General features: G+C 72.1%; 47 protein-coding genes, 2 pseudogenes and 1 riboswitch (1 of these 50 running past the window's edge). Of the genes and pseudogenes, 38 read left to right on the forward strand and 11 right to left on the reverse strand.

The features are described from left to right. Positions 1-144: 144 nt before the first annotated feature. Complete coding sequence (bldD, locus tag AB0F13_RS21340) at positions 145-645, reverse strand: transcriptional regulator BldD (protein WP_004948690.1); 501 nt, start codon at positions 643-645, stop codon at positions 145-147. Between the two features lie 197 nt (positions 646-842). Between bldD and pyrR the strand changes: the two genes are divergently transcribed. The 14 genes from pyrR to AB0F13_RS21410 all read left to right on the forward strand — a co-directional run bounded on the left by pyrR (position 843) and on the right by AB0F13_RS21410 (position 17,608). Continuing rightward, entirely contained in the window at positions 843-1,412 is a 570-nt protein-coding gene (gene pyrR, locus AB0F13_RS21345) for a bifunctional pyr operon transcriptional regulator/uracil phosphoribosyltransferase PyrR (protein ID WP_362084457.1), read from the forward strand. A 100-nt stretch (positions 1,413-1,512) separates the two neighbouring features. Next, positions 1,513-2,493, forward strand: a complete 981-nt coding sequence (locus AB0F13_RS21350) for an aspartate carbamoyltransferase catalytic subunit (protein ID WP_362084460.1) — start codon at positions 1,513-1,515, stop codon at positions 2,491-2,493. A 2-nt stretch (positions 2,494-2,495) separates the two neighbouring features. After that, a complete protein-coding gene (locus AB0F13_RS21355) occupies positions 2,496-3,782 on the forward strand; it encodes a dihydroorotase (RefSeq protein ID WP_362084463.1) in 1,287 nt (428 codons plus the stop codon). Then, on the forward strand, positions 3,779-4,363 hold the full coding sequence (locus tag AB0F13_RS21360; RefSeq protein ID WP_362084466.1) for a hypothetical protein: 585 nt from the start codon (positions 3,779-3,781) through the stop codon (positions 4,361-4,363). The genes AB0F13_RS21355 and AB0F13_RS21360 overlap by 4 nt, the downstream gene beginning before the upstream one ends. After that, positions 4,360-5,502 carry a glutamine-hydrolyzing carbamoyl-phosphate synthase small subunit gene (gene carA / locus AB0F13_RS21365; RefSeq protein ID WP_362084469.1) on the forward strand — a complete coding sequence of 381 codons (1,143 nt, stop codon included), beginning with the start codon at positions 4,360-4,362 and terminating at the stop codon, positions 5,500-5,502. The genes AB0F13_RS21360 and carA overlap by 4 nt, the downstream gene beginning before the upstream one ends. Further along, the gene (gene carB, locus AB0F13_RS21370; RefSeq protein WP_362084472.1) at positions 5,495-8,806 is read left to right on the forward strand and encodes a carbamoyl-phosphate synthase large subunit; all 3,312 of its coding nucleotides are present in this window, start codon (positions 5,495-5,497) and stop codon (positions 8,804-8,806) included. The genes carA and carB overlap by 8 nt, the downstream gene beginning before the upstream one ends. Before the next feature lie 78 nt (positions 8,807-8,884). After that, positions 8,885-10,012 (forward strand): quinone-dependent dihydroorotate dehydrogenase, encoded by a 1,128-nt coding sequence (locus tag AB0F13_RS21375; protein WP_362084475.1) that lies wholly within the window; start codon positions 8,885-8,887, stop codon positions 10,010-10,012. Beyond that, the gene (pyrF, locus tag AB0F13_RS21380) at positions 10,009-10,863 is read left to right on the forward strand and encodes an orotidine-5'-phosphate decarboxylase (protein ID WP_362084478.1); all 855 of its coding nucleotides are present in this window, start codon (positions 10,009-10,011) and stop codon (positions 10,861-10,863) included. The genes AB0F13_RS21375 and pyrF overlap by 4 nt, the downstream gene beginning before the upstream one ends. A 264-nt stretch (positions 10,864-11,127) precedes the next feature. Next, on the forward strand, positions 11,128-11,451 hold the full coding sequence (locus AB0F13_RS21385) for an integration host factor (RefSeq protein ID WP_362084480.1): 324 nt from the start codon (positions 11,128-11,130) through the stop codon (positions 11,449-11,451). 60 nt (positions 11,452-11,511) lie between these two features. Next, a complete protein-coding gene (gene gmk, locus AB0F13_RS21390; RefSeq protein ID WP_362084483.1) occupies positions 11,512-12,102 on the forward strand; it encodes a guanylate kinase in 591 nt (196 codons plus the stop codon). A gap of 33 nt (positions 12,103-12,135) precedes the next feature. Further along, entirely contained in the window at positions 12,136-12,408 is a 273-nt protein-coding gene (gene rpoZ / locus AB0F13_RS21395; RefSeq protein WP_030360466.1) for a DNA-directed RNA polymerase subunit omega, read from the forward strand. Positions 12,409-12,517: 109 nt separating this feature from the next. Beyond that, positions 12,518-13,723 (forward strand): bifunctional phosphopantothenoylcysteine decarboxylase/phosphopantothenate--cysteine ligase CoaBC, encoded by a 1,206-nt coding sequence (gene coaBC / locus AB0F13_RS21400; protein WP_362084486.1) that lies wholly within the window; start codon positions 12,518-12,520, stop codon positions 13,721-13,723. Positions 13,724-13,911: 188 nt separating this feature from the next. Further along, positions 13,912-15,120, forward strand: a complete 1,209-nt coding sequence (metK, locus tag AB0F13_RS21405; RefSeq protein WP_362084489.1) for a methionine adenosyltransferase — start codon at positions 13,912-13,914, stop codon at positions 15,118-15,120. Between the two features lie 337 nt (positions 15,121-15,457). Continuing rightward, the gene (locus tag AB0F13_RS21410; protein ID WP_362084491.1) at positions 15,458-17,608 is read left to right on the forward strand and encodes a primosomal protein N'; all 2,151 of its coding nucleotides are present in this window, start codon (positions 15,458-15,460) and stop codon (positions 17,606-17,608) included. Positions 17,609-18,378: 770 nt separating this feature from the next. Here the strand turns inward: AB0F13_RS21410 and AB0F13_RS21415 are convergent. Further along, positions 18,379-18,882, reverse strand: coding sequence for a hypothetical protein (locus tag AB0F13_RS21415; protein WP_362084494.1), 504 nt, complete (start codon positions 18,880-18,882; stop codon positions 18,379-18,381). Between the two features lie 294 nt (positions 18,883-19,176). Between AB0F13_RS21415 and fmt the strand changes: the two genes are divergently transcribed. The 10 genes and pseudogenes from fmt to AB0F13_RS21465 all read left to right on the forward strand — a co-directional run bounded on the left by fmt (position 19,177) and on the right by AB0F13_RS21465 (position 31,624). After that, a complete protein-coding gene (fmt, locus tag AB0F13_RS21420) occupies positions 19,177-20,112 on the forward strand; it encodes a methionyl-tRNA formyltransferase (RefSeq protein ID WP_362084497.1) in 936 nt (311 codons plus the stop codon). 48 nt (positions 20,113-20,160) lie between these two features. Beyond that, positions 20,161-21,606 (forward strand): transcription antitermination factor NusB, encoded by a 1,446-nt coding sequence (locus AB0F13_RS21425; RefSeq protein WP_362084500.1) that lies wholly within the window; start codon positions 20,161-20,163, stop codon positions 21,604-21,606. 123 nt (positions 21,607-21,729) lie between these two features. After that, on the forward strand, positions 21,730-22,416 hold the full coding sequence (rpe, locus tag AB0F13_RS21430; protein ID WP_362084503.1) for a ribulose-phosphate 3-epimerase: 687 nt from the start codon (positions 21,730-21,732) through the stop codon (positions 22,414-22,416). A 168-nt stretch (positions 22,417-22,584) separates the two neighbouring features. After that, positions 22,585-23,574, forward strand: a complete 990-nt coding sequence (locus AB0F13_RS21435) for a sugar-binding domain-containing protein (protein ID WP_362084506.1) — start codon at positions 22,585-22,587, stop codon at positions 23,572-23,574. A 289-nt stretch (positions 23,575-23,863) separates the two neighbouring features. After that, complete coding sequence (locus AB0F13_RS21440; RefSeq protein WP_362084509.1) at positions 23,864-25,306, forward strand: GuaB1 family IMP dehydrogenase-related protein; 1,443 nt, start codon at positions 23,864-23,866, stop codon at positions 25,304-25,306. Positions 25,307-25,664: 358 nt separating this feature from the next. Next, a pseudogene (locus tag AB0F13_RS21445) lies at positions 25,665-27,146 on the forward strand (amino acid permease); the annotation flags it as partial. Between the two features lie 534 nt (positions 27,147-27,680). Next, positions 27,681-28,247 (forward strand): GNAT family protein, encoded by a 567-nt coding sequence (locus tag AB0F13_RS21450; protein WP_362084512.1) that lies wholly within the window; start codon positions 27,681-27,683, stop codon positions 28,245-28,247. Positions 28,248-28,344: 97 nt separating this feature from the next. Further along, positions 28,345-28,800, forward strand: a complete 456-nt coding sequence (locus AB0F13_RS21455) for an Lrp/AsnC family transcriptional regulator (RefSeq protein WP_362084515.1) — start codon at positions 28,345-28,347, stop codon at positions 28,798-28,800. 246 nt (positions 28,801-29,046) lie between these two features. Continuing rightward, positions 29,047-29,847 carry a carbon-nitrogen hydrolase family protein gene (locus AB0F13_RS21460; RefSeq protein WP_362084780.1) on the forward strand — a complete coding sequence of 267 codons (801 nt, stop codon included), beginning with the start codon at positions 29,047-29,049 and terminating at the stop codon, positions 29,845-29,847. Positions 29,848-29,902: 55 nt separating this feature from the next. Next, positions 29,903-31,624 (forward strand): NAD(P)/FAD-dependent oxidoreductase, encoded by a 1,722-nt coding sequence (locus AB0F13_RS21465; RefSeq protein ID WP_362084518.1) that lies wholly within the window; start codon positions 29,903-29,905, stop codon positions 31,622-31,624. Positions 31,625-31,657: 33 nt separating this feature from the next. Here AB0F13_RS21465 and AB0F13_RS21470 read toward each other — a convergent pair whose 3' ends face one another. Together AB0F13_RS21470 and AB0F13_RS21475 are read right to left on the reverse strand one after the other, a co-directional pair. Then, positions 31,658-32,350, reverse strand: coding sequence for a DUF5995 family protein (locus tag AB0F13_RS21470; RefSeq protein ID WP_362084521.1), 693 nt, complete (start codon positions 32,348-32,350; stop codon positions 31,658-31,660). 131 nt (positions 32,351-32,481) lie between these two features. After that, positions 32,482-33,888, reverse strand: coding sequence for a solute carrier family 23 protein (locus tag AB0F13_RS21475; protein ID WP_362084524.1), 1,407 nt, complete (start codon positions 33,886-33,888; stop codon positions 32,482-32,484). A 234-nt stretch (positions 33,889-34,122) separates the two neighbouring features. Here AB0F13_RS21475 and AB0F13_RS21480 point away from each other — a divergent pair, with 234 nt between their 5' ends. Further along, a complete protein-coding gene (locus AB0F13_RS21480) occupies positions 34,123-35,049 on the forward strand; it encodes a hypothetical protein (RefSeq protein WP_362084527.1) in 927 nt (308 codons plus the stop codon). Positions 35,050-35,153: 104 nt separating this feature from the next. On the opposite strand, the gene AB0F13_RS21485 is transcribed toward AB0F13_RS21480, so the two are convergent. Both AB0F13_RS21485 and AB0F13_RS21490 read right to left on the reverse strand, forming a co-directional pair. Then, positions 35,154-36,362, reverse strand: coding sequence for an MFS transporter (locus AB0F13_RS21485; protein WP_362084529.1), 1,209 nt, complete (start codon positions 36,360-36,362; stop codon positions 35,154-35,156). A gap of 45 nt (positions 36,363-36,407) precedes the next feature. Next, positions 36,408-38,798, reverse strand: a complete 2,391-nt coding sequence (locus AB0F13_RS21490) for a glycosyl hydrolase family 18 protein (protein ID WP_362084532.1) — start codon at positions 38,796-38,798, stop codon at positions 36,408-36,410. Between the two features lie 360 nt (positions 38,799-39,158). Then, positions 39,159-39,289: riboswitch (FMN riboswitch) on the forward strand. A gap of 187 nt (positions 39,290-39,476) precedes the next feature. On the opposite strand from AB0F13_RS21490, the gene ribD reads away from it, so the two are divergent. From ribD to AB0F13_RS21540, 10 genes are all read left to right on the forward strand, one after another. Continuing rightward, positions 39,477-40,604, forward strand: a complete 1,128-nt coding sequence (gene ribD / locus AB0F13_RS21495; protein WP_362084535.1) for a bifunctional diaminohydroxyphosphoribosylaminopyrimidine deaminase/5-amino-6-(5-phosphoribosylamino)uracil reductase RibD — start codon at positions 39,477-39,479, stop codon at positions 40,602-40,604. 1 nt (position 40,605) lies between these two features. Then, on the forward strand, positions 40,606-41,253 hold the full coding sequence (locus AB0F13_RS21500) for a riboflavin synthase (RefSeq protein WP_362084538.1): 648 nt from the start codon (positions 40,606-40,608) through the stop codon (positions 41,251-41,253). Next, complete coding sequence (locus AB0F13_RS21505) at positions 41,250-41,909, forward strand: nicotinamide mononucleotide transporter family protein (RefSeq protein WP_362084541.1); 660 nt, start codon at positions 41,250-41,252, stop codon at positions 41,907-41,909. The genes AB0F13_RS21500 and AB0F13_RS21505 overlap by 4 nt, the downstream gene beginning before the upstream one ends. Continuing rightward, complete coding sequence (locus tag AB0F13_RS21510) at positions 41,906-43,201, forward strand: bifunctional 3,4-dihydroxy-2-butanone-4-phosphate synthase/GTP cyclohydrolase II (protein ID WP_362084544.1); 1,296 nt, start codon at positions 41,906-41,908, stop codon at positions 43,199-43,201. Before AB0F13_RS21505 ends, AB0F13_RS21510 begins: the two co-directional genes overlap by 4 nt. 70 nt (positions 43,202-43,271) lie before the next feature. Then, complete coding sequence (gene ribH / locus AB0F13_RS21515) at positions 43,272-43,760, forward strand: 6,7-dimethyl-8-ribityllumazine synthase (protein ID WP_362084547.1); 489 nt, start codon at positions 43,272-43,274, stop codon at positions 43,758-43,760. Positions 43,761-43,790: 30 nt separating this feature from the next. Beyond that, the gene (locus AB0F13_RS21520) at positions 43,791-44,060 is read left to right on the forward strand and encodes a phosphoribosyl-ATP diphosphatase (protein WP_071963644.1); all 270 of its coding nucleotides are present in this window, start codon (positions 43,791-43,793) and stop codon (positions 44,058-44,060) included. A 57-nt stretch (positions 44,061-44,117) separates the two neighbouring features. After that, positions 44,118-44,966 carry an ATP phosphoribosyltransferase gene (gene hisG, locus AB0F13_RS21525; RefSeq protein ID WP_362084550.1) on the forward strand — a complete coding sequence of 283 codons (849 nt, stop codon included), beginning with the start codon at positions 44,118-44,120 and terminating at the stop codon, positions 44,964-44,966. Between the two features lie 35 nt (positions 44,967-45,001). Next, positions 45,002-45,445, forward strand: a complete 444-nt coding sequence (locus AB0F13_RS21530) for a PH domain-containing protein (protein ID WP_362084553.1) — start codon at positions 45,002-45,004, stop codon at positions 45,443-45,445. Between the two features lie 164 nt (positions 45,446-45,609). After that, positions 45,610-46,941 carry a hemolysin family protein gene (locus AB0F13_RS21535; RefSeq protein WP_362084783.1) on the forward strand — a complete coding sequence of 444 codons (1,332 nt, stop codon included), beginning with the start codon at positions 45,610-45,612 and terminating at the stop codon, positions 46,939-46,941. After that, positions 46,938-48,044 carry a hemolysin family protein gene (locus AB0F13_RS21540; RefSeq protein WP_362084556.1) on the forward strand — a complete coding sequence of 369 codons (1,107 nt, stop codon included), beginning with the start codon at positions 46,938-46,940 and terminating at the stop codon, positions 48,042-48,044. The genes AB0F13_RS21535 and AB0F13_RS21540 overlap by 4 nt, the downstream gene beginning before the upstream one ends. 82 nt (positions 48,045-48,126) lie before the next feature. Here AB0F13_RS21540 and AB0F13_RS21545 read toward each other — a convergent pair whose 3' ends face one another. Both AB0F13_RS21545 and AB0F13_RS21550 read right to left on the reverse strand, forming a co-directional pair. Then, positions 48,127-50,049 carry an AAA family ATPase gene (locus tag AB0F13_RS21545; RefSeq protein WP_362084559.1) on the reverse strand — a complete coding sequence of 641 codons (1,923 nt, stop codon included), beginning with the start codon at positions 50,047-50,049 and terminating at the stop codon, positions 48,127-48,129. Positions 50,050-50,582: 533 nt separating this feature from the next. Beyond that, a complete protein-coding gene (locus tag AB0F13_RS21550; protein ID WP_362084786.1) occupies positions 50,583-51,134 on the reverse strand; it encodes a hypothetical protein in 552 nt (183 codons plus the stop codon). 218 nt (positions 51,135-51,352) lie between these two features. Between AB0F13_RS21550 and AB0F13_RS21555 the strand changes: the two genes are divergently transcribed. Together AB0F13_RS21555 and AB0F13_RS21560 are read left to right on the forward strand one after the other, a co-directional pair. Continuing rightward, entirely contained in the window at positions 51,353-52,714 is a 1,362-nt protein-coding gene (locus tag AB0F13_RS21555) for a C39 family peptidase (protein WP_362084562.1), read from the forward strand. Between the two features lie 550 nt (positions 52,715-53,264). Beyond that, on the forward strand, positions 53,265-55,457 hold the full coding sequence (locus AB0F13_RS21560; RefSeq protein ID WP_362084789.1) for an EAL domain-containing protein: 2,193 nt from the start codon (positions 53,265-53,267) through the stop codon (positions 55,455-55,457). A gap of 140 nt (positions 55,458-55,597) precedes the next feature. Here the strand turns inward: AB0F13_RS21560 and AB0F13_RS21565 are convergent. Beyond that, a pseudogene (locus tag AB0F13_RS21565) lies at positions 55,598-55,954 on the reverse strand (DUF779 domain-containing protein); the annotation flags it as partial. 214 nt (positions 55,955-56,168) lie between these two features. On the opposite strand from AB0F13_RS21565, the gene AB0F13_RS21570 reads away from it, so the two are divergent. Then, on the forward strand, positions 56,169-56,897 hold the full coding sequence (locus tag AB0F13_RS21570; protein ID WP_362084565.1) for a nucleotidyltransferase domain-containing protein: 729 nt from the start codon (positions 56,169-56,171) through the stop codon (positions 56,895-56,897). Positions 56,898-56,904: 7 nt separating this feature from the next. Here the strand turns inward: AB0F13_RS21570 and AB0F13_RS21575 are convergent, their stop codons facing one another. Both AB0F13_RS21575 and AB0F13_RS21580 read right to left on the reverse strand, forming a co-directional pair. After that, entirely contained in the window at positions 56,905-57,567 is a 663-nt protein-coding gene (locus AB0F13_RS21575; protein WP_362084568.1) for a class F sortase, read from the reverse strand. Positions 57,568-57,652: 85 nt separating this feature from the next. Beyond that, a protein-coding gene (locus tag AB0F13_RS21580; protein WP_362084571.1) for a hypothetical protein crosses the window boundary here: on the reverse strand, positions 57,653-57,671 show its 3' end. It continues 728 nt past the right edge of the window; the window shows 19 of its 747 coding nt (coding positions 729-747); the start codon falls outside the window, past its right edge — the gene reads right to left on this strand; its stop codon occupies positions 57,653-57,655.

Genomic DNA, 57,671 nt, shown 5'->3' on the forward strand with positions numbered 1-57,671 from the left:
TACCCCCCCGCCCCCGTGGTCAGTAATCGGGCCCCCACCCCGCCGCGCGCCCTCCCTCCCAAAACACCACACCCCCCCGGGGGGGGGGGGGAACCCAATGGGTTCCCCCCGCCCCCGGCGGTTTGTATGTCTGCCGACCGACGGTCAGGCGTCCTCGTGCTGGACCGCGCGACGCGCGTCGGCGTCGAGCACCCCCCAGCTGATCAGCTGCTCGGTGAGGACCGAGGGCGACTGGTCATAAATCACGGCGAGGGTGCGCAGATCGTCCTGGCGGATCGACAGCACCTTGCCGTTGTAGTCGCCGCGCTGGCTCTGGATGGTCGCCGCATAACGCTGGAGCGGGCCCGCCTTCTCGGCCGGGACGTGGGCGAGGCGCTCCAGGTCCAGGACCAGCTTCGGCGGGGGCTCGGCGGCGCCGCCGGGCGTGGTGCCGGGCAGCAGTTCCTGCACGGGCACACCGTAGAAGTCGGCCAGCTCGGCCAGGCGCTGCACGGTCACGGCACGGTCGCCGCGCTCGTACGAACCCACTACGACGGCCTTCCAGCGGCCCTGGGACTTCTCCTCGACACCATGGAGGGAGAGGCCCTGCTGGGTGCGGATGGCGCGGAGCTTGGCCCCGAGCTGTTTGGCGTATTCGCTGGACATAAAGCTCCCCGGACGAAGACTGGTAACTCACTGTGAGGTTACGCAGCGTAATCTCGGTTCGTCAAGCCGAATGGTCCACGGCCTGGGCCGTCAGGGGTCGTGGCGAGAGTTCACCGCCGGTGCTGGTACGGTGAAACATGTAAATCCGACGTCCTTTAAAGTCCGTCCTGTGAGGCGGAGAAGGGGGTCCGTTTCGTATGGACGCAATTCCTACCGCGCGTCCCGTGCTCGAAGCACCGGACATCGCCCGGGTTCTGACCCGTATCGCGCATGAGATCGTCGAACGCGCCAAGGGCGCCGACGACGTCGTACTCCTCGGCATTCCGACGCGTGGCGTCTTCCTCGCCCGCCGGCTGGCCGACAGGCTCGAGGACATCACCGGTGGCAAGACACCGGTCGGCTCCCTCGACATCACCATGTACCGCGACGACCTCCGGCTGCGCCCGGCGCGTGCGCTCGCCCGCACTGAGATCCCCGGCGAGGGCATCGACGGCAGGCTCGTGGTCCTCGTCGACGACGTGCTCTTCTCCGGCCGCACCATCCGGGCCGCCCTGGACTCCCTGAACGACATCGGGCGCCCGCGCGCCGTCCAGCTCGCGGTCCTGGTCGACCGCGGTCACCGCGAGCTGCCGATCCGCGCCGACTACGTCGGCAAGAACCTCCCCACGTCGCTGCGGGAGACGGTCAAGGTCCAGCTCACCGAGGAGGACGGCCGCGACAGCGTGCTCCTCGGCGCGGGCGCGACCGCCCCGGCCGACGGCCACTAGCACCCGCCCGCGGACCGGTGTCCCGCACAAGGGGCCGTCCCCGCGCCGCCGCATGCCCGGCCACAGCCGCCGCATACCTCCTCAACCACGGAGCAACCGGATGAAGCGTCACCTCATCTCGGCCGCCGACCTCACGCGCGACGACGCCGTCCTGATCCTCGACACCGCCGAGGAGATGGCCCGGGTCGCGGACCGGCCGATCAAGAAGCTGCCCACTTTGCGCGGGCGTACCGTCGTCAACCTCTTCTTCGAGGACTCCACGCGGACGCGCATCTCCTTCGAGGCCGCCGCCAAGCGGCTCTCGGCCGACGTCATCAACTTCTCCGCCAAGGGCTCCTCGGTCTCCAAGGGCGAGTCGCTCAAGGACACCGCCCTGACCCTGGAGGCGATGGGCGCCGACGCCGTCGTCATCCGCCACCACGCCTCGGGCGCCCCCTACCGGCTGGCGAACTCCGGCTGGATCGACGGAGCCGTCGTGAACGCCGGCGACGGCACCCACGAGCACCCCACGCAGGCCCTGCTGGACGCCTTCACCATGCGCCGGCGCCTGGTCGGCCGGGACGCCGGGCTCGGCCGTGACCTGGCCGGCCGCCGGATCACGATCGTCGGCGACGTGCTGCACAGCCGCGTCGCCCGCTCCAACGTGCACCTGCTCCACACGCTCGGCGCCGAGGTCACCCTGGTCGCCCCGCCCACGCTGGTGCCCATCGGCGTCGAGAGCTGGCCCTGCGAGGTCTCCTACGACCTCGACAGTGTGCTGCCGAAGTCCGACGCCGTGATGATGCTGCGCGTGCAGCGCGAGCGCATGAACGCCGCCTTCTTCCCCACCGAGCGCGAGTACGCCCGCCGCTACGGGCTCGACGGCGAGCGCATGGCCCGGATGCCGGAAAGCGCCATCGTCATGCACCCCGGCCCCATGAACCGGGGCATGGAGATCACCGCCGAGGTCGCCGACTCCGACCGCTGTACCGCGGTCGAGCAGGTCGCCAACGGCGTCTCCATCCGCATGGCTGTTCTCTACCTGCTGCTCGGCGGCTCCGAGCCGGCCGTGTCCGCCCCCCGCACCGAGGAGAGCAAGTAACCATGACCAAGATCCTTATCCGTGGTGCGAAGGTCCTCGGCGGCGAGCCGCAGGACGTGCTGATCGACGGCGAGACCATCACCGCAGTGGGCACCGGCCTGAGCGCCGAGGGCGCCCAGGTGATCGAGGCCGGTGGCAAGATCCTGCTGCCGGGCCTCGTCGACCTCCACACCCACCTGCGCGAGCCCGGCCGCGAGGACTCCGAGACCGTCCTGACCGGCACCCGCGCCGCGGCCAGCGGCGGCTTCACGGCTGTCTTCGCCATGGCCAACACCTTCCCCGTCGCCGACACCGCGGGCGTGGTCGAGCAGGTGTGGCGGCTCGGCAAGGAGTCCGGCTACTGCGACGTACAGCCCATCGGCGCCGTCACCGTCGGCCTGGAGGGCAAGAAGCTCGCCGAGCTCGGCGCCATGCACGAGTCGGCCGCCGGGGTGCGGGTCTTCTCCGACGACGGCAAGTGCGTGGACGACGCCATGATCATGCGCCGGGCGCTGGAGTACGTGAAGGCCTTCGGCGGTGTCGTGGCCCAGCATGCCCAGGAGCCCCGGCTGACCGAGGGCGCCCAGATGAACGAGGGCATCGTCTCCGCCGAACTGGGCCTCGGCGGCTGGCCGGCCGTCGCCGAGGAGTCGGTCATCGCCCGCGATGTGCTGCTCGCCGAGCACGTCGGTTCCCGCGTGCACATCTGCCACCTCTCCACCGCCGGCTCGGTCGAGATCGTCCGCTGGGCCAAGTCCCGCGGCATCGACGTGACCGCCGAGGTCACCCCGCACCACCTGCTCCTCACCGACGAGCTGGTGCGCTCGTACAACCCGGTCTACAAGGTCAACCCGCCGCTGCGCACGGAAGCCGACGTCATGGCCCTGCGCGAGGCCCTCGCCGACGGCACCATCGACATCGTCGCCACCGACCACGCCCCGCACCCGCACGAGGACAAGGACTGCGAGTGGGGTGCGGCGGCCATGGGCATGGTGGGCCTGGAGACCGCCCTGTCCGTCGTCCAGCACACGATGGTCGACACCGGCCTGCTCGGCTGGGCGGACGTCGCCGACCGGATGTCCTTCCGGCCGGCCGCCATCGGCCGCCTCGCCGGCCACGGACGGCCCATCGCCGCCGGGGAGCCCGCCAACCTCACGCTCCTCGATTCCGCTTACCGTGGTGTCGTGGACCCCGCGGGCTTCGCCTCCCGCAGCCGCAACACCCCCTACGAGGGCCGTGAGCTGCCGGGACGCGTCACCCACACCTTCCTGCGGGGCCGGGCGACGGTCGTGGACGGGAAACTCGCGTGACACCTGCACTGATCAATCTGGCGGCCGAGCAGAAGTCTGCCGACGTCACCGACTGGGCCGCACGCATCGGCTGGGTCGTCGGGCTGCTGCTCTTCATCGCGCTGCTGTACTGGCTGATGCGCGAGGGCTGGAAGTGGCGCGGCACGCTCCAGGGCGACCTGCCCGGGCTGTCCGCCGCCCCGGCCGCCCCGGGCGAGCCCACCCTCACGATGAACGGCCGCTACCACGGCTCCACCACCGCGGGGCAGTGGCTCGACCGCATCGTCGCGCATGGCCTGGGCACCCGCAGCCGGGCCGAGCTCACCCTGACGGAGCAGGGCCTGGCCGTCGTACGGCCCGGCGCCCAGGACTTCTTCATCCCCGCCGCCGCCCTGCGCGGCGCCCGCCTCGACAAGGGCATCGCGGGCAAGGTCCTCGCCGAGGGCGGCCTGCTCGTGATCACCTGGCAGCACGGCGGGAAGCTGATCGACTCCGGCTTCCGCTCCGACCGGGCGGCCGAGCACTCCGCCTGGACCGAGGCACTCGAAGCCTTGACACCCCCGCACCACCAGCACAGCAACGACACGGAAGGCGCACGATGACGACCTCCACCAAGGGGACCGGCAAGGTCCCCGCCGTACTCGTCCTGGAGGACGGCCGTACGTTCCACGGCCGCGCCTACGGGGCCGTGGGGGCGACCTTCGGCGAGGCCGTCTTCTCCACCGGCATGACCGGCTACCAGGAGACGCTGACCGACCCCTCGTACCACCGCCAGGTCGTCGTCATGACGGCCCCGCACGTCGGCAACACCGGCGTCAACGACGAGGACCCCGAGTCCGGCCGCATCTGGGTCGCCGGCTACGTCGTGCGCGACCCCGCCCGCGTCCCCTCCAACTGGCGCTCCCGCCGCTCCCTGGACGAGGAGCTCGACCGCCAGGGCGTCGTCGGCATCAGCGGCATCGACACCCGGGCGCTCACCCGCCACCTGCGCGAGCGCGGCGCCATGCGCGTCGGCATCTTCTCCGGTGACGCGCTGGCCGACGAGGCCGCCATGCTCGCCGAGGTGCGCCGGGCACCGGAGATGAAGGGCGCCGACCTCGCCGCCGAGGTCGCCACCAAGGAGGCCTACGTCGTCCCCGCGGTCGGTGCGAAGAAGTTCACCGTCGCCGCGATCGACCTGGGCATCAAGGGCATGACCCCGCACCGGATGGCCGAGCGCGGCATCGAGGTGCACGTCCTGCCCGCCACCGCCACCGTCGAGGACGTCTACGCCGTCGCCCCCGACGGCGTGTTCTTCTCCAACGGCCCCGGCGACCCGGCCACCGCCGACCACCCCGTCTCCGTCATGCGCGGTGTCCTGGAGCGGAAGACCCCGCTGTTCGGCATCTGCTTCGGCAACCAGATCCTCGGCCGCGCCCTCGGCTTCGGCACCTACAAGCTGAAGTACGGCCACCGCGGCATCAACCAGCCCGTGCAGGACCGCACGACCGGCAAGGTCGAGGTCACCGCGCACAACCACGGCTTCGCCGTCGACGCCCCGCTCGACAAGGCGACCGACACCCCCTACGGCCGGGCCGAGGTCTCCCACGTCTGTCTGAACGACAACGTGGTCGAGGGCCTCCACCTGCTCGACCAGCCCGCGTTCAGCGTCCAGTACCACCCCGAGGCAGCCGCAGGACCGCACGACGCCGCGTACCTGTTCGACCGCTTCGTCTCGCTCATGGAGGGCCAGCGTGCCTAAGCGCACCGATATCCAGTCCGTCCTGGTCATCGGCTCCGGCCCGATCGTCATCGGCCAGGCAGCAGAGTTCGACTACTCCGGAACCCAGGCCTGCCGGGTACTGAAGTCCGAGGGCCTGCGGGTCATCCTCGTCAACTCCAACCCGGCCACGATCATGACCGACCCGGAGATCGCCGACGCCACGTACGTCGAGCCGATCACCCCGGAGTTCGTCGAGAAGATCATCGCCAAGGAGCGCCCCGACGCGCTCCTGCCCACCCTGGGCGGTCAGACCGCGCTCAACACCGCCATCTCCATGCACGAGAACGGCGTGCTGGAGAAGTACGGCGTGGAGCTCATCGGCGCCAACGTCGAGGCGATCCACAAGGGCGAGGACCGCGACCTGTTCAAGGGCGTCGTCGAGGCCGTCCGCGCCAAGATCGGGCACGGCGAGTCCGCCCGCTCGGTCATCTGCCACACGATGGACGAGGTCATCGCCGGCGTCGACACGCTCGGTGGCTACCCCGTCGTCGTCCGCCCCTCCTTCACCATGGGCGGCGCCGGCTCCGGCTTCGCCCACGACGAGGAGGAGCTGCGCCGCATCGCCGGACAGGGCCTCACGCTCTCCCCGACCACCGAGGTGCTCCTGGAGGAGTCCATCCTCGGCTGGAAGGAGTACGAGCTGGAGCTGATGCGCGACAAGAACGACAACGTCGTGGTCGTGTGCTCCATCGAGAACTTCGACCCGATGGGCGTGCACACCGGCGACTCCATCACCGTCGCCCCGGCGATGACGCTGACCGACCGCGAGTACCAGATCCTGCGGGACGTCGGCATCGCGATCATCCGCGAGGTCGGTGTCGACACCGGCGGCTGCAACATCCAGTTCGCCGTCGACCCCGACGACGGCCGGGTCATCGTCATCGAGATGAACCCGCGCGTCTCGCGCTCCTCCGCGCTCGCCTCCAAGGCCACCGGCTTCCCGATCGCCAAGATCGCGGCCCGGCTCGCCGTCGGCTACACCCTCGACGAGATCCCCAACGACATCACCGAGAAGACCCCGGCGTCCTTCGAGCCCACGCTCGACTACGTCGTGGTCAAGGCGCCCCGCTTCGCCTTCGAGAAGTTCCCGGCCGCCGACGCCACCCTGACCACCACCATGAAGTCGGTGGGCGAGGCCATGGCCATCGGCCGCAACTTCACCGAGGCGCTGCAGAAGGCCCTGCGCTCGCTGGAGAAGAAGGGCTCGCAGTTCGACTTCACCGGCCCGGCCGGCGACAAGGCCGAGCTGCTGGAGAAGGCCGTCGTGCCCACCGACGGCCGGATCAACACGGTCATGGCCGCCATTCGCGCCGGGGCCACCGCGCAGGAGGTCTTCGACGCCACGAAGATCGACCCCTGGTTCGTCGACCAGCTCTTCCTGATCAAGGAGATCGCGGACGAGCTGGCCGCCGCCGACAAGCTCGGCCCCGAGATGCTGGCCGAGGCCAAGCGCCACGGCTTCTCCGACGCCCAGATCGCGGCGATCCGCGGCCTGCGCGAGGACGTCGTCCGCGAGGTCCGCCACGCGCTCGGTGTCCGCCCGGTGTACAAGACGGTCGACACCTGCGCCGCCGAGTTCGCCGCGAAGACCCCGTACTTCTACTCCTCCTACGACGAGGAGTCCGAGGTCGCGCCGCGCGAGAAGCCCGCCGTGATCATCCTCGGCTCGGGCCCGAACCGCATCGGCCAGGGCATCGAGTTCGACTACTCCTGCGTCCACGCCTCCTTCGCGCTCAGCGACGCCGGCTACGAGACCGTGATGGTCAACTGCAACCCCGAGACCGTCTCCACCGACTACGACACCTCCGACCGGCTCTACTTCGAGCCGCTCACCCTGGAGGACGTCCTGGAGATCGTCCACGCGGAGACCCTCGCCGGTCCCGTCGCGGGCGTCATCGTCCAGCTCGGCGGCCAGACCCCGCTCGGCCTCGCCCAGGCCCTGAAGGACAACGGCGTGCCGATCGTCGGCACCTCTCCCGAGGCCATCGACCTCGCCGAGGAGCGCGGCGCCTTCGGGCGCGTGCTGACCGAGGCCGGGCTGCCCGCGCCGAAGTACGGCACCGCCTTCTCCTTCGAGGAGGCCAAGGGCATCGCCGCCGAGATCGGCTTCCCGGTCATGGTCCGCCCGTCCTATGTGCTCGGCGGCCGCGGCATGGAGATCGTCTACGACGAGCCCTCGCTGGGGGAGTACCTCACCCGCCACGCCGGTCTGATCTCCGAGCACCCGGTCCTCATCGACCGCTTCCTCGACGACGCCATCGAGATCGACGTCGACGCGCTCTACGACGGCCACGAGCTCTACCTCGGCGGCGTCATGGAGCACATCGAGGAGGCCGGCATCCACTCCGGCGACTCCGCGTGCGCGCTGCCCCCGATCACCCTCGGCGGCTACGACATCAAGCGGCTGCGGGCCTCCACCGAGGCCATCGCCAAGGGCGTCGGCGTGCGCGGCCTGATCAACATCCAGTTCGCCATGGCCGGCGACATCCTCTACGTGCTGGAGGCCAACCCGCGCGCCTCCCGCACCGTCCCCTTCACCTCGAAGGCGACCGCGGTGCCGCTCGCCAAGGCCGCCGCCCGCATCTCGCTGGGCGCGACCGTCGCCGAGCTGCGCGCGGAGGGCATGCTGCCCAAGGAGGGCGACGGCGGCACCCTGCCGCTCGACGCGCCGATCTCCGTCAAGGAGGCCGTGATGCCGTGGAGCCGCTTCCGCGACGCCTCCGGCCGCGGCGTGGACACCGTCCTCGGCCCGGAGATGCGCTCCACCGGCGAGGTCATGGGCATCGACACGGTCTTCGGCACGGCATACGCCAAGTCGCAGGCCGGCGCGTACGGCGCGCTGCCCACCAAGGGCCGCGCGTTCGTCTCCGTCGCCAACCGCGACAAGCGCTCGATGATCTTCCCGGCCCGTGAGCTGGTCGCCCACGGCTTCGAGCTGCTCGCCACCTCCGGCACCGCCGAGGTGCTCAAGCGCAACGGCATCAACGCCACCGTCGTGCGCAAGCTGAGCGAGGGCGAGGGACCGGACGGCGAGAAGACGATCGTCCAGCTCATCCACGACGGCCAGGTCGACCTGATCGTCAACACCCCGTACGGCACCGGTGGCCGCCTGGACGGCTACGAGATCCGCACCGCCGCCGTCGCCCGGGCGGTGCCGTGCCTGACCACGGTCCAGGCGCTCGCCGCCGCCGTCCAGGGCATCGAGGCGCTGACCCGCGGTGACGTGGGCGTGCGCTCCCTGCAGGAACACGCGGAACATCTGACCGCCGCCCGCGAGGCGTAGGGCGCAGGAGGGGGACACCGGAAGGTGTCCCCCTCTTCTTGAGCCCCCGCCACCCCTCCGTCGCCAAGAAGGCCTGAAATGTACCGTCTCTTCTTCGACCTGATCTTCAAGCGCATGGACCCCGAGAAGGCGCACCACCTCGCCTTCGCCTGGATCCGCGCCGCCGCCCGCGTCCCGGTCCTGCGCACCTTCGTCGCGGCCGTCCTCGCCCCCCGCCACACCGCGCTGCGCACCGAGGCCCTGGGCCTGCGCATGCACGGCCCCTTCGGCCTCGCCGCGGGCTTCGACAAGAACGCCGCCGCCATCGACGGCATGGCCATGCTCGGCTTCGACCACGTCGAGATCGGCACCGTCACCGCGCGACCTCAGCCCGGCAACCCCAAGAAGCGCCTCTTCCGCCTCGTCGCGGACCGCGCGCTCATCAACCGCATGGGCTTCAACAACGACGGCTCCGAGGCCGTCGCGGAGCGCCTGGCGGCCCGCAAGGCGGTCTTCAGGACGACCGTGGGCGTCAACATCGGCAAGACCAAGGTCGTGCCGGAGGCCGAGGCCGTCGCCGACTACGTCACCTCCACCGAGCGCCTGGCCGCCCACGCCGACTACCTCGTCGTCAACGTCTCCTCCCCGAACACGCCGGGCCTGCGCAACCTGCAGGCCACCGAGGCGCTGCGCCCGCTGCTGACCGCCGTCCGGGAGGCCGCCGACCGCACGGTCACCGCGCGCCGTGTGCCGCTGCTGGTGAAGATCGCCCCCGACCTGGCCGACGAGGACATCGACGCCGTCGCCGACCTCGCCGTCGAGCTGGGCCTGGACGGCATCATCGCCACCAACACGACCATCGCCCGCGACGGGCTCGGCCTGAAGACCCCCAAGCGCACCGTCGAGGCCATCGGCGCGGGCGGCCTGTCCGGCGCGCCCCTCAAGGAGCGCTCCCTGGAGGTCCTGAGCCGCCTGTACGCCCGGGTGGGCGACCGGATCACGCTGGTAGGGGTCGGCGGCATCGAGACCGCCGACGACGTCTGGGAGCGCATCCTGGCCGGTGCCACGCTCGTCCAGGGCTACAGCGGCTTCATCTACGAGGGCCCGTTCTGGTGCCGCGCGATCCACAAGGGCCTCGCCGAGCGCCTGGCCGCCGGCCCGTACACCACCCTCGCCGAGGCCGTCGGCGCCGCCACCCGTGCCCGCACCTGCGGAGGAGCGAAGTGACCGAGACCCTCCTGCCCTTCGGCGCCCGCCTGCGCCGTGCCATGGACGAGCGCGGTCCGCTGTGCGTCGGCATCGACCCGCACGCCGCGCTGCTCGCGGACTGGGGCCTGTCCGACGACATCGCCGGCCTGGAGCGCTTCACCCGCACGGTTGTCGAGGCGCTGGCCGACCGGGTCGCCGTGCTCAAGCCGCAGTCCGCGTTCTTCGAGCGGTTCGGCTCGCGCGGCATCGCCGTGCTGGAGCAGGCCGTCGCCGACTCCCGCGCCGCCGGGGCGCTGGTGCTCATGGACGCCAAGCGCGGTGACATCGGCTCGACCATGGCCGCCTACGCCGCGACCTACCTCGACCCGGCCTCGCCGCTCTTCTCGGACGCGGTCACCGTCAGCCCCTACCTGGGCTACGGCTCGCTGCGCCCGGCGCTGGACCTGGCGCGTGAGAGCGGCACCGGCGTGTTCGTCCTCGCCCTCACCTCCAACCCCGAGGGCGCCGAGGTGCAGCACGCGGTACGGGCCGGCGGGGCGAGCGTCGCCGCGACGATGCTGGACCACCTGAAGGCCGAGAACGCGGGGGCGGTGCCCATGGGCTCGTACGGCGCGGTCGTCGGCGCGACGCTGGGGGACACGCTCGGCGCGGCCGGGGCGGACCTGGCCATCGACGGCCCCCTGCTCGCCCCCGGCATCGGCGCCCAGGGCGCCACCGCCGCCGACCTCCCGAAGGTCTTCGGCTCCGCCGTCGGCAATGTCGTCCCGAACGTCAGCCGTGGCGTGCTGCGGCACGGCCCGGATGTGGCGGGCCTGCGCGAGAGTGCCGCCCGATTCGCGGACGAGGTGCGGCGAGCGGTGGCGGGCTGAGGGGTCCCGTGTCGGCCACAGGGGCGGGTTAACGCCAAAAGCCGGGGAACCAAGAAAATTGTCGGTCATTATGTCCGGAAAAGTCCTGGTCGAGCGAGGCTGACCAGGACTTTTCGTCTGTTCTCGCTGACTGGAGCGGGATCGGCCGCTAGTCTCCGACGAGAGCGAACGAGCAAGCGCGTTGCTCGTTGCTCCCCAGGTGTGGTCCGACTAGGTTCCTCACCGGTCCGTATCCGACAGTTCGACATCCGAGGTGACGTAGGCGTGGCTCTTCCGCCCCTTACCCCTGAACAGCGCGCAGCCGCGCTCGAAAAGGCCGCCGCGGCTCGCCGGGAGCGCGCCGAGGTCAAGAATCGGCTCAAGCACTCCGGCGCCTCGCTGCACGAGGTCATCAAGCAGGGCCAGGAGAACGATGTCATCGGCAAGATGAAGGTCAGCGCTCTCCTGGAGAGCCTTCCCGGTGTGGGCAAGGTCCGTGCCAAGCAGATCATGGAGCGGCTCGGGATCTCCGAGAGCCGCCGGGTGCGCGGACTCGGCTCGAACCAGATCGCTTCCCTTGAGCGAGAGTTCGGCAACAAGGCCGCCTGACGGCGGCCCGGTGGCGGCCCTGCGTTCCCAGGCACTCCCCGGAACCGGGATAATCGCTGCATGAGTACTGCAGTCTCCCGGGGGACGTCCCCCGTCCCCTCGGCCAGACAACCGCGGCTGACCGTGCTCTCCGGCCCCTCCGGGGTCGGCAAGAGCACGGTCGTCGCCCATATGCGCAAGGCGCACCCCGAGGTGTGGCTCTCGGTCTCCGCCACCACCCGCAAGCCGCGACCCGGCGAGCAGGAGGGTGTCCAGTACTTCTTCGTGGACGACGAGCAGTTCGACAAGCTCATCGCCAACGGCGAACTGCTGGAGTGGGCCGAGTTCGCGGGCAACCGCTACGGCACGCCCCGCCAGGCCGTGCTCGACCGCCTGGAGGCGGGCGAGCCGGTTCTGCTGGAGATCGACCTCCAGGGCGCCCGGCAGGTCCGCGAGACCATGCCGGAGGCCCAGCTGGTCTTCCTGGCACCGCCCGGCTGGGAGGAGCTGGTCCGCCGGCTCACCGGCCGGGGGACCGAGTCGCCGGAGGTCATCGAGCGCCGGCTGGCCGCCGCCAAGGTCGAGCTGGCGGCCGAGGCCGAGTTCGACACCACGCTGGTCAACACCTCCGTCGAGGACGTCGCACGTGAGCTGCTAGCCTTGCTTCGCTGAACACCTTTCTTCACCCCCTTCGGAAGGCAGAGAGTGTCCTCTTCCATTACCGCGCCCGAGGGCATCATCAACCCGCCGATTGATGAGCTGCTCGAGGCAACCGACTCGAAGTACAGCCTGGTGATCTACGCCGCCAAGCGTGCTCGCCAGATCAACGCGTACTACTCGCAGCTCGGCGAGGGCCTGCTGGAGTACGTCGGCCCGCTGGTGGACACCCACGTCCACGAGAAGCCGCTCTCCATCGCGCTCCGCGAGATCAACGCGGGCCTGCTGACCTCCGAGGCCGTCGAGGCCCCGGCGCAGTAAGCGCTGCACTTTTTCGTCACCGAGGGCCCGGCAGCGCGACTGCCGGGCCCTTGGTGTGTCATAGACCCGTACGTACGCACGTACGGGAGCCTGGGGAGAAGCGAGAGCGATGGACAAGCCGAAGGTCGTCCTGGGGGTCAGCGGCGGGATCGCCGCCTACAAGGCGTGCGAGCTGCTGCGCCGGCTCACCGAGTCGGGGCACGACGTACGGGTCGTGCCGACCGCGTCGGCCCTGCACTTCGTCGGCGAGGCGACCTGGTCCGCGCTCTCCGGCCACCCGGCCGGCACCCAGGTGTGGGAGAGCGTCCATGAGGTGCCGCACGTGCGGATCGGCCAGCAGGCCGACCTCGTCGTGGTGGCCCCCGCCACCGCCGACATGCTGGCCAAGGCCGCGCACGGCCTCGCCGACGACCTGCTGACCAACACGCTCCTCACCGCCCGCTGCCCCGTCGTCTTCGCGCCGGCCATGCACACCGAGATGTGGGAGAACGCGGCCACCCAGGAGAACGTGGCGACGCTGCGCCGCCGCGGCGCGATCGTCGTCGAGCCCGCCGTCGGCCGGCTGACCGGCGTCGACACGGGCAAGGGCCGCTTCCCCGAGCCGGCCGAGATCTTCGAGATCTGCCGCCGGGTACTGGCGCGCGGCGCCACCACGACCGCCGACCTCGCGGGCCGCCACGTCGTCGTGAGCGCCGGCGGCACACGGGAGCCGCTGGACCCCGTCCGCTACCTCGGCAACCGCTCCTCCGGCAAGCAGGGGTACGCCCTGGCCCGCACCGCCGTCGCGCGTGGCGCCCGCGTGACACTCGTCTCGGCCAACAGCGAGCTGCCGGATCCCGCAGGTGCGGACGTCGTCCGCGTGGGGACGGCCGTGGAGCTGCGGGAGGCGGTGCTCAAGGCCGCGGCGGACGCCGACGCCGTGGTGATGGCCGCCGCCGTGGCCGACTTCCGGCCCGCCCGCTACGCCGAGGGAAAGATCAAGAAGCGCGACGGCCAGGAGCCCGGCCCGGTCGCCCTCGTCCGCAATCCCGACGTCCTCGCCGAGCTGTCCGCCCACCGCGCCCGGCCCGGCCAGGTCGTCGTCGGCTTCGCCGCCGAGACCGACGACGTGCTGGCCAACGGTCGTGCCAAGCTCGCCCGCAAGGGCTGTGACCTGCTCGTCGTCAACGAGGTCGGGGAGCGCAGGACCTTCGGCTCGGAGGAGAACGAGGCCGTCGTCCTCGCCCCCGACGGCACCGAGATCCCCGTCCCGTACGGGCCCAAGGAAGCCCTCGCGGACACCGTCTGGGACCTGGTGGGCAAGCGCCTCGGCTGACGCGTCACCCGCGGGTGCGCCGGGGCTGCCGTGTCGGGTGTCATAGGTCATACGGCAGCTAGATGCCAGGTGGGATGCCGCGACCCGGAGAAGGCCGGATAAACTGGCACCTGGATCCGCGTCGAGCGCAGCTCTCGGCCGGGTCCGTCAATGATCAGCCAGCAGCCGCTGCAACCCCAGGGAGCATTGTGTCCCGTCGCCTTTTCACCTCGGAGTCCGTGACCGAGGGGCACCCCGACAAGATCGCTGACCAGATCAGCGATGCCATTCTCGACGCCCTCCTCAAGGAGGACCCGACCTCCCGGGTCGCCGTCGAGACCTTGATCACCACCGGCCTTGTGCATGTTGCCGGCGAGGTGACGACGAAGGCGTACGCGCCGATCGCGTCGCTCGTGCGCAACAAGATCCTCGAGATCGGCTACGACTCGTCCAAGAAGGGCTTCGACGGCGCCTCCTGCGGCGTCTCGGTGTCCATCGGTGCGCAGTCCCCCGACATCGCCCAGGGTGTCGACACCGCGTACGAGACCCGAGTCGAGGGCGATGAGGACGAGCTCGACAAGCAGGGCGCCGGCGACCAGGGCCTGATGTTCGGCTACGCCTGCGACGAGACGCCCGAGCTGATGCCGCTGCCGATCCACCTGGCGCACCGGCTCTCCCGCCGCCTGTCGGAGGTCCGCAAGAACGGGACCATCCCCTACCTGCGCCCCGACGGCAAGACCCAGGTCACCATCGAGTACGACGGCAACAAGGCCGTGCGCCTGGACACCGTGGTCGTCTCCTCGCAGCACGCCTCGGACATCGACCTGGACTCGCTGCTCGCTCCCGACATCCGTGAGTTCGTCGTCGAGCACGTCCTCAAGCAGCTCCTCGAGGACGGCATCAAGCTCGACACCGACGGCTACCGGCTCCTGGTGAACCCCACCGGCCGCTTCGAGATCGGCGGCCCCATGGGCGACGCCGGCCTCACCGGCCGCAAGATCATCATCGACACCTACGGCGGCATGGCCCGCCACGGCGGCGGCGCCTTCTCGGGCAAGGACCCGTCCAAGGTCGACCGCTCGGCCGCGTACGCGATGCGCTGGGTCGCGAAGAACGTGGTCGCCGCCGGCCTGGCCGCGCGCTGCGAGGTGCAGGTCGCGTACGCCATCGGCAAGGCCGAGCCGGTCGGTCTCTTCGTGGAGACCTTCGGCACCAACACGGTCGACACCGAGAAGATCGAGAACGCCATCGCCGAGGTCTTCGACCTCCGCCCGGCCGCGATCATCCGCGACCTGGACTTGCTCCGCCCGATCTACGCCCAGACGGCGGCCTACGGCCACTTCGGCCGCGAGCTGCCCGACTTCACCTGGGAGCGCACCGACCGCGTGGAGGCCCTGAAGAAGGCCGCGGGGCTCTAAGCCTCCGCACTGCCGCGGGGCTCTGAGCCTCCGCACTCTCCGACAGCACGACGGCCCCGGACCGAAGCATCGGTCCGGGGCCGTCGTGCTGTCCGCGAAAGCCCTGGCGGCGCGGGACGGCCCTCGGCAGTCTGCTCCGGCGCCGGGGTGCCCGGTGCGCAGGTGGGGGGATCCTTCCGGGACAGCGCCCCTCGCGGGTTCGCATCCCGCCGCCGGTCCTGTGGCCGGTGCGGCCGAGCGGTCCATGGCACAAGCACGCCGCCGCCGACTCCTGATCCCGGGCACCCAACCCCGCGCGCCGCCGTCGCTGTCAGTGCTCTCTGATAGGACTGGAGCCGTGAGCAGCGAGAACGGGGGACCCGGGGCGGAGTCCGCGGGAGAGCAGGCGGAGCAGCTCGCGTTCATTCGCGAGAGCGTGCGCAAGGCCAAGGTGCCGCGGGCCAAGCCGCGGACGTGGCGGGGGGCGGAGCTGGCGGCCGAGCTGCCTGTGGCACGGGTGCTCGTGGACAAGGGGCCGGTCCACCTCGACCGGCTCTGGGACTACGCCGTGCCCGCCGAGCTCGACGCCGACGCCCGGCCGGGAACGCGGGTCCGGGTCCGCTTCGGGGCCGGTACGCGCCAGGTGCGGGGCGGGCGCCGGGAGGGTGGCGGCCTGCTCGACGGCTTCATCGTCGAGCGGGTGGCCGAGTCCGACTACCAGGGGCCGCTGGCAGCCATCGCCCAGGTGATCTCGCCCGAGCCCGTGCTGAGCCCGCCGCTGCTGGGGCTGTGCCGGTCCGTCGCCGACCGGTACGCCGGGTCGCTCGCGGACGTGCTGCAACTGGCCGTGCCGCCGAGGCACGCCCGTATCGAGGCCGAGTCCTCGCCCGCGCCGCTGCCACCGCCCCCCGTGCCGGAGCCGGGCAGTTGGACGCGGTATCCGACCGGGCCCGCCTACCTCTCCGCCGTCGCCCGGGGCGACTCCCCGCGCGCTGTGTGGAGCGCCCTGCCCGGCCCCCACTGGCCGGAGGAGCTGGCCCGGGCCGCGGCGGCCGCGCTCGCCTCGGGCCGCGGCGCGCTGATCGTCGTCCCGGACGGCCGGGCCGCCGCCCGCGTCGACGCCGCGCTGGGCGCGCTGCTCGGCGCGGGGCGGCATGTGCTGCTCACCGCCGACACCGGGCCGGAGGAGCGCTACCGCCGCTGGCTGGCGGTCAGCCGCGGCTCCGTGCGGGCCGTGGTCGGTACGCGCGCCGCGATGTTCGCGCCCGTACGGGACCTGGGGCTCGTGGCGATCTGGGACGACGGCGACTCCAGCCACAGCGAGCCGCACGCGCCCCAGCCGCACGCCCGCGAGGTGCTGCTGCTGCGGGCGGCACACGAGAAGGCCGCGTTCCTGCTCGGCGGCTTCGGCTGCACCGTGGAAGGGGCACAGCTGATGGACACCGGCTGGGCGCTGCCGCTGGCCGCCGACCGGGAGCGGCTGCGCGCCGCGGCGCCCCGGATCCGGACGGTGGGCGAGGGCGACGAGGCGCGGGATGCCGCCGCCCGCGCGGCCCGGTTGCCCACTGTTGCCTGGGAGGTGGCCCGGGAGGGCCTCAAGCACGGGCCCGTGCTGGTGCAGGTGCCCCGCCGCGGCTATGTACCGAAGCTGGCCTGCGATCGCTGCCGGGAGCCCGCGCGCTGCGCGCACTGCGCGGGGCCGCTGGAGGCGCGCGGCGACGGAGGGCTGCTGCACTGCGGGTGGTGCGGACAGGAGGCCCGCGACTGGCACTGCGGCGAGTGCGGCGGCTTCCGGCTGCGCGCCCAGATCGTCGGCGCCCGGCGCACCGCGGAGGAGCTGGGACGGGCCTTCCCGGCCGTGCCCGTACGGACCTCCGGCCGCGACCACGTCCTGGACACCGTGCCGGACCAGCCCGCCATCGTCGTCTGCACCCCCGGCGCCGAGCCCGTCGCCGAGGGCGGATACTCGGCCGCTCTGCTGCTGGACGGCTGGGCCCTGCTGGGCCGCCCCGACCTCCGGGCGGGGGAGGAGGCGCTGCGCCGCTGGCTGGGCGCGGCGGCGCTGGTACGGGGGCAGGAGGCGGGCGGCACGGTGGTGGTCGTGGCCGAGCCGACGCTGCGCCCCGTGCAGGCGCTGGTCCGCTGGGACCCGGCCGGGCATGCGATGCGCGAGCTCGCGGACCGGGCCGAGCTCGGCTTCCCGCCCGTGTCCCGGATGGCCGCCGTCAGCGGCCCCCCCGAAGCGGTGGCTGAGCTGATCGCCGCGGCGGAGCTGCCGGACGGCACGCAGGTACTGGGCCCCGTACCGCTGCCGGTACCCCAGCCGGGGCGTCCGCGCCGCGCAGGCGACGCCCCGCCGGGAGAGCGCTGGGAGCGCGCACTGCTCCGCGTCCGCCCGGGGCAGGGCGCCGCCCTGGCAGCCGCCCTGAAAACCGCCCAGGCCACCCGCCTGGCCCGCCGCGACGGCGACCCGGTACGCCTGCGCGTCGACCCACCGGACATCGGCTGACCGAGCCCTGCCCTGACGGTGCAGGGGCGCCGCTGGGCCCACTGCGGGGGTGATCGGCGTGCCGTCCCGGGCTTGGCCCGGGGGATGACCGCCGGGCGTCCCCTCGGACCCGCCGCCGCGGTGATCAGCTGTGGTGGTGGTGCTCGGCGTGGCCGTCCCGGGCTTGGCCCGGAAGTCGTTGCCGCTGGCGGCAGGGACAAGGGCATGACCTGCGGGGCGTCCCCCGGATCCGCCGCCGTGGTGATCAGCCGCGGCGCTGCTGTTCGGCGGTGCCGTCCCGGCCTCGGCCCGGGGGCCCGTAGCCGCTGGCGGCGGGCGAGGGGATGGTCGTCCGGGCGTCCCCCGGATCCGCCGCCGCGGTGATCAACCGCGACGCTGCTGTTCGGCGGTGCCGTCCCGGCCTCGGCCCGGGGGCCCGTAGCCGCTGGCGGCGGGCAAGGGGATGGTCGTCCGGGCGTCCCCCGGATCCGCCGCCGTGGTGATCAGCCGCGGCGCTGCTGTTCGGCGGTGCCGTCCCGGCCTCGGCCCGGGGGCCCGTAGCCGCTGGCGGCGGGCGAGGGGATGGTCGTCCGGGCGTCCCCCCGGATCCGCCGCCGTGGTGATCAGCCGCGACGCTGCTGTTCGGCGGTGCCGTCCCGGCCTCGGCCCGGGGGCCGCACCCGCTTGTGGCCGTCAGGCCGCCGGGGCGAGGGGGTGGCCGTCAGGCGTCCTCGGGTCCGCCGTGGTGGGCGGTGGTGCCGCACTGGGCTCGATGCGGGGCCGGTGGGGCGTCACCCGTTCCGGGGGCCCGGGAACGCCGAGGCGCGCGGCTCCTCGCGGTGGGCGCCCGGCTGGCCCGGGACCGTGCGGGCGGCGGGGACGACCGGGACCGGCGTCGGCTCGGCCGTGCGGACGGGCTCGGGGGCTTCGGCCGTGGCCTGGCCGCCCGCCCTGCGGGCGCCGTAACGGCGGTGCACCGCCTGCTTGGTGACGCCGAGCGCCGAACCCACCGCGTCCCACGAGAAGCCCAGCGAGCGGTCGAAGTCCACGGCCGCCGTGACCAGCGTCTCGACGCTGTCCCGCAGCTCCTGCGCCAGCCGGACGGTCGGGGCGGGGGCCCGCCCGTAGACGACGAAGCCGGCCGACGGGCCGGTGCGGCGCGGGCGGTAGACATTGCCCAGCTGGGCGGTGAGGGTGCGCAGCGCGTCCACCTGGCGGCGGACCCTCTCGATGTCCCGGACCAGTAGATGCAGGCTGGCCCGTGCCTGGGCGTCGTGGGTTGCGTGGTCGGGCATGAACAAGCCTCTCGGACCGGCGGTTAAAGGGACGAAGGAGGACGAGAGTTGACGGGTGGTCGGTAAACAACGCAAGGAAAGCGGACCGCGGTTGCAGCCCGTTTCGGTCAATCTCTCTTGACCCAACGCGCCACGGGCCGCTGGGTCACGGTATGGGGGCGTACATCCGCCGGAATGGGGCGCGCGTCAGCCCGCACGCCCCCAGGGGGAGGGGCGCCTCTAGACTGGAGCGCCGTTCAGCCCGGCGCCACGACAGCGCTATGAGAGCGCTACGAGAGAGGTAGTCCGCCACCCATGAGGCTCGTCTTCGCCGGTACCCCCGAGGTCGCCGTCCCCGCCCTCGACGCCCTGATCGCCTCGGACCGCCACGAGGTCGTCGCCGTCGTCACCCGGCCCGACGCGCCCGCCGGCCGCGGCCGGCGCCTGGTCGCCAGCCCCGTCGCCGAGCGCGCGGAGGAGGCCGGCATCGAGGTGCTCAAGCCCGCCCGGCCGCGTGACGAGGACTTCCTCGCCCGGCTGCGCGAGATCGCCCCCGACTGCTGCCCGGTCGTCGCCTACGGCGCCCTGCTGCCGAAGGCCGCCCTGGAGATCCCGGCTCACGGGTGGGTGAACCTGCACTTCTCCCTGCTGCCCGCGTGGCGCGGCGCCGCCCCCGTGCAGCACGCGATCCTGGCCGGGGACGAGGTCACCGGCGCCTCCACCTTCCGGATCGAGGAGGGCCTTGACTCCGGGCCCGTCTACGGCGTGCTCACCGAGCAGGTCCGGCCCACCGACACCAGCGGGGATCTGCTGACCCGGCTCGCCTTCGCCGGCTCCGGGCTGCTGGCCGCCACCATGGACGGCATCGAGGACGGCACCCTCAAGGCCGTTCCGCAGCCCGCCGAGGGCGTCTCGCTCGCCCCGAAGATGAACGTCGAGGACGCCCGCATCGACTGGGCCGCGCCCGCCCTGCGCGTCGACCGCGTCGTACGCGGCTGCGCCCCCGCCCCCGGCGCCTGGACGACCTTCCGCGGCGAGCGCCTGAAGGTGATGTCCGTCGCGCCGGCCACCGACCGCACCGACCTCGCCCCCGGCGAGATCGCGGCGGCCAAGAACTCCGTCCACGTCGGCACCGGCTCGCACGCCGCGCAGCTGCACTGGGTCCAGCCCCAGGGCAAGAAGCCGATGCAGGCCGCCGACTGGGCCCGTGGCGTTCGCATCGCAGCGGGCGAACGGCTGGGCGAGAAGTAGGCGGCGTAGGCTGGAACCCTTCATCAGCCCAGCTCCGGAGCACCTTTCGTGAACGATCAGGCGTCTCGCCGCAAGAACGGCCGCCCCGCCAAGCCGTACCGCCGGCCCCAGAAGGACCCGGTACGGATCCTCGCCTTCGAGGCGCTGCGGGCCGTCGACGAGCGGGACGCCTACGCCAACCTCGTGCTGCCGCCGCTGCTGCGCAAGGCCCGCGAGAAGGACGGCTTCGACACGCGTGACGCCGCCCTCGCCACCGAACTGGTCTACGGGACGCTGCGCCGCCAGGGCACGTACGACGCGATCATCGCGGCCTGCGTCGACCGGCCGCTGCGCGAGGTCGACCCGCCGGTGCTCGACGTGCTGAGCCTGGGCGCGCACCAGCTGCTCGGCACGCGCATCCCGCCGCACGCAGCGGTGTCCGCCAGCGTCGAGCTGGCGCGCGTCGTGCTGGGCGACGGACGGGCGAAGTTCGTCAACGCCGTGCTGCGGAAGATCACGGCCCACGATCTCGACGGCTGGCTGGAGAAGGTCGCCCCGCCCTACGACGACGACCCCGAGGAGCACCTCGCCGTCGTCCACTCCCACCCGCGCTGGATCGTCTCCGCGCTGTGGGACGCGCTCGGCGGCCCCCGGGCGGGCATCGAGGACCTGCTCGAAGCGGACAACGACCGTCCCGAGGTGACCCTGGTCGCCCGCCCCGGGCGCGCCACCACCGACGAGCTGCTGGCCGCGGTCGGCGAGGACTCCGCGCTGCCCGGCCGCTGGTCGCCCCACGCCGTACGGCTCGCCGAAGGCGGCGAGCCCGGGGCCCTGGACGCCGTGCGCGAGGGCCGGGCCGGCGTCCAGGACGAGGGCAGCCAGCTCGTCGCCCTCGCCCTCGCCGAGGTTCCGCTGGAGGGGCCGGACGAGCGCTGGCTGGACGGCTGCGCGGGTCCCGGCGGCAAGGCGGCCCTGCTCGGCGCACTCGCGGCGCAGCGCGGAGCCGCGCTGCTGGCCTCCGAGAAGCAGCCGCACCGCGCCCGCCTCGTCGAGCGCGCCCTGGCCGGCAACCCCGGCCCCTACCAGGTCATCGCGGCCGACGGCACCTGCCCGCCGTGGCGCGAGGGTACCTTCGACCGGGTCCTGATGGACGTGCCCTGCACGGGTCTGGGCGCCCTGCGCCGCCGCCCCGAGGCCCGCTGGCGCCGCCGCCTCGAGGACGTGGCCGGTTTTGCGCCTCTCCAGCGCGACCTGCTGCGTGAGGCGCTGCGTGCCGTCCGCGTCGGCGGCGTCGTCGGCTACGCCACGTGTTCCCCGCACCCGGCGGAGACCCGGGCCGTCGTGGACGACGTGCTCAGGGGCCGCGGCGGCCCCGCGGCATCCGCCGAGTGGATCGACGCGCGCCCCCACATGCAGGGCGTCCCCGCCCTGGGCGACGGCCCCGACGTCCAGCTCTGGCCCCATCTGCACGGCACGGACGCGATGTACCTGGCCCTCCTGCGCCGCACCGCCTGACGACCTGACGGCCGCGGTCACGGATGCCGCTCCCCGCACCGCGACGGTGATCAGCCCCCGTGGCGCGGCCCGGCGGAGCCGCCCCGTGTCAAGGCCGCGAACCGGGCATGGCAGGCTTGGGTTATGGCCGTGCAGATCAACCCCAGCATCCTGTCCGCAGACTTCGCCCGCCTCGCCGACGAAGCGCAGGCGGTGAAGGGCGCGGACTGGCTCCACGTCGATGTGATGGACAATCACTTCGTCCCCAACCTCACGCTCGGCGTGCCGGTCGTCGAGTCGCTGGCCAAGGCCACCGGCACACCGCTGGACTGCCACCTGATGATCGAGGACCCGGACCGCTGGGCGCCGCAGTACGCCGAGGCGGGCGCTGGGTCGGTGACCTTCCACGCGGAGGCCGCCGCGGCGCCCGTGCGGCTGGCGCGGGAGCTCCGGCGCCTGGGGGCCCGGGCGTCGATGGCGCTCAAGCCCGCGACACCGATCGAGCCGTTCGAGGACCTGCTGCCCGAGCTGGACATGCTGCTCATCATGACCGTCGAGCCCGGCTTCGGCGGCCAGGCGTTCCTCGACATCATGCTTCCCAAGATCCGCCGCACCCGCGAGCTGATCTCGCGGCACAATCTGCAGCTGTGGCTGCAGGTCGACGGCGGCGTCTCGGTCGGCACCATCGAGCGCTGCGCCGAGGCCGGCGCGGATGTGTTCGTGGCCGGATCGGCCGTCTACGGTATGGACGATCCGGCGGCGGCCGTACGTTCCCTGCGCGCGCAGGCGGAGCAGGCCACGGCGCGGGCTCCCTGGTCCTGTGCGCACTGAACGTCCCGTGCCGTCTCGCCCGAATTGCTGAGGGCGAAGGTCAAGGGCTGATCAAGGACCGGCGCATCTGACAGGATGACGTCGAGTCCATTAGCTCCACAGCTTGCACACAAGCTTGAACGAAGTAGTGAGGAGACCAGGGTGTCGACGGGCCGTTCAGCCACGCCTATGGGGCCCGCCGAGCTGGTGCAGGCGGCGGCGATGGCCCGCCGCTTCTACCTCGAGGGCAAGTCGAAGATCCAGATCGCCGAGGAGTTCGGCGTGAGCCGCTTCAAGGTCGCCCGGGTGCTGGAGACGGCACTGGAGCGCGATCTGGTGCGGATCGAGATCCGGGTGCCGGCGGAGCTGGACGCGGAGCGCTCCGACGCGCTGCGCGCCCGCTACGGCCTGCGGCACGCGGTGGTCGTGGAGTCCCCGGCCGACGCGGCCGACGACGCGCCCGACCCCGAGAACCTCGGCGAGGTGGCAGCCGACCTGCTCGGCGAGCTGGTCCACGAGGGCGATGTGCTCGGCCTCGCCTGGGGCCGCTCCACCATCCACATGGCCGCGGCCCTGCACCGGCTGCCGCCCTGCACGGTCGTCCAGCTCACCGGTGTCTACGACGCGGGCACCGCCGAGCGCGGTTCGGTGGAGGCCGTGCGCCGGGCCGCCCAGGTCTCCGGCGGCGAGGCCCACCCGATCTACGCCCCGATGCTGCTGCCCGACACGGCCACCGCCGCCGCCCTGCGCGGTCAGACGGGCATCGCCCGGGCCTTCGAGTACTTCGACAAGGTCACTGTCGCCGCGGTCTCCATCGGCTCCTGGGAGCCGGGCATCTCCACCGTCTACGACATGCTCAGCGACGAGGAGCGGGCCCACTACGCCTCCCTCGGCGCCGCGGCGGAGATGTCCGCGCACCTCTTCGACGCCGAGGGCCGGCGCATCGGCAGGGACCTGGGCGAGCGCTGCATCACCGTCGAGGCCGACCGGCTGCGCCGCATTCCCGAGGTCGTCGCCATCGCGGGCGGGCTGCGCAAGGCGGCGGCCATCGGCGCGGTGCTGCGGTCCGGGCTGGTCACCAGCCTGGTCACGGACACCGCCGCGGCCGACTACCTGCTGCTGGAGACCGGCCCCGGCCCGCGTCCGGCGCTGGACCGGACGGACCCGGACGGCGCGTAGCGGGCCGCGCGACAAGCCGTACGGCGACGGCGCCGGTCACCCTCCCCGGGTGGCCGGCGCCGTCGCCGTCGGGAGCCACAGGTCCCGCGGACACCGGGCCGAAAGTCCTTGGGGGAAGCCACAGGGACGGCTGCCGTCCGCTGGCCGAAGTCACAGAATGTGCATCCGGTTCCCCACGATCGGGTGACATCGTGGATGATGGGTCCAGGAACCTCAGCCCGATCCGGTGCTGGCTCGGTGCTGACTCCCCACCCGCTCTGTACGCAAAACCGCAGGTGAGAGAGCCAGTATGCGATTCCTTAATGACCAGAAGCCGGCGTACGACCTGACGTACGACGACGTGTTCATGGTGCCGAGCCGCTCCGCGGTCGGTTCCCGCCAGGCCGTGGATCTTTCCTCGCCCGACGGGACGGGCACCACCATTCCGCTCGTGGTCGCCAACATGACCGCCATCGCCGGCCGGCGCATGGCCGAGACGGTCGCCCGCCGCGGTGGTCTCGTCGTCATCCCCCAGGACATCCCGATCGAGGTCGTCGCCGACGTCATCTCCTGGGTCAAGAGCCGTCACCACGTGCTCGACACCCCCATCGTCCTCGCGCCCACCCAGACCGTCGCCGACGCGCTCTCGCTGCTGCACAAGCGGGCACACGGCGCGGGCGTCGTCGTGGACGGCGACCACCGCCCGATCGGCGTCGTCACCGAGTCCGACCTGACCGGCGTGGACCGCTTCACCCAGCTGTCGGAGGTCATGTCCAGGGAGCTGCTGCTCCTCGACGCCGGCATCGACCCGCGCGAGGCCTTCAACCAGCTCGACGCCGCCCACCGCAAGCTCGCCCCCGCCGTCGACAAGGACGGCAGGCTGGCCGGCATCCTCACCCGCAAGGGCGCCCTGCGCGCGACGCTCTACACGCCCGCCACTGACGCGGACGGCAAGCTGCGCATCGCGGCCGCCGTCGGCATCAACGGCGACGTGGCAGGCAAGGCCAAGGCCCTGCTGGCCGCCGGTGCCGACACGATCGTCGTGGACACCGCGCACGGCCACCAGGAGTCGATGATCTCCGCGGTCAAGGCCGTCCGGGCGCTCGACCCGCAGGTCCCGATCGTCGCGGGCAACATCGTCGCCGCCGAGGGCGTGCGCGACCTCATCGAGGCCGGCGCGGACATCATCAAGGTCGGCGTGGGCCCGGGCGCCATGTGCACCACCCGCATGATGACCGGCGTGGGCCGCCCGCAGTTCTCCGCGGTGCTCGAGTGCGCCGCCGAGGCCAAGAAGTACGGCAAGCACGTCTGGGCCGACGGCGGCGTCCGTCACCCCCGTGACGTGGCCATGGCCCTGGCCGCCGGCGCCTCCAACGTCATGGTCGGCTCCTGGTTCGCCGGTACCTACGAGTCCCCGGGCGACCTCCAGCAGAGCGCCGACGGGCGCCTGTACAAGGAGAGCTTCGGCATGGCCTCGGCCCGTGCCGTGCGCAACCGCACCAGCGAGGAATCCGCCTACGACCGCGCCCGCAAGGGCCTGTTCGAGGAGGGCATCTCCACCTCGCGCATGTTCCTCGACCCGACCCGTCCGGGCGTCGAGGACCTGATCGACTCGATCATCGCGGGTGTCCGTTCCTCCTGCACGTACGCCGGCGCCGGCTCCCTCGAGGAGTTCGCCGAGCGTGCCGTCGTCGGCGTCCAGAGCGCCGCCGGATACGCCGAGGGCAAGCCGCTGCACGCCAGCTGGCAGTAGTCCGCACCGCCCGAAGGGGCGCGACCCGGATCACCGGGTCGCGCCCCTTTTTTGCTGCCCCTGTACCGATTCATAACCCGACGTGCAACGTTCGCCCGTTCTGGTCCCCCGGACGCAATGATCGAACGGGCATACGCAAGAATGGTGCATTACGAGCGTGGGCCCTCACCTCATAGGGTCTGCGCAGAACGTGGAGTGGCGGGTACCGCTTGCTCGGCGGTACCCCCTCGCTACGGGTTTGCTCTGCCATGCCGGCGCGCCCTGGGTGACCGCCGTGGGCTGCCGCTCCCCGACCGGTACCCCGACCGGCAGTCATGAACGGAGCGACCCAGTGTTGGACCAAGGCACCGCGCCACCCATCACCGGCGACGACCAGCGCCTTGCGCTGTCGTCCCCCGGCTTCGGCGCCCGCCTGATGCGCCGCAAGCCCGTCGAGCGCCTGGTCGCCGAGGGCGGCCAGGGCGAGGGCGGCAGCCTGCGCCGCTCGCTCGGCATGTGGCAGCTGACCATGATCAGCATCGGCGCCACGCTGGGCACCGGCATCTTCGTGGTCCTCGGCAACGCCGTGCCCCAAGCGGGCCCGGCGGTCGTGATCTCGTTCGTCCTCGCGGGCGTCACCGCGCTGTTCTCGGCGCTGTCCTACGCGGAGCTGGCCGGCACCATCCCGGTCTCCGGCTCCTCGTACTCGTACGCCTACGCCACCCTGGGCGAGCTCGTCGCCTGGATTTGCGGCTGGTGCCTGATCCTCGAGTACGGCGTCTCCGTCGCGGCCGTCGCCGTCGGCTGGGGCCAGTACCTCAACGAACTCCTCGACGGCACCATCGGCGTCACCATCCCCGACGCCCTGGCCAACCCGCCGGGCGTCGACGGCGGCATCTTCAACCTGCCGGCCCTGCTCGTGGTGCTGCTGTGCATGGCCTTCCTCCTCGGCGGTGCCAAGGAGAGCGCCCGGGCCAACACGATCATGGTCGGTGTGAAGATCGTGGCCCTGGTGCTCTTCTGCGCCGTGGCCTTCACCGGCATCCGCGCCGGCAACTACGCGCCGTTCATGCCGCTCGGCCTCGGTGGCGTCAGCGCCGCGGGCGCCACGCTCTTCTTCTCGTACATCGGCTTCGACGCCGCGTCCACCGCGGGCGAGGAGGCCAAGGACCCGAAGAAGGACCTGCCCAAGGCGATCATGCTGTCGCTGCTGATCGTCACCGCGCTGTACGTGCTGGTCGCGGCGATCGCGGTCGGCGCCATGCCGTGGGACAAGTTCGAGGGCTCCGAGGCCGCGCTGGCCGGGATCATGAAGGACGTCACCGGCCAGGGCTTCTGGGCCGTCTTCCTCGCCGCGGGCGCCGTCATCGCCATCGCCAGCGTCGTGCTGACCGTGCTGTACGGGCAGACCCGCATCCTCTTCGCGATGTCCCGCGACGGCCTGGTCCCCAAGGCCTTCTCCAAGGTCCACGCGAAGACCGGGGTGCCGCGCGCCAACACCGTGATCGTCTCGCTCTTCTGCGGCATCCTGGCCGCCGCGGTCCCGCTCGCCGAGCTCGCGGACGCCACCAGCATCGGCACGCTCTTCGCCTTCGCCCTGGTCAACGTCGCCGTCATCGTGCTGAGCTTCACCCGCCCCGACATGCACCGCAGCTTCCGGGTACCGCTTTCGGGTGTGCGTGTGCCGATCGGTCGCTGGATCTCCGTGCCGCTCGCACCCGTCTTCCCGGCCATCGGCTTCCTGCTGTGCGTCTACATGATGTTCAGCCTGGACGTCGTCACCTGGGAGTACTTCGGCGGCTGGATGGTCCTCGGCCTCCTGCTCTACTTCGGCTACGGCATGCGCCGCTCCCGCCTGGCCCAGGAGGGCGCGACGGGCGGCGCGGTGGAGCTCGTCAAGGAAGAGGCGGTGGCCGGCGCGAAGGCCGGCGCCGGGGCCGGCCGGAGGGCCGCTGCCAAGGCCGAGGCGAAGGCCGAGGTGAAGACGGCTGTGAAGCCCGAGGCGAAGTCCGGCGCCAAGACCGGCGCGAAGCCCGCGACCAAGACGTCCGGGAATGCCGGAACCAAGGCCGCCGCGACGAAGGACGCCGAGGCCGGAACCACGGCCGCCACCAAGGACGGGTCCGGCGCCAAGGCGGCGGCCAGGCCCGGGACGCAGTCCCGCCCGAAGTCCGGTGCGAAGTCCGGTGGGAAGTCCGGTGCGAAGGCTCGTAAGAAGTCCGGCGGGAAGGGCGGCAAGCGGCGGAGGTGAGGACGGGAGCCGGACGCGGGCAGGCCCGCGTCCTGGGCTCCAGGGGCCGCCGCGAAGAAATGATCTTCTTCTGAGCGGCCCTATGATCCCTGCCTGCCGGGTCCGCCGTCCGGGGACCCGGCAGACGGGAAGGGATCACATCGGATGAGCAGTCCCCACCTCCTGCTGACCGGCGACCGGCTCGCCCTGGGCATGCCCAGGGACGAGATGCTGACCGAGTACCACAGATGGGAATGCGACCCCGGGACCATCCTCGGCGCCGGGAGCCGCTTCCCCCGGGCGTGGGAGGCCCGGGCGGACGAGTGGGACCGGGAACTCGACGACCGCAACCACGCGCGGTTCGAGGTCGTACGCCTCAAGGACAAGCAGCCGGTCGCCCTGACCACGCTGCGCATCGACCCCGGCGAGCGCAGGGCCGAGTTCGCGATCGTCGTCGCCCCCGCCCAGCGCGGCAAGCGCTTCGCCGAGGAGGCCACCCGCCTCACCCTGGACTGGGCGTTCCATCTGGGCGCCATGCGGGCCGTGTGGCTGCGGGTGCTGGAGCCGAACCGGGCCGGCATCACCGCCTTCGAGAAGGCCGGATTCCGGCCCACCGGACGCTTCCGCAAGTCCGGCCACTGGCTGGGCCAGTACGTCGACGAGGTCCTGATGGACGCACTCCCCGAGGAATTCCCCGGGCCTCCCGCCATGTGCACCGCACTCGGCAGCTGAGGGGCCGGGCACGGCGTTCGGGTCGGGGGTACGGCCGGGTACGTGATCTACTGCTGGTAACGACAGCTGGTACCCGTAGAAAAGTGATCCACCCGCCGTGCGATTGAACGAGCTCGACGAACGCATCGTGCATGCCCTGGCCGAAGACGCCAGGCGCTCCTACGCCGACATCGGCGCGGAGGTCGGCCTGTCCGCGCCCGCCGTCAAACGGCGTGTGGACAGGCTGCGCGCCGAAGGCGCCATCACCGGCTTCACGGTACGCGTGGACCCGGCCGCGCTCGGCTGGGAGACCGAAGGCTTCATCGAGCTCTACTGCCGCCGCAACACCTCGCCCGAGGCCATCCACCGGGGCCTCTCCCGGTACCCGGAGGTGGCGTCGGCCTCCACCGTCACGGGGGAGGCCGACGCCATCGTCCAGATCTTCGCCTCGGACATGCGGCACTTCGAGCGCGTTCTGGAGCGCATCGCCGGGGAGCCCTTCGTGGAGCGCACGAAGTCGGTGCTGGTCCTCTCGCCCCTGCTGCGCCGTTTCACCTCCGGCGCGCCGTCCTGAGCCCCCCCGGCACGGCCGGAGGACGACTGTAGCGGGCCGCAGTAAGGGGCCCGGCCGGGCAGCCGCCCCCTACCCGGTGGCCCCGCGCAATGAATCGCCGCGAAGGAACGGAAAGGCGCAACGAATCGGGCGTCTGCGCGCAACGTCGGCGCCTTGTCGGGCGGAGAGCCCGGACCGTAACGTCAAGTCGTCATCAACACGGATGCGTGTGTGACCCTTCTGCCCGATCAGCCACCAGAGGAACGTATGACGCCGCTGCGCACCGCGCTGTACCAAGGTCCCAGCGGCGTTCCCTCCTCCACTGCCGACAGCCTCGACGCCCTGGCCGCCGCCGCCCGGCGGGCCGCCGCCGCCGGTGCCCGGCTGCTGCTCACCAATGAGCTGTACCTGACCGGCTACGCCCTCGGCGCGGCCGTCCGGGACCGTGCCGAGCCCGCCTCCGGCCCCGGCGCCGGTGCCGTCGCCCGCATCGCCACCGAGCACGGGCTGGCCATCGGCTACGGCTACCCCGAGCGCGACGGCGAGACGGTCTACAACTCGCTCCAGCTCATCGGCCCCGACGGGACCTCTCTCGCCAACTACCGCAAGACCCACCTCTTCGGCGAGTACGAGACGGCCAGCTTCACGCCCGGCCGTGACCCGCTCGTCCAGGCCGACTTCGGCGGCCTCCGGCTCGGGCTGCTGATCTGCTACGACGTCGAGTTCCCCGAGACCGTACGGGCCCACGCGCTGGCGGGCACCGAGCTGCTGCTCGCCCCCACCGCGCTGATGCGCCCCTACGAGATCGTGCCGCAGACGATCATTCCCGCGCGGGCGTGGGAGAGCCAGCTCTACATCGCCTACGCCAACCGCTGCGGCGCCGAGGGCGATCTCGCCTTCGCCGGGCTGTCCTGCCTCGCGGCCCCCGACGGAACCGTACGGGCGCGGGCCGGGGCCGGTGAGGACCTGATCGTCGCCGACGTCGACCCGGCGCTGCTGAAGGCCTCCCGCGCCGAGAACACCTATCTGAGCGATCGCCGCCCCGAGCTGTACGCCTCGCTCACCTGACCACGGGCTTCCCTCGCCCCGCCCACACCCCCTTGCCAGTAGGAGAGTCCAGCCGATGACGTCCACGGTGCCCACCGCCGTCCACGACGAGCACGAGCAGGTCCAGCCCGTCGAGCCGCCGATCACCATGTTCGGCCCGGACTTCCCCTTCGCCTACGACGACTTCCTCGCCCACCCGGCGGGTCTGGGCCAGATACCGGCCACCGAGCACGGCACCGAGGTCGCCGTCATCGGCGGCGGACTGTCGGGCGTCATCGCCGCGTACGAGCTGATGAAGATGGGCCTCAAGCCCGTCGTCTACGAGGCCGACCAGATCGGCGGCCGGCTGCGGACCGTCGGCTTCGAGGGCTGCTCCGCCACAGGTGAGGAAGGGGAGCTGACGGCCGAGATGGGCGCGATGCGCTTCCCGCCGTCCTCCACCGCCTTCCAGCACTACATCGACCTGGTGGGCCTGGAGACCAAGCCGTTCCCCAACCCGCTGGCGCCGGGAACCCCCTCCACGGTCGTCGACCTCAAGGGCGAGTCCCACTACGCGGAGACGGTCGAGGACCTGCCCCAGGTCTACCGCGACGTGGCGCAGGCCTGGAACGCCTGCCTGGAGGAGGGCGCGGACTTCTCCGACATGAACCGCGCCATGCGGGAGCGCGACGTGCCGCGCATCCGTGAGATCTGGGCGAAGCTCGTCGAGAAGCTCGACAACCAGACCTTCTACGGCTTCCTCTGCGAGTCGGAGGCCTTCAAGTCCTTCCGGCACCGGGAGATCTTCGGCCAGGTCGGCTTCGGCACCGGTGGCTGGGACACCGACTTCCCCAACTCCATCCTGGAGATCCTCCGCGTCGTCTACACCGAGGCCGACGACCACCACCGCGGCATCGTCGGCGGCAGCCAGCAGCTGCCGCTGCGCCTGTGGGAGCGCGAGCCGGAGAAGATCATCCACTGGGCGCAGGGCACCTCGCTGTCCTCGCTGCACGGCGGCGCGCCCCGTCCGGCCGTGACTCGTCTGCACCGCACGGCGGGCAACCGCATCACCGTCACCGACGCCACCGGCGACATCCGTACGTACCAGGCGGCGATCTTCACTGCCCAGTCCTGGATGCTGCTGTCGAAGATCGAGTGCGATGACTCGCTGTTCCCCATCGACCACTGGACGGCGATGGAGCGCACCCACTACATGGAGTCGTCCAAGCTGTTCGTGCCGGTGGACCGGCCGTTCTGGCTGGACAAGGATGAGGAGACGGGGCGGGACGTCATGTCGATGACGCTCACCGACCGTATGACGCGCGGCACCTACCTGCTGGACAACGGGCCGGACAAGCCCGCTGTCATCTGCCTCTCCTACACCTGGTGCGACGACAGCCTCAAGTGGCTGCCGCTCTCGGCGAACGAGCGCATGGAGGTCATGCTCAAGTCGCTCCGCGAGATCTACCCCAAGGTCGACATCCGCAAGCACATCATCGGCAACCCGGTGACGGTCTCCTGGGAGAACGAGCCCTACTTCATGGGCGCGTTCAAGGCCAACCTCCCCGGGCACTACCGCTACCAGCGGCGACTGTTCACCCACTTCATGCAGGACCGCCTGCCCGAGGACAAGCGGGGCATCTTCCTCGCCGGCGACGACATCTCCTGGACCGCCGGCTGGGCCGAGGGCGCCGTCCAGACCGCGCTCAACGCGGTGTGGGGCGTCATGCGCCAGTTCGGCGGGGCCACGGACGGCACCAACCCCGGTCCGGGTGACGTCTACGACGAGATCGCGCCCGTCGAGCTGCCGGAGGACTGAGGCCGGGAGTGGCGCGCGCGGTCCGTGCGCGCGTCAGCCCAGCGGTGTGAGGAGGCAGCGGCCGACCATGCCGACGCTCGCGTCGACGCGGTCGGTGAGCTCCTCGACCAGATCGGGCAGCTCACGCATGGCCCACAGCGCGCGGAACGAGGCCCAGGCCGCGTTCCGCGCGGCCTCCAGCGTCCATGAGCCGACCAGGTGGGTGAGCGGGTCCGCGACGTCCAGCAGGTCGGGCCCCGGCATGAGCTCCTCGCGGATGCGCTCCTCCATGGCGACGAGCATGGCGCCGATCCGGTGGAAGTCGCCCTCGAGGGCGCGCGGCTCGGCGTCCAGCGCCCGGCAGGTGTCGGCCAGGGCCAGGGCCAGGTCGTGGCCGATGTGGGCGTTGATCCCCGCAAGCGCGAACTGCAGGGGCTGGACGGCCGGGTGGCCCCGCAGCTGGAACAGCGGCCGCCAGCAGGCCGGCGGCAGGCGGCCCTTGGAGGCCTGGTCGACGGCGTGCAGATAGCGCTTGGCGAAGCGCACATCGAGCTCTGCCGTCGCCTGCCGGTTCCGGAAGCCGCCCAGCGACACCCGGCGGCCGACCTCCTCCGTGACCGCCAGATACACCCGGTTGAACACCGCCACCCCGTCCCTCGGCGGAAGCGCGGCGTCGAGCCCCCGCATCCGCGCCAGTACCCCGTCGATGCCGGCGGGCACCGCCGGCTGCGCCCGCGTCATCGTCATATGCACAGAGTGACAGTCGAATACGGAGCGTAGGCGCGAGTGGCGGATAGTTAACCAGAACGGGTGAACGAGGGCGGGGTTCGTGCCGCTTCGTCACGCTGCGTGCCCGGCCGCCGTGCCGGGCGGGGCGGTCACACGCCGTGCGGCACGGCGCCCGTGTTGCCCGTGCCGTCGTCGTAGCCGCTCGTGCCGGAGTCCAGCAAGGGCTCCTGCTCCTTGAGGTGGGCCGGGGCCAGGGCGCGCAGCGCGTGGTAGCCGCTGATCACCACGATCGTGCCGAGGGCGATGCCGCTGAGCTCGAAGTTCTGGCTGATCTTGAGGCTCACGCCGCCGATGCCGATGATGATGCCCGCCGCGACCGGGACCAGGTTCAGCGGATTGCGCAGGTCGACCTTGTTGTGGACCCAGATCTGCGCGCCGAGCAGCCCGATCATGCCGTAGAGGATCACGGTGATGCCGCCCAGCACGCCGCCCGGGATGGCCGCGACGACCGCCCCGAACTTGGGGCAGAGGCCGAAGAGCAGCGCGAAGCCGGCCGCGGCCCAGTAGGCGGCGGTGGAGTACACGCGGGTGGCCGCCATGACGCCGATGTTCTCGGAGTACGTGGTGTTGGCCGGGCCCCCGACCGCGGTGGAGAGCACGGTCGCCGCGCCGTCCGCGGCGATCGCGGTGCCCAGCTGGTCGTCCAGCGGGTCGCCGGTCATCTCGCCGACGGCCTTGACGTGGCCGGCGTTCTCCGCGATCAGTGCGATCACCACCGGAAGCGCGACCAGCGCCGCCGACCAGCCGAAGGCGGGCGCGTGCAGCGAGGGCAGGCCGGTCCAGTCGGCCTTGCCCACGGCCGACAGGTCCAGGCGCCAGTGGTCGACGGCCTGCGCGCCGCCGTGCACCGAGTGGATCTTGCCGAAGACCCGGTCGAAGACCCAGGAGACCGCATACCCGAAGAGCAGTCCGAGGAAGATCGCGACACGGGACCAGAAGCCCCGCAGGCACACCACCGCGAGCCCGGTGAAGAGCATCGTCAGCAGCGCCGTCCACTGGTCCTGCGGCCAGTACGTACTCGCGGTCACCGGCGCCAGGTTGAAGCCGATCAGCATGACGACCGCACCGGTGACCACCGGCGGCATCGCCGCGTGGATGATCCGCGCACCGAACCTCCGCACCGCGAGGCCGCTCAGGAACAACGCCACACCGACCACGAGGATCGCGCCCGTGACGGCCGCGCTGTCGCCGCCCTGGGCCCGGATGATCGCGGCGACACCGACGAAGGAGAGGCTGCAGCCCAGGTAGCTGGGCACCCGGCCGCGCGTCGCCAGCAGGAAGATGATCGTCGCGACGCCCGACATCATGATGGCGAGATTGGGGTCCAGGCCCATGAGCACCGGAGCCACGAAGGACGCCCCGAACATCGCCACCACGTGCTGCGCGCCCAGGCCCGCGGTGCGCGGCCACGAGAGCCGTTCATCCGGTCTGACCACTGCCCCGGGGGCGGGGGTGCGCCCGTCGCCGTGCAGAGTCCAGCGCACCCCGAGGCCCATGACCGCTCCGTAACTGTTCGCGTTGTCGTGATCCGGACCATGCTAAGCCGGGCCGGCCGGTGCTCCTCGCCCTCGTCGGAGCGCTTCCGGGGCCCTCCGGACCCCTCTCGCGCGTTGCTGCGATCGGCCCAATTGGCAGCTCGTAGGGCTGTATGGCCACGACCGCCGGATGTTTATCAGTTCATGCGAGGTATGCGTCTGAGTGTCCGATTTCCTGCAATTCAGGAGACACACATGCGCAAGCTCGTCGGCCGCACCGCGGCCGCCGCGATCCTCGCCGGCGCCACCATTGTTCCGGTCGCCGGAGTGGCCCAGGCCGCGCCGCAGGTCGCGTCCGGCAACCAGGCGTGGACCTGGGACGACGACCACGGTGACCGCGACAAGGGCCGTGACCGCGACCGTGACCGTGACAAGGACAAGGGCCACGACAAGGGCCGTGACAAGGACCGGGACAAGGACAACGGTCGCAAGGACCGTGACCGCGACAAGGACCGGGACTGCGACCACGGCCGCAAGGACCGTGACCGCGACAAGGACCGCGACAAGGACCGGGACTGCGACCACGGCCGCAAGGACCGCGACCGCGACCGCGACAAGGACCGCGACCGCGACAAGGACCGGGACTGCGACCACGGCCGCAAGGACCGCGACCGTGACCGCGACCGCGACAAGGACCGGGACTGCGACCACGGCCGCAAGGACCACGACCGCGGCCACTACCGCCACGGCGACTACAGCCGCCACGACTACATCCGCCACGACAGCTGGGGCGGTGGCGGCTGGGGCAAGTGGGGAGATTGGAGCGGCATTTGGATCGGTAAGTGGAAGAACCACGGCCACGACGGCTGGGGTGGCGGCCACGGCGGCCACGGCGGCCACGACAAGTGGGGTGGCGGCCACGGCGGCCACGACAAGTGGGGTGGCGGCCACGGCGGATGGGGCGGCGGTTGGGGCGGCGGCCACAACGACGACCACGACCGCTGGGGCGGCGGCCACGGCGACGACCATGACCGCTGGGGCGGCGGCCACAACAAGAGGGACTGCGACGACAAGTGGGACCGCGGCCGGGACCACGACGGCGGCCGGGACCACGACGGCGGCCGCGACTGCGGCCACAACAAGCACCACGGTGGCTACCACGGCTGGGCCATCGTGATGTGACGTTCCGCGCCTGACGGTTCCCCTCCACCGCGGGCCGTGGCCGACCCCCTCCGGGGCCCGGCACACGGCCCGCGGCGGCGTCTGCGGGAAGCGGACAGGAACCCTCAGCGCTCGGCGGCCGCGGCGGTACGGGCCACGGCGGCGGCATCCCGCGCCGGGGCCCGCAGCACGCCCGCACCTGCCACCAGCCCGGCGGCCAGCACGGTCACCAGGCCGAAGGACACCACGAGCGACGTGGCGTTCGCGATCTGCCCGATGGCGGCAGGCGCCACCAGCCCCGACGTGTAAGTGATGGTGGCCACGCCCGCGATCGCCCGGCCGGCGTCCGGCCCGCTGCGCCCCGCCGCCGCGAAGGCCAGCGGAACGACGACGGCGATGCCCAGCCCCAGCAGGCCGAAGCCGGCTATGGCCGGCAGCGGATGGGCCGCGAGGACCACCAGCAGCCCGCCACCGGCCGCCAGCACGCCCCCCGCCCGTACGGTGCGTACCGGACCGAACCGCCGCACCGCCGCGTCGCCCGCCAGCCGGGCCACCGCCATCGTGCAGGCGAAGGCCGTGGTGCAGGCGGCGGCCACGCCCGGCCCGGAGCCGATGACGTCGCGGAGGTAGACCGCCGACCAGTCCAGGCTCGCCCCCTCGGCGAAGACCGCGCAGAAACCGACCGCCCCGATGATCACCGCCGAGCGCGGCGGCAGGGCCAAGCGCGGCGGCGGATGCTCGTCCACGGCGCTGCGCACGTCCAGTGCCCAGCGGCAGGCGACCGAGCCGAGCCCGACGAGCAGGCCGGCCGCCAGTCCGAGATGGACACGGGCGTCCGTGCCGGCCTGCGCGGCGACCGTGCCCGCCGCCGACCCCACGAGCGCACCGGCACTCCACATGCCGTGCAGCCCCGACATGATCGAGCGGCCCAGCCGCTCCTCGGTCTCCACGCCGAGCGCGTTCATGGCCACGTCCGCCATGCCCGACGCCGCCCCGTACACCGCCAGCGCCGCACAGAGCGTGAGCATGCCGGGGGAGAGTGCGGGCAGCGCCAAGGAGGCGCACCACAGGGCGAGCAGGGCACGCAACGCCGTGCGCGAACCGAAGCGGTGGCTGACGCTCCCCGCGAGCGGCATCGTCAGCGACGCGCCGATCGCGGGGAAGGCCAGGGCGAGGCCCAGCCGGCCGGCGCTGATGCCGACGTGTTCCTGGATCCAGGGGACGCGGGTGGCGAAGGTGCCGGTGACCGCACCGTGCACGGCGAAGATCGCCGCCATCGCGATCCGCGCCCTGCGCACCCGGGCGTCCGCGGGATCCGTGGTGTCCGTGCCCATACCGCTCCTCGCCGGGTCCCGGTCCGCTTGCCGGCTCTCAGTGCATCAGCAGGTGCCCAGGTCCTGCCAGACCCCCCATTCGCCGGTGGTTCCCGGTTCCTCGCCCTGGGTCCACCACTTGGCCTTCCACGAGCGGGCCTTCCACGAGACGGTGGCGCCGCCGCTGTAGGCGGCCGCCTTGTCCCAGGCCGGCGCGGCGCAGGTGCCGCCGGTGGGTGTGCCCGTCGGGGTGGGGGTCGCGGTGCCCGTCGGGGTGGGCGTGGAGCCGCCCGGCTCGACCACCGTCGTGCCGCGGGCCAGGTCGCCGGCCAGCGCGTAGGTTCTGCCGGCGAAGGTCACCGTCCAGTTGGAGGGCGTCGACGCCGGCAGGTAGTAGACGAAGTCGATGTCCGCCGAGGCCCCCGGTGCCAGCGGCTGGGAAGCCGGCAGCTTCACCGACACCCGGTTGTAGTCGCCCTTCAGGCCGCCGATGTTGTTCGGTGCCGAGTGGTCGCTGCGGATGACCTTCAGTCCCCAGCCCGACTGGTCCTTGGCGTTGCCGGGAGCGGAACTGGCGTAGTCGAACTGGAACTCCGAGCCGCCGGGGATGGTGGTCCTGGTGTTGTTGGTGAGGTGGATCTTCGGGTTGATCGGATAGTTGGAGTCGCCCAGGGGAAAGCCGGTGACGCTCACCCCGATGTCGATCGCCTGGCCGGGCACGTCGGTCGTCGCCCGCTTCGCCCCGTAGGCGGGGGCCGACTTGAACGCGTCGTACATCGCGGTGGTGAGCGTGGAGCCGGGCTCGTACTGCCCCTTGCCCGCGTTCCAGCCGTAGTCGCCCGCGAGCTCCCAGACCATCGTGCCGCCGAGCCCTTTGTCCACGACGTACTGGGCCTTGGCCTTCACCGACTGCTCGTCCTCCGTTGAGAGGAAGACCCTCTTGTCGGCGTTCCAGAGCCAGGGCGCGGTCAGTGTGGCGTCGTAGCGCCGGGCGTAGGTGCCGGTGGGCTTGGTACCCGCCGGGAAGCCGTAGCGGCCGAGGTAGTCCCCGGCGACGCCCTTCTCCAGGTTCTTCGCGTGCCACATCGGGTTGGACCCGGCGGGGGACTCCTTGCCGTCGTCGTCCTTGTCGTGCCAGAGGTTGTCGATGCCGACCGCGCCGTCACCGCAGGTGGTCAGCCCCGAACCGGCCGGGCAGGCCGTGGTCTTCGCCGTTCCCCACAGGCCGTCCGCGCCGCCGGTGACGTTCTTCCAGCCGCGCGTGTAGTACGGCAGGCCGAGGTTGATCCGCCCGGCGGGCAGCGCGCCGCGGAAGTAGTGGTACGCCCAGTCACCGTTGAGGTAGCCGATGCCGCCGTACTGGGCGGCGCCGTAGACGCCCCACTTGGCGAGCTCGGCGTCCTTCCCGTCGTCGTACAGCGCGGCGTTCGGGCCGGTGAACTCGTTCCAGGCGCCGTGCAGGTCGTAGGACATCACGTTGACGTAGTCCAGGAATTTCGTGGTCTGGTACGTCTCCATGCCGCGCAGCAGATAGCCGGACGAGGGCGCGGCGACGGACAGCAGATAGTGCCTGCCGTCGGCGGCACCGGCCCGGTCGAGTTTCTCGCGCAGCGTCTTCATCAGGGCCGCATAACCCTTGTTGAGTCCGCCGCGCCGGGCGTTGGCCAGAGTCCAGTCCTTGGGGTTCCCGGCATCCTTCATCGAGGTCGGGTACTCGTAGTCGATGTCGACGCCGTTGAATCCGTACTTCTTGACGAAGGCGACGGCCGAATCCGCGAAGGTGTCGATCCCGGCCTGGTTGACCGATCCGTCGGCGTTCGTCGCCGTCCTGTAGAAGCCGCCGGAATCGACGCGCTTGCCGTTCTCGTCGATATAGCCGCCGGTCTCCGCCCAGCCGCCCACCGATATGAGCGTCTTCACCTGCGGATGCTGTTTCTTGAATTTGTTCAGGAGGTTGAAGTGGCCCTTGTAGGGGAGGGCCGGGTCCATTTCTGCGCCGGCGACGCCCGGCCAGGTCATTCCGGTCGCGGGGTTGCCGGCGCCGTCCGCGCCGACGGAGATCTTGTCGTCCGGGCCGACGTGCGCGAAGGCGTAGTTGAGGTGGGTGACCTTGTCCCAGGGGACGTCGGGGGCGAGGTAGGCGGGCGTGCCGTCCTTGCCGGTGCGCCAGCCGGTGAAGTAGCCGATGACGCGGCGCTGGTGGTCGGCGCCCATCTTCTCGCGGCCGGCGGCGTCGTAGACCGAACAGTAGGGGACGTCGGTGCCCGGGGTGCTGTAGAGGCCGTCGGGGCGGCAGGCGGACTGGTCCTCGGCGTGCGAGACGGCCACGGACAGGGTGCCGGCGAGCAGCCCGGCCAGAGCGGTGCCCGCCGATGCGAGGGCGACGCCTCTGCGGGTGCGGGGTCTGAGGGGTCTCTTGCGGAACAACACGGTCGGGTCCTCCAGTGGGGGGCTCATGAGAGCGGTGCGTGGGGGGTGTGCGACGTGCTGTGGCCCGTGGTGCGCGCGTACCGGCGGGCCGTACTCCTCGGAGGTGTGGCAGAGGTTAAGAGGACTAGACCAGTGCGTCAATAGGTATGGACCAAGTGCGCGGTCCCGGGGGCCGGGGCGGCGCCGGCCGCGAGCCGATGCGGGCACGGTGGGAGCCCAGTGCGGGCCCGGTGCGATCCGGGTGTCAGGCGGGTGTGAGGCGGCGCACTCTGTCAAGTCCCCGTGGACACCGCGCCGCCGGGCGGCGTACGCTCGGACTCGTCGAAGCTGCGGAGGGCATGAAGCCGCAGGTCAGACACCTGTACCATTGATGATCCATTATTTACGCAGCGCACTCCGGGGTCGGTGAAAGTCCGAACCGGCGGTTACAGTCCGCGACCCGTCCGCAGCCAGCGGCCGGTTGACCAGGTGAAATTCCTGGACCGACGGTTAAAGTCCGGATGGGAGGCAGTGCGCGGCGGGCACGCATCGGCACACCGCCACAGGTGACGCGGATGGGTGGCACCCTTTCCCGGGCGCTCCCGGGATCCGGCCACCCTCTCCTCGCGTCCCCCGGCTCTGTGATCTTCGTTGCGGTGTACCCGCTCAATCGTCGTCCCGTACGACAGCCCCGGAGTCCGTGCCCGAAGAGGCAGGAGGACCCCGGTGGCCACCGCGACCGAAGCCGATGCGATGCGACGCGCCATCGCGCTCGCCGCGCGCGCTCTCGGCTCGACCAGCCCCAACCCCGTCGTCGGCTGCGTCCTCCTGGACGAGCGCGGCCGCACGGTCGGCGAGGGCCGGCACCAGCGCGCGGGTGGCCCGCACGCCGAGGTCGAGGCCCTGCGCGCCGCCGCCGAGGCCGGCCACGACGTCCGGGGCGGCACCGCCGTCGTCACCCTCGAACCCTGCAACCACACCGGCCGCACCGGCCCCTGCGTGCAGGCCCTCGTCGAGGCGGGCATCGCCCGCGTCGTCTACGCCGTCGCCGACCCCAACCCGACCGCCACCGGCGGCGCCGCCAGCCTCGAGGCCGCGGGCGTCGACGCCGAGGGCGGACTGCTGGCGGACGAGGCCGCGGCCGGCAACGCCGCCTGGCTCACCTCCGTGCTGCACAAGCGCCCCTTCGTGGTGTGGAAGTACGCCGCCACCCTCGACGGCCGCAGCGCCGCCGCCGACGGCACCAGCCGCTGGATCTCCTCCGCCGAGTCCCGCGCCGACGTACACCGGCTGCGCGCCGAGTCCGACGCCGTCGTCGTCGGCTCCGGCACGCTGCGCGCCGACGACCCGCACCTGGCCGTGCGCGGCCCCGTGCCCGGCCGGGACCCCGTCACCCAGCCGCTGCGCGTCGTCGTCGACACCCGGGCGACGATCATGCCGAATGCCCGGGTCCTCGATGACGCGGCACCGACGCTGATCGTCGTCGGCGAGGATGCCGACACCCGGCATCTGCCCGGCGCCGAGATCGCCCGGCTGCCCGGCGACAAGACCGGGATCGGCGTCCACACCCTGCTCGCCGAGCTCTACGGACGCGGCGTGCACTCCGTCCTGCTGGAGGGCGGCTCCACCCTCGCCGGCTCCTTCCTGGCCGCCGGCGCCGTGGACCGTGTCATCGGCTACCTGGCCCCCGCGCTGCTGGGCGCCGGGCCGTCCGCACTCGGCGACGCCGGAATCGGCACCATCGCGCACGCGCTGCGCCTGGACGTCACCGACGTCACCCGGCTCGGCCCCGACCTGCGGATCACCGCCACCCCCACTGCCCCTGTCCCCGTCTCCGCCACCGAGGAGAGCTGAAGTGTTCACCGGAATCGTCGAAGAGCTGGGTGAGATCGTCGCCGTCGAGGAACACGGCGACTCTCCCCCGACTGCCGATGGGCAGATGCCCACTCGCTCCGCTCGCTTCCGGCTGCGCGGCCCCGTCGTCACCGAAGGCGCCAAGCACGGCGACTCGATCGCGGTCAACGGCGTCTGCCTCACCGTCGTCGAGACCGAGGCCGGTGAGTTCACGGCCGACGTCATGGCCGAGACCCTCAGCCGCTCCAGCCTCGGCGCCCTCGTCCCCGGCTCCCGCGTCAACCTCGAACGCCCCATGGCGCTCGGCGGACGCCTCGGCGGCCACCTCGTACAGGGCCACGTGGACGGCACCGGCACCATCGTCGAGCGCGTGCCCGGCGACAACTGGGAGATCGTGAAGATCGCCCTTCCGGCCGGGCTCGCCCGCTACGTCGTGGAGAAGGGCTCCATCACCGTCGACGGCGTGAGCCTGACCGTCGTCGAGGCCGGGGACGACTACTTCACCGTCAGCCTCATCCCCACCACCCTCGACCTCACCACACTCGGCATCAAGCAGGCCGGCGAGCCGGTCAACCTCGAAGTGGACGTCCTCGCCAAGTACGTCGAGCGGCTCCTGGGGCAGCGCGGCGCGAAGGAGCCGGTCGCATGAGCGCCCTCGACTGGCTCAACGGAGAGGCGTTCGCCGCATTCGGCCAGCACGTGATCTGGTCCGACATGATCGGCAACTCCGTCGGCCTGGCCGCCCTCGCCCTCGGCTGGCGCCGCTCCATATGGACCTGGCCCGCCCAGTTCCTCTCCGGCGTCATCCTCGTCGCCGCCTACGCCTCCGCCCATCTCAGCGGTGGCATAGGCAAGCAGCTCCTGGTCATTGCCGTCGCCGTGTGGGGCTGGCGGCAGTGGGCCGGCGGCCGGCGGGCCGCCCAGGACGGCTCCATCGCCGTCCGTTTCGCCTCCTGGCGCGAGCGGCTCCTGCTGCTCGCCGGCACGGCTGTCGGCACGCTCGCCGTCGGCACCCTGTTCACCGCCGTACCCGAACTGTCCTGGAACCCCTGGCCGGACGCGTACATCTTCGTCGGCACCCTCGCCGCGATGGTCGCCCAGGCCCGTGGGCTCGTGGAGTTCTGGTTCGCCTGGCTGCTGGTCGATGTGGTCGGCGTCCCGCTCGCCTTCGACAGCGGGCTCGCCTTCTCCGGCCTCGTCTACATCGTCTACCTCGTCCTCGTCCTGTGGGGCATGCGCGACTGGTGGCTTCGTTCGCGGGCGAGCGCCGAGCCCGCAACCGTTCCGGAAGGAGTAGCGGCATGACCGCCGTACAGAGCTGGTACGACACCGACAACGAGGACGCCGACGTGCTCACGCTCGACCCCGTCGAGCGGGCCATCGCCGACATGGCGGCAGGCCGGCCCGTCGTCGTCGTGGACGACGCCGACCGCGAGAACGAGGGCGACCTGATCGTCGCCGCGCAGAAGGTCACCACCGAGATCGTGGCCTTCATGATGAGCGAGTGCCGCGGCCTGATCTGCGTGCCCATGGAGGAGTCCGACATCGACCGGCTCGACCTGCCGCAGATGGTCGAGCAGAACACCGAGTCGATGCGCACCGCCTTCACCGTCTCCGTCGACGCCGCCCGCGCCCACGGCACCGACACCGGCATCTCCGCCGCCGACCGGGCCACCACCATCCGGCTGCTGGCCGACCCCGCCGCCGTGCCCGGCGACTTCGTCCGCCCCGGGCACGTCTTCCCGCTGCGCGCCAAGCCCGGCGGCGTCCTGGTCCGCAACGGCCACACCGAGGCCGGCATCGACCTGGCCCGCCTCGCCGGGCTGCGCCCGGCCGCCGCGATCGTGGAGATCGCGGGCGAGGACGGCGCCATGCTGCGCCTGCCCGAACTGGTCCCCTTCGCCCGCAAGCACGGCCTGTCGATCATCTCCATCGAGGACCTGATCGCCTACCGCAAGTCCTCCGAGCCCACCGTCCGCCGCGAGGCAGCCACCCGGCTGCCCACCGCCTTCGGCGAGTTCCGCGCGTACGGGTACCGCTCCACCGTCGACGGCGTCGAGCACATCGCCCTCGTCGCCGGCGACCTCGGCGACGGCGAGGACGTGCTGGTGCGCGTCCACTCCGAGTGCCTGACCGGCGACGTCTTCGGCTCGCTGCGCTGCGACTGCGGCCCCCAGCTGCAGGCCTCCCTGGAGCGCATCACCGCCGAGGGGCGCGGCGTCGTGCTGTACCTGCGCGGTCACGAGGGGCGCGGCATCGGCCTGCTGCCCAAGCTGCGCGCCTACGAGCTCCAGGAGGACGGCCGCGACACGCTCGACGCCAACCTCGAACTGGGCCTGCCGGCCGACGCCCGCGACTACGCCGCGGGTGCGCAGATCCTCACCGACCTCGGCGTGCGCTCGCTGCGCCTGCTGACCAACAACCCCGACAAGACCGCCGCCCTCGTACGGCACGGGCTGCGGGTCACCGGCCGGGAGCCCATGCCCGTCCAGGCCGGCGAGCACAACCTGCGCTACCTGCGCACCAAGCGGGACCGCATGGGACACGACCTGCCCTGGCTGGACGCCGAACACGTGTCCGCCTGCGGCAACCAGTGACCGACACCGACCGACTGACCGACCGAACGAACGCCATACCGACCGGCGTACCGACCGAGGAGAGCGACACGTGAGCGGCAAGGGTGCCCCCGAGCTGAGTGTGAAGAACTGCCAGGACCTGCGGGTGGCCGTCATCGCCGCGCAGTGGCACGAGAAGGTGATGGACGGCCTCGTCGACGGCGCCCTGCGGGCCCTGCACGACCTCGGCATCGACGAGCCCACCCTGCTGCGCGTCCCCGGCAGCTGGGAGCTGCCGGTCGTCGCCAAGGTCCTCGCCGGACGCGGCTACGACGCCGTCGTCGCCCTGGGCGTCGTCATCCGCGGCGGCACGCCTCACTTCGACTACGTCTGCGAAGGCGTGACCCAGGGACTCGCCCAGGTCTCCGTCGACACCGGCGTCCCCGTCGGTTTCGGCGTCCTGACCTGTGACACCGAGGAACAGGCCCTGGACCGGGCCGGGCTGGAGGGCTCGGCCGAGGACAAGGGCCACGAAGCCGTCTCCGCGGCCGTCGCCACGGCGGTCATCCTGCGCTCCGTGTCCAAGCCCGGGCACAGGTAGCGGGGCCGGACCCCGTAGGGTAGGACCACCATGTCCAAGAAGACGTTCGAGGAGCTCTTCGCCGAGCTCCAGCAGAAGGCCTCCGGCGACCCCGCCACCTCCCGCACAGCCGAGCTGGTGGGCAAGGGTGTGCATGCCATCGGCAAGAAGGTCGTCGAGGAGGCCGCCGAGGTGTGGATGGCCGCCGAGTACGAAGGCGCCGAGGCCACGGCCGAGGAGATCTCCCAGTTGCTGTACCACCTTCAGGTGATGATGGTGGCCCGGGGGATCTCCCTGGACGACGTATACGCTCACCTCTGACCGGCACGACCCTCCTCTTCCGCACCACTACCTCAACGCACAAAGGAAACCGACCTCATGCTGCGCATCGCCGTACCCAACAAGGGTTCTCTCTCCGAGCCTGCGTCGGCGATGCTCCATGAGGCCGGCTACCGCCAGCGCAAGGACCGCAGGGAACTCGTCCTCGTCGACGCCGGCAACGAGGTCGAGTTCTTCTTCCTGCGCCCCCGCGACATCGCGGTCTACGTCGGCTCCGGCAAGCTCGACATCGGCATCACCGGCCGTGACCTGCTGCTCGACTCCGGCTCCCGGGCCGAGGAGATCATGCAGCTCGGCTTCGCCGGGTCGACCTTCCGCTACGCCACCCGCCCGGGCACGGCGAAGGACGTCAGCGAGTTCGGCGGCATGACCATCGCCACCTCCTTCTCCGGCCTGGTCACCAAGCACCTCGCCGACAACGGCGTCGACGCCTCCGTCGTCCACCTCGACGGGGCCGTCGAGACCGCCATCCAGCTCGGCGTCGCCGAGGTCATCGCGGACGTCGTCGAGACCGGCACCACCCTGCGCAACGCCGGCCTGGAGATCATCGGCGAGCCGATCCTGAAGTCCGAGGCCGTCGTCATCCGGCGCCACGGCGCCCCCGCCGACGACCCCAAGGTCCAGCAGTTCCTCCGCCGCATGCAGGGCGTCCTTGTCGCCCGGCGCTACGTGATGATGGACTACGACATCCGTGTCGAGCAGGTCGAGCGCGCCGTCGCCCTCACCCCCGGCCTGGAGTCGCCGACGGTCTCGCCGCTGCACCACGAGGGCTGGGTCGCGGTCCGCTCCATGGTCCCGGCCCAGGACGCCCAGCGCGTCATGGACGAGCTGTACGACCTGGGCGCCCGCGCCATCCTCACCACGGGCATCCACGCCTGCCGCCTGTGACCCCCGGTCCGTACAGCAAGAAGAGAACCCACGACGTGTCCACCCCCGAGCTGCCCGTCACCTTCCGGCCGACCCGCACCCGGATCGTGCTGCTGAGCACCGGCGGCGCCCTGCTCGCCGTGCTCACGGCGCTCTCGCTGATGCTGGAGTCGTTCACCACGGCGGACCGGGTCACGTTCATCGGCACCGGGCTGCTCGGCCTGGCCGTACTCGCGCTGCTCAGCCGCCCCAAGGTCGTCGCCACCGAGGACGGCGTCACCGTCACCAACCTGACGACGACCCGGCGGCTGGCCTGGGCCCAGATCGTGCGGGTCAACCTGCGCGCCGGCGACCCGTGGGTCTACCTCGACCTCTCCGACGGCACGAGCCTGCCCGCCATGGGCATCCAGACGGGCATCGCCAAGCAGCAGGCCATCGCCGACGCCCGCGCGCTGCGCGTGCTCGCCGAGACGCACGGCACGGGCCGGTCCGCGGCCTGATTCGGTACTGCTCCCGGTTCCATGATTACTCTGGTGCCACGGGCACACACGTGCCCCGCCCCCACAGGGGGACACCTGCGAACCGAGGAGTGACTTACTCCGGCAATGGACGGACCGTCCTGTAGTACCTGCGCCGCCCCCCACAGCGAGGCGGCGTCATGAGTATCACCGTGTCTCTTCTGCTGCTCGCGGCAGCGCTGCTCCTCATCCTCGCGAACGGATTCTTCGTCGCCGCCGAGTTCGGCCTGGTGACCGTGGAGAAGCCGGAGGCCGAGCGGGCCGCGGCCGACGGCGACCCCCGGGCCCGCACCGTCGTGGCGTCGCTGCGCGAGCTCTCCTTCCAGCTCTCCGGCACCCAACTGGGCATCACCATCACCTCCTTGGTGGTCGGCATGCTCGCCGAGCCAGCGCTCGGCCGCCTGCTCACCGGCCCCTTCACCGCCGCCGGGCTGCCGGGCGGTGCCGCCGCGGGCGTCGCCGTCGTGGCCGGCATGCTGGTGGCCTCCGCCGTCCAGATGGTCGTCGGCGAGCTGGTGCCCAAGAACTGGGCCGTTTCCCGGCCGCTGCAGGTCGCGCGGTTCGTCGCCGGCCCGCAGAGCCTGTTCGCCCACTTCTTCCGGCCCGTGATCACCCTGCTCAACACCGTTGCCAACCGGCTCGTACGGGCCCTGGGCGTGGAGCCCGCCGAGGAGCTGGCGTCCGCCCGCACCCCCGGCGAACTCGTCTCGCTCGCCCGCCACTCGGCCCTGGCCGGCACCCTGGAGCAGGACACCGCCGACCTCTTCGTCCGCACCCTCTCGCTGGGCGGGCTGACCGCCCAGCACGTGATGACCCCCCGGGTGAAGGTCAGCGCCCTGCAGTCCACCGCGACCGCCGAGGACGTCCTGAACCTCACCCGCGCCACGGGCCTCTCGCGCTTCCCCGTCTACCGGGAGCGGCTCGACGAGGTCGTAGGCATGGTCCACCTCAAGGACGCGCTCGCCGTGCCCGGCCACGAACGGCTGCGCACCCCCGTCGCCCGGATCGCCGTCGCCCCCATGCTCATCCCCGGCACCCTGCCCGTGCAGCCGCTCCTGGAGCGGCTGCGCAGCGAGCAGCCGATAGCCGTGGTCGTCGACGAGTACGGCGGCACGGCCGGAGTGGTCACGCTGGAGGACATCGTCGAGGAGCTCGTCGGCGAGGTGCGCGACGAGCACGACGCTGCGGACGCGGGCCGTCCGCAGCTGGCCCCGGTGGCCTGCGAGGACGGGCGCCAGGCGTGGGAGGCCGACGGCGGCTGCCGGGTCGACGCGCTGCGGCGCATCGGCCTGGAGGCGCCCGACGGCCCGTACGAGACGGTCGCCGGACTCGTCGCCGGCCTCCTGGGCCGCATCCCCGCTCCCGGGGACGGCGCCGAGCTGCCCGGCTGGCGGCTCTCGGTGCGCCGGGTCGGACACCACCGCGCCGAGCGGGTGCGGTTCGTCCGTACGGACCCTCCCGCGGGAGCGCAGCGATGAACGTGCTGCAACTCCTCTTCGCACTGCTGTTGGTGCTGGCCAACGGCTTCTTCGTCGGTGCCGAGTTCGCGCTGGTGTCCGTGCGCCGCAGCCAGATCGAGCCGAAGGCCGCCGAGGGCTCGGCGCGCGCCCGTACGGTCCTGACCGGTCTGGAGAACCTGCCGCAGATGATGGCGGCGGCCCAGTTCGGGATCACCATCTGTTCGCTGACGCTGGGCGCGGTCGCCGAGCCGACCGTGGCGCGGTTGCTGGAGCCGGTCTTCCACGCGGTGGGGCTGCCCGAGGGGCTCATCCACCCGCTGGGCTATGTGATCGCGCTGGCGCTGGTGGTCTTCCTGCACCTGGTCATCGGCGAGATGGTGCCGAAGAACCTGGCCATGTCCGCCCCCGACCGGGCGGCGCTGTGGCTGGGGCCCGGGCTGGTGACGTTCGCCCGGCTGTGCCGGCCGGTCACCCGGCTGCTCGGCGCCTGCGCCCACGGGGTGCTGCGGCTCTTCCGCGTCGAGCCCAAGGACGAGGTGGAGGCGGTGTTCACCAGTGAGCAGCTGACCCACCTCGTCGAGGACTCCCGCCAGGCCGGGCTGCTGGAGCGCGAGCAGCAGGAACGGCTGGAGGACGCGCTGGGCCTGGGCAGCCGCCCGGTCACGGACGTCCTGCTGGATCCGGCCACGCTGGTGACGGTCGACCCCTCGGTCACCCCCCGGCAGGTCGAGGAGCTGACGGTACGCACCGGCTACTCCCGCTTCCCCATATGCGCGACGGGCCGTACGGGCAGTCCCGTGATGGGGTACCTGCACGTCAAGGACGTTCTCGACCTGGAGGAGCGGGACCGGGCGGTGCCTCAGCACGTCTGGCGCCGCGTGGAGACGCTGCGGGCCGAGCTGCCGCTCGACGACGCGCTGACGGTGATGCGCAGGGCCGCCGTGCACCTGGCGGCGGTCACGGACGCGTCGGGGCGCGTGCTGGGGCTGGTGGCGCTGGAGGACGTGCTGGAGAAGCTCGTGGGCGAGGTCCGCGACCCGGCACACCGGGAGGCGCCCGCGCCGACCGTCCGCGTCACGGATCCGCGCGTGCCGCAGGCCCAGGAGGCGATGGCGGGCTGAGCCCGCAGCGGGGCTCCGCCCCGGGCCCCGGTCCTCAATCGCCGGACGGGCTGAATTTCCGGGGCCCGGTTCCCGTCCGGCGTCAGGGCGCGGGATCCTGCGGATCCCTCGCGTCGCCCTGGCGGCGGCGCTGGGAGCCCCACCCGGGCCCCGACAGGACCTCTCCGTACGCCTGCATCAGATCCGGCAGGCGCAGCGTGGCCAGGTCGTCGCGGGTCGGCGTGCCCGGGTACGCCGAAAGGCGCAGATCGCGGTACGCGCAGCTCTTCTCGTACAGGGTGCGCAGGAAGCGGCCGTTGCCGAGCTCGTCGATCCAGCCCTGTTCGACCACGTGGCCGCTGATGCTGCGCAGTTCCTCCAGGGCCTCCTCGTCCCAGGCGTCGCCGTTCTCCGCGGCCAGCACCTCGCCGATGCTGGTGAGTTCCAGGGGGCGGTAGCTGGGGAAGTCCACCCGGGTGGTGAAGCGGGAGTGCAGCCCGGGGTTGGCGGCGAGCAGCCGGTCCATGCCCTCGGGGTAGCCGGCCAGGATGACCACGAGGCGGTCGCGGTTGTCCTCGGCGCGCTTGAGCAGCACCTGCAGGGCCTCGTCGCCGTAGGCGTCGCCCTTGCTGTAACCGGAGTTGGACAGGCTGTACGCCTCGTCGACGAAGAGCACTCCGCCGAGCGCGGAGTCGATCAGCTCGTTGGCCTTGACCGCGGTCTGGCCCAGGAACTCGCCCACCAGGTCGGCCCGCTGGGCCTCGACCAGGTGGTCGCCGCCGAGCAGCCCGAGGGCGTAGAAGACGCGGCCGAGGATGCGGGCCACCGTGGTCTTTCCGGTGCCGGAGGGGCCGGAGAAGACGAAGTGACGCTTGGGGGGCTGCACGGGCAGCCCCTGGCCGGCGCGCAGCCGGGCCATGTGCAGCTGCGCGGACAGCGCCCGCACCTGACGCTTGACCGGTTCCAGGCCGACCATCCGCTCCAGCTCGGCGAGGGCCTTGGCCAGGAGTACGGGGTCGGAGCGGCCGGGCAGTGGCGGGGGCCCGGGCTGTGCCGGTACCCGCAGCTTCTCGCGCACGCCGTCGGCCTCGACGGGGGCGTTTCCGGTGGGCACGGGTCCGGGAACGGCGCCGGGGTCGGTGCCGGTGAGGACGTCGCGGCTGTCGAGGGGGTCGGGAGCGGTCTGCGCCTCCGGCTCGGGCGGCTCGGCGAGGGACGCGCCCAGCGGCACGGACGGCAGGTCCACGTGTTCTTCGTCCAGCCCGTCCCCCTCGGCGATGGCGGTGAGCCGGGCCGAGGTGTCCATGAAGGAGGGGTCGACGCGGTGCACGGCGCGGTAGAGGGGGAGCGCGGCGGCGCTGCGGCCGGTGCCCTCGTGGGCGCGGGCGAGCCAGTAGCGCAGCTCCTTGCGCTGCGGCTGCTCGCTGCGGCAGCGCATCAGCGCGGCGGCGAGCAGCGGCTCGGCGTGCCCGTACATCTCCAGGCGCACCCGGGCCATGCCGCCGAAGAGCCCCGCCTCGATGCCGAGCAGCGGGTCGTCGAGGAGGGGTTCGGTGTGCCGCACGAGCTGGTCCCAGTCCTTGACCAGGTAGGCGCGGCAGGCGTGCAGGAAGCGCACCTGCGGGTCCGTCTCGACCGGCGGGCAGCCGGCGAGGGCCCGGTCCAGTTCGGGGACGTGGCGGCCGTCGAGCCAGTGCGAGGCGTGCGCGAGCAGCAGGTCGCGGTGGTTCTCCAGCACCGGCTGCACCCACCAGCCCAGCCAGTACCAGGAGTTCAGTGGACGCCGGTGCCGGGCGCGCTGTTCGCCGAACCGGTCGCGGTGGCGGTACATGCGCAGCAGCGCGGTGGTCGTCTCGGCGCGCAGCGCGTGCAGGCCGAGCCAGGCGTCGGCCATGCCCGGGTCGACGCGGACCGCGGCCCTGAACTCCTTCTCGGCTTCGGTGTACGCGCCCATGGTGTAGGCGTCGACGGCGCGCAGCCAGGCGAGATCGGCCGGGGCGGGTGGGCCCTGCATGCCGAGATCCATCACGTCCCCCACAAACCTGCCCCCGTAGCGTGCCGTGCCGCCGGGCGAGTGCCTTGGCCGCGCCTTTCCGAACTGCTGTGCTGTGGACGGGAGTTGCGTGGCAGTGCCGACGCGTCCCGCGGAGGGTGCCCGGGGCGTGCCCGGGAGCTGCCCGCCGATGGGTGCGCCGCCTCGCATCGTACCTGCGTGGCCGGGGTCGGCCGAAGGGTGCGGGGGCGCAGTTCACGGCATGAGCGCGAGCCGGGGGCGGCCGCGAAAGTGATCCCGGGGAAGGTCACCCAGGGTGACGAGCCGGAAGGGCCTCGTGGGACAAAGGGCTCAAATCACAGCGCGAGGCGCGGTACGAAGCCCCCGATCACGGGGGAACAACCGGGGGCTTCGCGTCTGCAAGCGGCCCTCGTTCGCCGCACATTGAGAACGTAAGTCCTGTACGACCCCCGGGTCAAGCCGAGTTGGGGCAGTCGGCGGGGAATGCCCTCAGGTGAGGAGCGGACCGGCCGCGGGTGTTCACGGAGGGTGAGGGAGGGGGCGGATCAGTTGGTTTTCGGAGGCCCCGGAAGCAACACATATCCCTCCTGACACTGCTGCACCAGGAGTTCGGCGTACGGGCGGGTGGGGTCGGTTGTGAAATGCGCGCGCTCCGCTCGCTTCCAGCCGTCCCAGAATTCGGTCAGTGCGGGGCCGTCGCGGAGTTGACCCCTTTCCCAGGAGCCCTCATCCGTCAACTCCATCCACAACAGGCATGCCAGGTACGGCCGTAGCGCGCGCCGCCCCGCGCCGACGCCCTCCACCAGGACGACGGGCGCGGCCTGAAGGACGTGCTCCTGCCCGAAGCGGCGCGCGACCCAGTCGTACGCCCGGTACTTGGCGGCCTCCCCGCGCGCGAACGGCGTCAGGACCCACTCCCGCAGCCGCCCGGTCCACTCGAACAGCTCCTCGTGCGTCGCCAGGTCGTCCAGGTGCAGTACGGGTGCGCCGCCCAGTGCCGCCGCCAGCCGCCCGGCGAAGGTGGTCTTACCGGACCCCGCGTGGCCGTCCACGGCGACGAGCCGCACCGGGCCGACGGACGGGGGCAGCGCCCGCAGCCGGCGGGCGAGGGGGCCGAGCGGGTCGGGGGGGCCGGGGGAGCCTGGCCCATGGCCGGATCGATCGTTCACCGGACCACCCTAGGACCGGCCCGTGCCCGCACGGGCATTGAGGGCACGCCGCGCGGGAATCACTGGCCTGGACCGTCCGAGCCGCGATAGTGGACCGGCCGGACCGCGCCCGCAGCTCCACCACCCACGACTGGGGGACCACCGTCATGTCCAGCAGACCCACACCCCGCCGTACCGTGCTCACCGCCGCCCTCGCCGTAGCGGCGGCCGCCTCGCCCCTGTCCTCGGCCGCCGCGGCCGCGCGCGGCGGCCCGGGACGGCCGGCCGGCTCCGTCGACCACCGGGCCTGGACCACCTTCCCGCAGTGGGCCGGCGGCACCGGCGCCGGCACCCGCGTCCTGGGCGGCGACCGGCCCGGCCTGGTCGTGGACCGCCCCATCGGCACCCTCGAGTACACGGACCCGCACACGGGCACCCGGGCCCCCTGGGAGTACGCCACCTGGCTCGCCCCCGTCCGCACCCTGCCCGCGCCCGCGACCGAGATCGTCGTGTCCTGGAACGCCCGCACCCCCGCCGGCACCTGGCTCCAGACCGAGCTGCGCGCCGCCTACACCGACGGCACGCGATCACCCTGGTACGTGATGGGCCGGTGGACCTCCGGGGACGCGGCCGGCGACATCCGCCGCACCTCCGTCGACGGGCAGGGCGACAAGAAGAGCAGCGTGTCCACCGACACCCTCGCCGTCGACGACCCCGCCGGCGGCCTGCGCCTGGCCTCCTACGAGCTCCGGCTGACCCTGCACCGCAAGCCGGGCACCCCTGTGACGCCCACGGTCTGGCGGCTCGGCGCGATGGCCTCCGACATCCCCGAGCGCTTCACGGTGCCCGCCTCGCGCCCGGGGGAGGGGGCGGGCCACAGGCTGACGGTGCCCCGCTACTCCCAGGAGATCCACAAGGGCCAGTACCCCGAGTACGACAACGGCGGGGAGGCGTGGTGCAGCCCCACCTCCTCCCAGATGGTCATCGAGTACTGGGGCCGCACGCCCACCGCCGAGGACCTCGCCTGGGTCGACCCCTCCTACGCCGATCCCCAGGTCTGCCACGCGGCCCGTCACACCTACGACCACCAGTACAAGGGCTGCGGCAACTGGCCCTTCAACGCCGCGTACGCCGCCACGTACCACGACCTCCAGGCGGTGGTGACCCGCCTGCGCTCCCTCAACGAGGCCGAGCGGCTCGTGCGGGCCGGGCTTCCGCTGATCACCTCCCAGTCCTTCCTCGCCTCCGAGCTCGACGGGGCCGGCTACGGCACGGCCGGCCACCTGATGTGCCTGGTCGGCTTCACCGAGGACGGCGACGTGATCGCCAACGACCCGGCCAGCCCGTCCGACGCGGCGGTCGAACGCATCTACAAGCGGCGGCAGTTCGAGAACATCTGGCTGCGGACCAAGCGCTACAACGCCCAGGGCCAGGTCAGAAGCGGTTCGGGAGGCATCTGCTACGTCTACTTCCCGGTGCAGCCGACGACGCGTCAGGCGCGCGCGCTGGCATCGGTGGGGGTGCGCTGAGTCGCGCTTACCGCACACCGCCCGCTCCTCCGTCTCGTCATATGATCATTTATTGATCGTTGACGCGGGTCGCAGCCGCCGAAAGCTCGGCGACTGCGCAGGTCGGCGAGATGCATCTCACGTGCGGAGAGGGTTTCGTGCGGCCGTGCAGGGGACCCCACAAGGGGTGAACATGGCTGGTGGCTGAATGCGGATGACCCATTTCCGCTTGTTGCTTCCATTCGAACGAACGATCAGTAGCCTCTGCTCAACACCCCCCAATACCCCTGCTATTGAGCTGGAGACACACTCTGATGGAGCGTCCCACCCGGGCCCCCCGGGGCGTCGACCTGTCCGTGCGCGGCGACCGCGCGGTCGGTTCTCCGTGGCTGACGAGCCCTCGCGAGAATGCCGTGCGCCACGGTTCCAGGGACGGGAATCCGGCGTATGCCGGGCTCACGGGGGTGGGGTGGCGGCCATGACCGGAATGTCCAGTGGCAGAATGCTGTCCGTGGATCAAACCGTCACCCCGGTTTCGTATGCCGCCGTGGACACGGCCGTGGGCACTCCCATGACCGCAGGAGAGCCCGGCTCCGACTTCCGGGACGACCGGCTGCGGCGGTTCGCCGCGATCTGGAGCCGCGCGGTCTACCCGGCCACGGCGGGCGTCATGGTGCGCCCCCTCACGCGTGCCCAGTTCGAGCGCCAACTCGTCCCGCTCGCCCGCACGCTGCGCGACGTGCTCTACGCCCGGCCGTTCGACCCCCGGCCCGCCACCGAGGTCGGCGCCGCGCTGGTGGGCGCGCACTGCACCGATCCCGAGGCGCTGCCCCTGATCCTCGGCGTCATCGACGCCTACCTCGTCCTGTACCTCCCGCCCGAGGACCCCATGCCCGCCGAGGAGAGCCGCGCCCGCTGCTCGCGCGTACAGCACGCCGTGGCCGCCGGCTTCGCCCGCGCCCTGGGCGAACACGCCCGCGCCGAGCAGGAGACCGCCTCCCGCACCGCGCTCGCCGCGCGGCGCGAGAGCGAACGCGCCCTGCACACCAGCGAGGCACGCTTCCGGGCGGTCTTCGAGGGCGCCGCCCTCGGCGTCGGCATAGCGGACGTCGAGGGCCGCGTGACGGACGTCAACGAAGCGCTGATGCGCATGTTCCGCAGCCCCGGCCGCAAGGTCAACGGCCGCAACGTCGGCGAGTTCGTCCACCCCGACGACTCACCCGAATTCTGGGGCCTCTACCGCGAACTGGCCCGCGGCGAGCGCGACCACTACCGCGTCGAGAAGCCGTTCTACCGCAGCGACGGCAGCGTGCTGTGGACGGACCTGTCGGTCACCCTCCTGCGCGACGCCTCCGGCGAACCCCAGTACCAGCTCGCCCTCATGGAGGACATCACCGAACGCCGCCTGCTGCACGAGCGGCTGCGCTACGAGGCCACGCACGACGCCCTCACGGGCCTGCCCAACCGCGCCCTCTTCTTCGAGCGCCTCGACGCCGCCCTCACCCCGCCACCCGAGCGGGACGGGGCCGCTCCCACCGGGGCCGGCGCCCACGTCGGCCTGTGCTACCTCGACCTCGACGGCTTCAAGTCCGTCAACGACAGCCTCGGCCACACCGTCGGCGACCGGCTGCTCGTCGCCGTCGCCGAGCGGCTGCGCGCCTGCGCCACCGCACCGTACGAGCTCGTCGCCCGCCTGGGCGGCGACGAGTTCGTGGCCCTGACCACCGGTCCCTGTGCCGCGGGCGACGTCACCGCCCTCGCCCGCCGCATGCTCGCCGCCCTCGCCGAGCCCGTACACCTCGACGGCCGGGACCTGTCCGTACGGGCCAGCATCGGCGTCGTCGACGGCCCCGCCGGCGAACTCGGCGCGGCGGAGGTGCTGCGCAGCGCCGACATCACCATGTACCGGGCCAAGGCCGCGGGCGGAAACCGCTACGAGCTCGCCGACGCCGACACCGACGCCCGGGTCATCGCCCGGCACAGCCTCACCAACTGCCTGCCCGCCGCCCTCGACAACGGCGAGTTCTTCATCGAGTACCAGCCGCTCGTACGGCTGGAGGACGGCACCGTACGGGGCGCGGAGGCCCTGGTGCGCTGGCTGCACCCGGTGCACGGGGTGCTCGGGCCGGACCAGTTCATTCCGCTCGCCGAGAGCACCGGGCTGATCGTGCCGCTCGGCCGCTGGGTCCTGGAGGAGGCCGCCCGCCAGGCCCGCTCCTGGCGCACCCGGGGCGAGTGCGGCGCACCGCTGCGCGTCAACGTCAACCTCTCGCCCTCCCAGCTGCGTCACCCCTCCCTGGTCGCCGACACCGTCGCCATCCTCGCCGACGTGGGCCTCGACCCGGCCGCCCTGTGCCTGGAGGTCACCGAGAACGCCCTCATCGGCGCCGACGAGGAGGAGCTGCGCCCCCTGCGCCAGCTCGCCGACCTCGGTGTGGACATCGCCCTGGACGACTTCGGCACGGGCTACTCCAACCTGTCCTATCTGCGCAGGCTGCCGGTCAGCACCCTCAAGCTCGACCGCTCCTTCACCCGCGGCATGCAGCGCGCCCCGGCCGACCCCGTCGACGTGAAGATCGTCGAGGGCATCGTCTCCCTGGCCCACACCCTCGACCTGTCGGTCACGGTCGAGGGCGTGGAAACGGGTACACAGGCCGACCACCTGCGGTTACTGGGCTGCGATACGGCTCAGGGCTGGTACTACGCCCGTCCCGGGCCGCCGGAGCGCCTGCACACGCTCTCCCTGGCGGACGCGGCGTCGTAGGCCTCCCGGCGGCGGCCCTGGGCCTGAACGCGGTGGGCGTCCCGGCCGTCGGGCACGCGTGCCTGGCGATCGTCGGGCACGGGTGTCCCCCGGTTGCCGGGCACGCGTGCCTCGCGGTTGTCGAGCACGCGTGCCTCCCGGTCGGTCAGCAGCCGCGACCGGATCAGGAACCGTACGCCTTCGGGCGCCTCGAGCGAGAACCCGCTGCCGCGCCCCGGCACCACATCCACCGTCAGGTGGGTGTGGCGCCACCGCTCGAACTGCTCGGCCGACATCCAGAATCCGACCGGCTCCTCCACCCCGTCGACGGCCAGTTCCGCCAACAGCACGTCGGAGCCGCCCGTGCGGAACTCGCCGCGCGGATAGCACATGGGCGAGCTGCCGTCGCAGCAGCCGCCCGACTGGTGGAACATCAGCGGCCCGTGCTTCGCCCGCAGCAGGCGAATGAGCCGGGCGGCCGCGGGGGTCAGCGCGATACGGGAGACGCCCTCGCTCATGACAGGTGCCCGGGCGTCCGGCGTAAGTGCACAATCATGGAATATCCCTCCTCGATGTGCTGGGGGACGACAGACTGCCCCGTGCCGCGAACTGATCGCCAGGGGTACGGCCCGCCCGCATCCGGGCGCCTTCCGTGCCGCTTCGCGGGGCGTCGCCTGCCGCCGGCCGAAATCCGCTGGCCGGCCCGGCTGCGCGGCGCCGAGAATGGGCCGCATGTCGCAGTGGGAGCATCTGGTCGAGCAGCACACCATCCTGTCCGTGGTAGCCGGGTCGCGCGCCTTCGGACTGGACACCGCCGCCTCGGACACCGACCTGCGGGGCGTGTACGTCGCCCCCACCGAGGACTTCTGGCGGATGAGCAAGCCGCCCACCCACCTCGACGGGCCGCTCCCCGAACAGTTCAGCTGGGAGATCGAGCGGTTCTGCGAGCTCGCCCTGAACGCCAACCCCAACCTGCTGGAAGTCCTGCACGCCCCCCTGGTCGAACGCTGCACCCCGCTCGGCACCGAACTGCTCGAGCTCGCCCCCGCGTTCCTCTCCCGCCGCGTCCACCAGACGTTCGGAGGGTACGCGCAGTCGCAGTTCGCCAAGGCACGGGCCCACCTGGAGCGTGCCGGTGAACCCCGCTGGAAGCCCGTCGTGCATCTGCTGCGCCTGCTGATCAGCGGCACCGCGCTCCTGGAGACCGGCACGCTGCAGGTCCACGTCGGCCGGCACCGCGACCGCCTCCTGGCCGTGCGCCGCGGCGAGGTGCCCTGGGAGGAGGTCTGCGCGTGGCGCGACCGGCTCGCCGAACGCCTCGACGCCGCCCTCGCCCACAGCCCGCTGCCCGGAACACCGGATGCCGGCCGGGTGGAGGCCTGGCTGGTGTCCGTACGGCAGCGCGCCCTGCGCACCGGGGCGACGGCCGGGGTGCGCCAGGCGCGGTGCACGGCAAGATGACGCTGGATCAGGTGGCCTCTTCCGTCTCGTCCGAACGTTGCGCGGCGAATCCGGTGCCGGTGCCCGGGGGCACCTGGGCGGCCCCGGTCAGATAGGCGGAGACGACCACGTTGGCGGTGTACTGGCGATGGGCGCGGTCGTAGTCGCCGCCGCACGTGATCAGGCGCAGCTCGGCGCGCTTGGCGTCGGGCGAGCCGTAGACCTTGTCGGCGTCGAACTGGTCGTTGGCGACGACCTCGACGTTCTCGACGGTGAACTCGGCGGTGGAGCCGTCCGTACGCATGACGTCGATCTTCACGCCGCGCTTGATGTTGCTGAGCTCGTAGAAGACGGCCGGTGACTTCTTGGTGTCCACGTGGCCCACGAGAACGGCGGCGCCGCTGCTGCCGGGCTGAGGCCCGTCCTGATACCAGGCCACGGCGTTGGGCCGCTCGTACGGGGGCGCCTCGACCCCGCCCAGCGGGTCCAGCCCGTGCCCCTCGATCGGGGCCCGTAGCCCCATGGCCTTGATGACGAGCCTCTGGGGGCCTGCCCCCGGCAACGGTTCGTGTGCCGGGGGCAGGCCGTTGTGCGCGGGGGGACGGCCTGCGGCGGTGGCGACCTCACCGGTCTTCGGAGCCGCGGCTATCGGCTCCCCGGTGTTGCCGTTGCTCAATAGCCACAGAGCCATGAGCAACGCTGCCCAGGCCGCCCCTGTCAGCAGACGGCTGTAGCCACCTGTGCGCACTTCTGACATATCGCCGGTCCGCTTCCTGTCACTGCTTGGCCGTGTTG

The organism is Streptomyces sp. NPDC026206 (assembly GCF_040638465.1).
Taxonomy (GTDB): domain Bacteria; phylum Actinomycetota; class Actinomycetes; order Streptomycetales; family Streptomycetaceae; genus Streptomyces.

What these genes read in the sequence shown, in the direction of transcription:
- AB0F13_RS21435 (WP_362084506.1), top strand. Translation starts at nt 22,585, where the DNA reads ATGGGGCCCGCCGAGCTGGTGCAGGCGGCGGCGATGGCCCGCCGCTTC.
- AB0F13_RS21545 (WP_362084559.1), bottom strand. Translation starts at nt 50,049, where the DNA reads ATGGATCTCGGCATGCAGGGCCCACCCGCCCCGGCCGATCTCGCCTGG.
- AB0F13_RS21480 (WP_362084527.1), top strand. Translation starts at nt 34,123, where the DNA reads ATGCGCAAGCTCGTCGGCCGCACCGCGGCCGCCGCGATCCTCGCCGGC.
- AB0F13_RS21540 (WP_362084556.1), top strand. Translation starts at nt 46,938, where the DNA reads ATGAACGTGCTGCAACTCCTCTTCGCACTGCTGTTGGTGCTGGCCAAC.
- AB0F13_RS21440 (WP_362084509.1), top strand. Translation starts at nt 23,864, where the DNA reads ATGCGATTCCTTAATGACCAGAAGCCGGCGTACGACCTGACGTACGAC.
- AB0F13_RS21450 (WP_362084512.1), top strand. Translation starts at nt 27,681, where the DNA reads ATGAGCAGTCCCCACCTCCTGCTGACCGGCGACCGGCTCGCCCTGGGC.
- rpe (WP_362084503.1), top strand. Translation starts at nt 21,730, where the DNA reads ATGGCCGTGCAGATCAACCCCAGCATCCTGTCCGCAGACTTCGCCCGC.
- AB0F13_RS21470 (WP_362084521.1), bottom strand. Translation starts at nt 32,350, where the DNA reads ATGACGATGACGCGGGCGCAGCCGGCGGTGCCCGCCGGCATCGACGGG.
- AB0F13_RS21510 (WP_362084544.1), top strand. Translation starts at nt 41,906, where the DNA reads ATGACCGCCGTACAGAGCTGGTACGACACCGACAACGAGGACGCCGAC.
- AB0F13_RS21555 (WP_362084562.1), top strand. Translation starts at nt 51,353, where the DNA reads ATGTCCAGCAGACCCACACCCCGCCGTACCGTGCTCACCGCCGCCCTC.
- carA (WP_362084469.1), top strand. Translation starts at nt 4,360, where the DNA reads ATGACGACCTCCACCAAGGGGACCGGCAAGGTCCCCGCCGTACTCGTC.
- AB0F13_RS21575 (WP_362084568.1), bottom strand. Translation starts at nt 57,567, where the DNA reads ATGGCTCTGTGGCTATTGAGCAACGGCAACACCGGGGAGCCGATAGCC.
- AB0F13_RS21490 (WP_362084532.1), bottom strand. Translation starts at nt 38,798, where the DNA reads ATGAGCCCCCCACTGGAGGACCCGACCGTGTTGTTCCGCAAGAGACCC.
- AB0F13_RS21375 (WP_362084475.1), top strand. Translation starts at nt 8,885, where the DNA reads ATGTACCGTCTCTTCTTCGACCTGATCTTCAAGCGCATGGACCCCGAG.
- AB0F13_RS21520 (WP_071963644.1), top strand. Translation starts at nt 43,791, where the DNA reads ATGTCCAAGAAGACGTTCGAGGAGCTCTTCGCCGAGCTCCAGCAGAAG.
- gmk (WP_362084483.1), top strand. Translation starts at nt 11,512, where the DNA reads ATGAGTACTGCAGTCTCCCGGGGGACGTCCCCCGTCCCCTCGGCCAGA.
- AB0F13_RS21415 (WP_362084494.1), bottom strand. Translation starts at nt 18,882, where the DNA reads ATGCCCGACCACGCAACCCACGACGCCCAGGCACGGGCCAGCCTGCAT.
- AB0F13_RS21560 (WP_362084789.1), top strand. Translation starts at nt 53,265, where the DNA reads ATGACCGCAGGAGAGCCCGGCTCCGACTTCCGGGACGACCGGCTGCGG.
- pyrR (WP_362084457.1), top strand. Translation starts at nt 843, where the DNA reads ATGGACGCAATTCCTACCGCGCGTCCCGTGCTCGAAGCACCGGACATC.
- AB0F13_RS21355 (WP_362084463.1), top strand. Translation starts at nt 2,496, where the DNA reads ATGACCAAGATCCTTATCCGTGGTGCGAAGGTCCTCGGCGGCGAGCCG.
- AB0F13_RS21485 (WP_362084529.1), bottom strand. Translation starts at nt 36,362, where the DNA reads ATGGGCACGGACACCACGGATCCCGCGGACGCCCGGGTGCGCAGGGCG.
- fmt (WP_362084497.1), top strand. Translation starts at nt 19,177, where the DNA reads ATGAGGCTCGTCTTCGCCGGTACCCCCGAGGTCGCCGTCCCCGCCCTC.
- coaBC (WP_362084486.1), top strand. Translation starts at nt 12,518, where the DNA reads ATGGACAAGCCGAAGGTCGTCCTGGGGGTCAGCGGCGGGATCGCCGCC.
- hisG (WP_362084550.1), top strand. Translation starts at nt 44,118, where the DNA reads ATGCTGCGCATCGCCGTACCCAACAAGGGTTCTCTCTCCGAGCCTGCG.
- AB0F13_RS21465 (WP_362084518.1), top strand. Translation starts at nt 29,903, where the DNA reads ATGACGTCCACGGTGCCCACCGCCGTCCACGACGAGCACGAGCAGGTC.
- AB0F13_RS21505 (WP_362084541.1), top strand. Translation starts at nt 41,250, where the DNA reads ATGAGCGCCCTCGACTGGCTCAACGGAGAGGCGTTCGCCGCATTCGGC.
- AB0F13_RS21460 (WP_362084780.1), top strand. Translation starts at nt 29,047, where the DNA reads ATGACGCCGCTGCGCACCGCGCTGTACCAAGGTCCCAGCGGCGTTCCC.
- AB0F13_RS21350 (WP_362084460.1), top strand. Translation starts at nt 1,513, where the DNA reads ATGAAGCGTCACCTCATCTCGGCCGCCGACCTCACGCGCGACGACGCC.
- AB0F13_RS21475 (WP_362084524.1), bottom strand. Translation starts at nt 33,888, where the DNA reads ATGGGCCTCGGGGTGCGCTGGACTCTGCACGGCGACGGGCGCACCCCC.
- AB0F13_RS21570 (WP_362084565.1), top strand. Translation starts at nt 56,169, where the DNA reads ATGTCGCAGTGGGAGCATCTGGTCGAGCAGCACACCATCCTGTCCGTG.
- bldD (WP_004948690.1), bottom strand. Translation starts at nt 645, where the DNA reads ATGTCCAGCGAATACGCCAAACAGCTCGGGGCCAAGCTCCGCGCCATC.